Annotated in this window: 64 protein-coding genes and 2 tRNA genes (1 of these 66 running past the window's edge); 54 read left to right on the top strand and 12 right to left on the bottom strand. The window is 32.5% G+C overall.

Annotated features, from left to right (window positions below; all coding sequences use genetic code 11):
• The 3 genes in view from ACESR5_RS03820 to ACESR5_RS03810 are tightly spaced (each overlapping or abutting the next) and all read left to right on the top strand, a layout consistent with a single transcriptional unit that may run on beyond the window.
• Positions 1-61: the end of a hypothetical protein gene (locus ACESR5_RS03820; protein WP_373154323.1), read on the top strand. The gene continues 1,310 nt to the left of window position 1, outside the view; the window shows 61 of its 1,371 coding nt (coding positions 1,311-1,371); its start codon lies beyond the left edge, outside the window; the stop codon is at positions 59-61.
• Positions 58-564 carry a LytTR family DNA-binding domain-containing protein gene (locus ACESR5_RS03815; RefSeq protein WP_373154321.1) on the top strand — a complete coding sequence of 169 codons (507 nt, stop codon included), beginning with the start codon at positions 58-60 and terminating at the stop codon, positions 562-564. Before ACESR5_RS03820 ends, ACESR5_RS03815 begins: the two co-directional genes overlap by 4 nt.
• Positions 561-917 (top strand): hypothetical protein, encoded by a 357-nt coding sequence (locus ACESR5_RS03810; RefSeq protein ID WP_373154320.1) that lies wholly within the window; start codon positions 561-563, stop codon positions 915-917. Before ACESR5_RS03815 ends, ACESR5_RS03810 begins: the two co-directional genes overlap by 4 nt.
• A gap of 32 nt (positions 918-949) precedes the next feature.
• On the opposite strand, the gene ACESR5_RS03805 is transcribed toward ACESR5_RS03810, so the two are convergent.
• On the bottom strand, positions 950-1,972 hold the full coding sequence (locus tag ACESR5_RS03805) for a LacI family DNA-binding transcriptional regulator (protein WP_373154318.1): 1,023 nt from the start codon (positions 1,970-1,972) through the stop codon (positions 950-952).
• Positions 1,973-2,132: 160 nt separating this feature from the next.
• Between ACESR5_RS03805 and ACESR5_RS03800 the strand changes: the two genes are divergently transcribed.
• The 10 genes from ACESR5_RS03800 to ACESR5_RS03755 all read left to right on the top strand — a co-directional run bounded on the left by ACESR5_RS03800 (position 2,133) and on the right by ACESR5_RS03755 (position 11,642).
• Positions 2,133-3,089, top strand: coding sequence for a Gfo/Idh/MocA family protein (locus ACESR5_RS03800; RefSeq protein ID WP_373154317.1), 957 nt, complete (start codon positions 2,133-2,135; stop codon positions 3,087-3,089).
• 122 nt (positions 3,090-3,211) lie between these two features.
• Complete coding sequence (locus tag ACESR5_RS03795; protein WP_373154316.1) at positions 3,212-4,678, top strand: glycoside hydrolase family 1 protein; 1,467 nt, start codon at positions 3,212-3,214, stop codon at positions 4,676-4,678.
• Positions 4,679-4,744: 66 nt separating this feature from the next.
• Positions 4,745-5,431: a deoxyribose-phosphate aldolase gene (deoC, locus tag ACESR5_RS03790; RefSeq protein ID WP_373154314.1), complete on the top strand. Its 687-nt coding sequence runs from the start codon at positions 4,745-4,747 to the stop codon at positions 5,429-5,431.
• 12 nt (positions 5,432-5,443) lie between these two features.
• Positions 5,444-6,097, top strand: coding sequence for an HAD family hydrolase (locus tag ACESR5_RS03785; RefSeq protein ID WP_373154312.1), 654 nt, complete (start codon positions 5,444-5,446; stop codon positions 6,095-6,097).
• A complete protein-coding gene (locus ACESR5_RS03780) occupies positions 6,097-7,449 on the top strand; it encodes a glycoside hydrolase family 1 protein (protein WP_373154310.1) in 1,353 nt (450 codons plus the stop codon). The genes ACESR5_RS03785 and ACESR5_RS03780 overlap by 1 nt, the downstream gene beginning before the upstream one ends.
• Before the next feature lie 168 nt (positions 7,450-7,617).
• On the top strand, positions 7,618-8,268 hold the full coding sequence (locus tag ACESR5_RS03775) for a ribulose-phosphate 3-epimerase (RefSeq protein WP_373154308.1): 651 nt from the start codon (positions 7,618-7,620) through the stop codon (positions 8,266-8,268).
• A gap of 13 nt (positions 8,269-8,281) precedes the next feature.
• Positions 8,282-8,584, top strand: a complete 303-nt coding sequence (locus ACESR5_RS03770; protein ID WP_373154393.1) for a PTS sugar transporter subunit IIB — start codon at positions 8,282-8,284, stop codon at positions 8,582-8,584.
• Between the two features lie 7 nt (positions 8,585-8,591).
• Positions 8,592-9,524 (top strand): hypothetical protein, encoded by a 933-nt coding sequence (locus ACESR5_RS03765; protein ID WP_373154306.1) that lies wholly within the window; start codon positions 8,592-8,594, stop codon positions 9,522-9,524.
• A gap of 11 nt (positions 9,525-9,535) precedes the next feature.
• Entirely contained in the window at positions 9,536-9,991 is a 456-nt protein-coding gene (gene rpiB / locus ACESR5_RS03760) for a ribose 5-phosphate isomerase B (protein ID WP_373154304.1), read from the top strand.
• 196 nt (positions 9,992-10,187) lie between these two features.
• A complete protein-coding gene (locus ACESR5_RS03755) occupies positions 10,188-11,642 on the top strand; it encodes a glycoside hydrolase family 1 protein (RefSeq protein ID WP_373154302.1) in 1,455 nt (484 codons plus the stop codon).
• Between the two features lie 22 nt (positions 11,643-11,664).
• Here the strand turns inward: ACESR5_RS03755 and ACESR5_RS03750 are convergent, their stop codons facing one another.
• Positions 11,665-12,450, bottom strand: a complete 786-nt coding sequence (locus ACESR5_RS03750; protein ID WP_373154300.1) for a MurR/RpiR family transcriptional regulator — start codon at positions 12,448-12,450, stop codon at positions 11,665-11,667.
• A gap of 91 nt (positions 12,451-12,541) precedes the next feature.
• Between ACESR5_RS03750 and ACESR5_RS03745 the strand changes: the two genes are divergently transcribed.
• From ACESR5_RS03745 to ACESR5_RS03730, 4 genes are all read left to right on the top strand, one after another.
• On the top strand, positions 12,542-13,477 hold the full coding sequence (locus ACESR5_RS03745) for a hypothetical protein (protein ID WP_373154298.1): 936 nt from the start codon (positions 12,542-12,544) through the stop codon (positions 13,475-13,477).
• 121 nt (positions 13,478-13,598) lie between these two features.
• Positions 13,599-14,621 carry a Gfo/Idh/MocA family oxidoreductase gene (locus tag ACESR5_RS03740; protein WP_373154297.1) on the top strand — a complete coding sequence of 341 codons (1,023 nt, stop codon included), beginning with the start codon at positions 13,599-13,601 and terminating at the stop codon, positions 14,619-14,621.
• Positions 14,621-15,610 carry a Gfo/Idh/MocA family protein gene (locus ACESR5_RS03735; RefSeq protein WP_373154295.1) on the top strand — a complete coding sequence of 330 codons (990 nt, stop codon included), beginning with the start codon at positions 14,621-14,623 and terminating at the stop codon, positions 15,608-15,610. Before ACESR5_RS03740 ends, ACESR5_RS03735 begins: the two co-directional genes overlap by 1 nt.
• A gap of 17 nt (positions 15,611-15,627) precedes the next feature.
• Positions 15,628-16,131 (top strand): VOC family protein, encoded by a 504-nt coding sequence (locus tag ACESR5_RS03730; RefSeq protein WP_373154293.1) that lies wholly within the window; start codon positions 15,628-15,630, stop codon positions 16,129-16,131.
• A gap of 27 nt (positions 16,132-16,158) precedes the next feature.
• Here ACESR5_RS03730 and ACESR5_RS03725 read toward each other — a convergent pair whose 3' ends face one another.
• The gene (locus ACESR5_RS03725; RefSeq protein ID WP_289527347.1) at positions 16,159-16,605 is read right to left on the bottom strand and encodes an S-ribosylhomocysteine lyase; all 447 of its coding nucleotides are present in this window, start codon (positions 16,603-16,605) and stop codon (positions 16,159-16,161) included.
• A 129-nt stretch (positions 16,606-16,734) separates the two neighbouring features.
• Between ACESR5_RS03725 and nrdD the strand changes: the two genes are divergently transcribed.
• From nrdD to ACESR5_RS03705, 4 genes are all read left to right on the top strand, one after another.
• Positions 16,735-17,019 carry an anaerobic ribonucleoside-triphosphate reductase gene (nrdD, locus tag ACESR5_RS03720; RefSeq protein WP_087246120.1) on the top strand — a complete coding sequence of 95 codons (285 nt, stop codon included), beginning with the start codon at positions 16,735-16,737 and terminating at the stop codon, positions 17,017-17,019.
• Between the two features lie 94 nt (positions 17,020-17,113).
• Complete coding sequence (locus ACESR5_RS03715) at positions 17,114-18,367, top strand: DNA repair protein (RefSeq protein WP_373154291.1); 1,254 nt, start codon at positions 17,114-17,116, stop codon at positions 18,365-18,367.
• Entirely contained in the window at positions 18,357-18,671 is a 315-nt protein-coding gene (locus ACESR5_RS03710; RefSeq protein WP_373154289.1) for a YolD-like family protein, read from the top strand. The genes ACESR5_RS03715 and ACESR5_RS03710 overlap by 11 nt, the downstream gene beginning before the upstream one ends.
• A gap of 32 nt (positions 18,672-18,703) precedes the next feature.
• On the top strand, positions 18,704-19,408 hold the full coding sequence (locus tag ACESR5_RS03705) for an endonuclease/exonuclease/phosphatase family protein (RefSeq protein WP_087936043.1): 705 nt from the start codon (positions 18,704-18,706) through the stop codon (positions 19,406-19,408).
• 232 nt (positions 19,409-19,640) lie between these two features.
• Here the strand turns inward: ACESR5_RS03705 and ACESR5_RS03700 are convergent, their stop codons facing one another.
• Positions 19,641-19,808 (bottom strand): hypothetical protein, encoded by a 168-nt coding sequence (locus ACESR5_RS03700; RefSeq protein WP_158093976.1) that lies wholly within the window; start codon positions 19,806-19,808, stop codon positions 19,641-19,643.
• Positions 19,809-19,984: 176 nt separating this feature from the next.
• On the opposite strand from ACESR5_RS03700, the gene ACESR5_RS03695 reads away from it, so the two are divergent.
• Complete coding sequence (locus ACESR5_RS03695) at positions 19,985-20,425, top strand: hypothetical protein (RefSeq protein WP_373154287.1); 441 nt, start codon at positions 19,985-19,987, stop codon at positions 20,423-20,425.
• 538 nt (positions 20,426-20,963) lie between these two features.
• Here ACESR5_RS03695 and ACESR5_RS03690 read toward each other — a convergent pair.
• Both ACESR5_RS03690 and ACESR5_RS03685 read right to left on the bottom strand, forming a co-directional pair.
• Positions 20,964-21,037 (bottom strand) — tRNA-Gly (locus ACESR5_RS03690).
• Between the two features lie 6 nt (positions 21,038-21,043).
• Positions 21,044-21,120, bottom strand: a tRNA-His gene (locus ACESR5_RS03685).
• Positions 21,121-21,333: 213 nt separating this feature from the next.
• On the opposite strand from ACESR5_RS03685, the gene ACESR5_RS03680 reads away from it, so the two are divergent.
• The 24 genes from ACESR5_RS03680 to ACESR5_RS03565 all read left to right on the top strand — a co-directional run bounded on the left by ACESR5_RS03680 (position 21,334) and on the right by ACESR5_RS03565 (position 44,666).
• Complete coding sequence (locus tag ACESR5_RS03680; protein ID WP_373154286.1) at positions 21,334-21,639, top strand: hypothetical protein; 306 nt, start codon at positions 21,334-21,336, stop codon at positions 21,637-21,639.
• Positions 21,640-21,711: 72 nt separating this feature from the next.
• Complete coding sequence (locus ACESR5_RS03675; protein ID WP_373154284.1) at positions 21,712-22,731, top strand: KamA family radical SAM protein; 1,020 nt, start codon at positions 21,712-21,714, stop codon at positions 22,729-22,731.
• A gap of 199 nt (positions 22,732-22,930) precedes the next feature.
• Positions 22,931-23,845 carry a zinc ribbon domain-containing protein gene (locus ACESR5_RS03670; RefSeq protein WP_168082734.1) on the top strand — a complete coding sequence of 305 codons (915 nt, stop codon included), beginning with the start codon at positions 22,931-22,933 and terminating at the stop codon, positions 23,843-23,845.
• A 209-nt stretch (positions 23,846-24,054) separates the two neighbouring features.
• A complete protein-coding gene (gene dapF / locus ACESR5_RS03665; protein ID WP_206080683.1) occupies positions 24,055-24,897 on the top strand; it encodes a diaminopimelate epimerase in 843 nt (280 codons plus the stop codon).
• Positions 24,890-25,594 (top strand): 2,3,4,5-tetrahydropyridine-2,6-dicarboxylate N-acetyltransferase, encoded by a 705-nt coding sequence (dapD, locus tag ACESR5_RS03660; RefSeq protein ID WP_373154283.1) that lies wholly within the window; start codon positions 24,890-24,892, stop codon positions 25,592-25,594. Before dapF ends, dapD begins: the two co-directional genes overlap by 8 nt.
• Before the next feature lie 9 nt (positions 25,595-25,603).
• On the top strand, positions 25,604-26,725 hold the full coding sequence (locus ACESR5_RS03655) for a M20 family metallopeptidase (protein WP_087303972.1): 1,122 nt from the start codon (positions 25,604-25,606) through the stop codon (positions 26,723-26,725).
• A 3-nt stretch (positions 26,726-26,728) separates the two neighbouring features.
• Positions 26,729-27,910 carry an aspartate aminotransferase family protein gene (locus ACESR5_RS03650; RefSeq protein WP_289527354.1) on the top strand — a complete coding sequence of 394 codons (1,182 nt, stop codon included), beginning with the start codon at positions 26,729-26,731 and terminating at the stop codon, positions 27,908-27,910.
• 59 nt (positions 27,911-27,969) lie between these two features.
• The gene (locus tag ACESR5_RS03645) at positions 27,970-29,997 is read left to right on the top strand and encodes a cysteine peptidase family C39 domain-containing protein (RefSeq protein ID WP_373154280.1); all 2,028 of its coding nucleotides are present in this window, start codon (positions 27,970-27,972) and stop codon (positions 29,995-29,997) included.
• A gap of 11 nt (positions 29,998-30,008) precedes the next feature.
• Positions 30,009-30,470, top strand: a complete 462-nt coding sequence (gene ybeY, locus ACESR5_RS03640) for an rRNA maturation RNase YbeY (RefSeq protein ID WP_087244593.1) — start codon at positions 30,009-30,011, stop codon at positions 30,468-30,470.
• A gap of 3 nt (positions 30,471-30,473) precedes the next feature.
• Positions 30,474-30,869 (top strand): cytidine deaminase, encoded by a 396-nt coding sequence (gene cdd, locus ACESR5_RS03635; RefSeq protein ID WP_087244592.1) that lies wholly within the window; start codon positions 30,474-30,476, stop codon positions 30,867-30,869.
• On the top strand, positions 30,866-31,762 hold the full coding sequence (gene era / locus ACESR5_RS03630; RefSeq protein WP_087296738.1) for a GTPase Era: 897 nt from the start codon (positions 30,866-30,868) through the stop codon (positions 31,760-31,762). The genes cdd and era overlap by 4 nt, the downstream gene beginning before the upstream one ends.
• Positions 31,740-32,480: a DNA repair protein RecO gene (gene recO, locus ACESR5_RS03625; protein WP_224759474.1), complete on the top strand. Its 741-nt coding sequence runs from the start codon at positions 31,740-31,742 to the stop codon at positions 32,478-32,480. Before era ends, recO begins: the two co-directional genes overlap by 23 nt.
• Positions 32,481-32,551: 71 nt before the next feature.
• Positions 32,552-34,366: a YgiQ family radical SAM protein gene (locus ACESR5_RS03620; RefSeq protein ID WP_289527360.1), complete on the top strand. Its 1,815-nt coding sequence runs from the start codon at positions 32,552-32,554 to the stop codon at positions 34,364-34,366.
• Position 34,367: 1 nt separating this feature from the next.
• Positions 34,368-35,282, top strand: a complete 915-nt coding sequence (locus ACESR5_RS03615; protein WP_087244589.1) for an alpha/beta fold hydrolase — start codon at positions 34,368-34,370, stop codon at positions 35,280-35,282.
• Between the two features lie 137 nt (positions 35,283-35,419).
• Positions 35,420-36,790 carry a glycine--tRNA ligase gene (locus tag ACESR5_RS03610; RefSeq protein ID WP_087296740.1) on the top strand — a complete coding sequence of 457 codons (1,371 nt, stop codon included), beginning with the start codon at positions 35,420-35,422 and terminating at the stop codon, positions 36,788-36,790.
• Positions 36,791-36,805: 15 nt separating this feature from the next.
• The gene (dnaG, locus tag ACESR5_RS03605) at positions 36,806-38,548 is read left to right on the top strand and encodes a DNA primase (protein WP_373154278.1); all 1,743 of its coding nucleotides are present in this window, start codon (positions 36,806-36,808) and stop codon (positions 38,546-38,548) included.
• A 20-nt stretch (positions 38,549-38,568) separates the two neighbouring features.
• Positions 38,569-39,837: an RNA polymerase sigma factor RpoD gene (rpoD, locus tag ACESR5_RS03600; RefSeq protein ID WP_373154276.1), complete on the top strand. Its 1,269-nt coding sequence runs from the start codon at positions 38,569-38,571 to the stop codon at positions 39,835-39,837.
• A 1-nt stretch (position 39,838) separates the two neighbouring features.
• Positions 39,839-40,522 (top strand): class I SAM-dependent methyltransferase, encoded by a 684-nt coding sequence (locus ACESR5_RS03595; RefSeq protein WP_087244585.1) that lies wholly within the window; start codon positions 39,839-39,841, stop codon positions 40,520-40,522.
• Positions 40,512-41,255 (top strand): Nif3-like dinuclear metal center hexameric protein, encoded by a 744-nt coding sequence (locus ACESR5_RS03590; protein ID WP_191340650.1) that lies wholly within the window; start codon positions 40,512-40,514, stop codon positions 41,253-41,255. Before ACESR5_RS03595 ends, ACESR5_RS03590 begins: the two co-directional genes overlap by 11 nt.
• A gap of 16 nt (positions 41,256-41,271) precedes the next feature.
• Positions 41,272-41,715, top strand: a complete 444-nt coding sequence (locus tag ACESR5_RS03585; RefSeq protein ID WP_343286325.1) for an 8-oxo-dGTP diphosphatase — start codon at positions 41,272-41,274, stop codon at positions 41,713-41,715.
• A 9-nt stretch (positions 41,716-41,724) separates the two neighbouring features.
• The gene (locus ACESR5_RS03580) at positions 41,725-42,282 is read left to right on the top strand and encodes a DUF4375 domain-containing protein (RefSeq protein ID WP_373154273.1); all 558 of its coding nucleotides are present in this window, start codon (positions 41,725-41,727) and stop codon (positions 42,280-42,282) included.
• A 114-nt stretch (positions 42,283-42,396) separates the two neighbouring features.
• Entirely contained in the window at positions 42,397-42,954 is a 558-nt protein-coding gene (locus tag ACESR5_RS03575) for a histidine phosphatase family protein (protein WP_191492729.1), read from the top strand.
• A gap of 37 nt (positions 42,955-42,991) precedes the next feature.
• On the top strand, positions 42,992-43,261 hold the full coding sequence (locus ACESR5_RS03570; protein WP_129736979.1) for a hypothetical protein: 270 nt from the start codon (positions 42,992-42,994) through the stop codon (positions 43,259-43,261).
• Positions 43,262-43,322: 61 nt separating this feature from the next.
• Positions 43,323-44,666 (top strand): MATE family efflux transporter, encoded by a 1,344-nt coding sequence (locus ACESR5_RS03565; protein WP_373154271.1) that lies wholly within the window; start codon positions 43,323-43,325, stop codon positions 44,664-44,666.
• 52 nt (positions 44,667-44,718) lie between these two features.
• Here the strand turns inward: ACESR5_RS03565 and ACESR5_RS03560 are convergent, their stop codons facing one another.
• A complete protein-coding gene (locus ACESR5_RS03560; RefSeq protein WP_373154269.1) occupies positions 44,719-45,630 on the bottom strand; it encodes a 4-hydroxy-3-methylbut-2-enyl diphosphate reductase in 912 nt (303 codons plus the stop codon).
• 82 nt (positions 45,631-45,712) lie between these two features.
• Between ACESR5_RS03560 and ACESR5_RS03555 the strand changes: the two genes are divergently transcribed.
• Both ACESR5_RS03555 and ACESR5_RS03550 read left to right on the top strand, forming a co-directional pair.
• Complete coding sequence (locus ACESR5_RS03555) at positions 45,713-46,285, top strand: MerR family transcriptional regulator (protein WP_373154268.1); 573 nt, start codon at positions 45,713-45,715, stop codon at positions 46,283-46,285.
• Positions 46,286-46,335: 50 nt separating this feature from the next.
• The gene (locus tag ACESR5_RS03550) at positions 46,336-47,904 is read left to right on the top strand and encodes a hypothetical protein (protein WP_191340647.1); all 1,569 of its coding nucleotides are present in this window, start codon (positions 46,336-46,338) and stop codon (positions 47,902-47,904) included.
• Here ACESR5_RS03550 and ACESR5_RS03545 read toward each other — a convergent pair.
• Together ACESR5_RS03545 and ACESR5_RS03540 are read right to left on the bottom strand one after the other, a co-directional pair.
• Positions 47,897-48,232: a hypothetical protein gene (locus tag ACESR5_RS03545; protein WP_087296749.1), complete on the bottom strand. Its 336-nt coding sequence runs from the start codon at positions 48,230-48,232 to the stop codon at positions 47,897-47,899. The two genes, ACESR5_RS03550 and ACESR5_RS03545, sit on opposite strands and share 8 nt — an antisense overlap.
• A gap of 113 nt (positions 48,233-48,345) precedes the next feature.
• Positions 48,346-48,969, bottom strand: coding sequence for a helix-turn-helix domain-containing protein (locus tag ACESR5_RS03540; protein ID WP_087304637.1), 624 nt, complete (start codon positions 48,967-48,969; stop codon positions 48,346-48,348).
• Positions 48,970-49,269: 300 nt separating this feature from the next.
• On the opposite strand from ACESR5_RS03540, the gene ACESR5_RS03535 reads away from it, so the two are divergent.
• Positions 49,270-50,640: a DEAD/DEAH box helicase gene (locus tag ACESR5_RS03535; RefSeq protein ID WP_373154265.1), complete on the top strand. Its 1,371-nt coding sequence runs from the start codon at positions 49,270-49,272 to the stop codon at positions 50,638-50,640.
• Positions 50,640-51,503, top strand: coding sequence for a deoxyribonuclease IV (locus ACESR5_RS03530; protein ID WP_087244572.1), 864 nt, complete (start codon positions 50,640-50,642; stop codon positions 51,501-51,503). The genes ACESR5_RS03535 and ACESR5_RS03530 overlap by 1 nt, the downstream gene beginning before the upstream one ends.
• Here the strand turns inward: ACESR5_RS03530 and ACESR5_RS03525 are convergent.
• Positions 51,476-51,736, bottom strand: coding sequence for a hypothetical protein (locus ACESR5_RS03525; RefSeq protein ID WP_087244571.1), 261 nt, complete (start codon positions 51,734-51,736; stop codon positions 51,476-51,478). The two genes, ACESR5_RS03530 and ACESR5_RS03525, sit on opposite strands and share 28 nt — an antisense overlap.
• A gap of 124 nt (positions 51,737-51,860) precedes the next feature.
• On the opposite strand from ACESR5_RS03525, the gene tig reads away from it, so the two are divergent.
• From tig to ACESR5_RS03510, 3 genes are all read left to right on the top strand, one after another.
• Positions 51,861-52,814, top strand: a complete 954-nt coding sequence (gene tig, locus ACESR5_RS03520; RefSeq protein ID WP_373154263.1) for a trigger factor — start codon at positions 51,861-51,863, stop codon at positions 52,812-52,814.
• Between the two features lie 110 nt (positions 52,815-52,924).
• On the top strand, positions 52,925-53,095 hold the full coding sequence (locus ACESR5_RS03515) for a hypothetical protein (protein ID WP_164483489.1): 171 nt from the start codon (positions 52,925-52,927) through the stop codon (positions 53,093-53,095).
• 94 nt (positions 53,096-53,189) lie between these two features.
• Entirely contained in the window at positions 53,190-53,696 is a 507-nt protein-coding gene (locus tag ACESR5_RS03510; protein ID WP_373154261.1) for a hypothetical protein, read from the top strand.
• A 49-nt stretch (positions 53,697-53,745) separates the two neighbouring features.
• Here the strand turns inward: ACESR5_RS03510 and ispG are convergent, their stop codons facing one another.
• Positions 53,746-54,807, bottom strand: coding sequence for a flavodoxin-dependent (E)-4-hydroxy-3-methylbut-2-enyl-diphosphate synthase (gene ispG, locus ACESR5_RS03505; protein WP_373154260.1), 1,062 nt, complete (start codon positions 54,805-54,807; stop codon positions 53,746-53,748).
• Positions 54,808-54,982: 175 nt separating this feature from the next.
• Here ispG and ACESR5_RS03500 point away from each other — a divergent pair, with 175 nt between their 5' ends.
• Positions 54,983-56,626: a hypothetical protein gene (locus tag ACESR5_RS03500; protein ID WP_373154259.1), complete on the top strand. Its 1,644-nt coding sequence runs from the start codon at positions 54,983-54,985 to the stop codon at positions 56,624-56,626.
• A 128-nt stretch (positions 56,627-56,754) separates the two neighbouring features.
• Here ACESR5_RS03500 and ACESR5_RS03495 read toward each other — a convergent pair whose 3' ends face one another.
• On the bottom strand, positions 56,755-57,351 hold the full coding sequence (locus ACESR5_RS03495) for a helix-turn-helix transcriptional regulator (protein ID WP_206080708.1): 597 nt from the start codon (positions 57,349-57,351) through the stop codon (positions 56,755-56,757).
• Positions 57,352-57,671: the final 320 nt, after the last annotated feature.

The raw sequence follows: 57,671 nt of genomic DNA, 5'->3' as shown, positions 1-57,671 counted from the left end.
TCAAGATGAAAATAATCAGGTTATTGATTCTTACATCTGTGAATTGGAGGAAGTCCTATGAAAATCATATGTACACCTGATCATCTTGATACTTTAAAATCTATGCTAAGAGAATATCAGCAGTTAGATATTGTCATTGTAGAAAAAGGTTTTGATTATGAAGGTATGTGTTATTACTTTTCTATGGAGCATATAGAAGATCTGATTTTATACTTACAGAGTTTGCATCAAAAATATGTTCTCTGTTATGCTGATGAAAAACAATACAAACTTTTACCTCAACAGATTGATTTTATTGAAGGTTATTCACAGGAAGCTTTTGTTCATAGTGAACATCTTCAATATCAGATCTATCAGAAGCTTTATGAATTAGAGGAAAAACTGAGACCTTATGGTTTTGTGAGAATTAATAAATCAACTTTGGTCAATATTCACAAGATAGAGAGTATTATACCAGAGGTTCAAAGAAGATATATTCTGACTTTAAAAAGTCAAAAAAAGCTGTTATTGACACGTTATTATGTAAAGGATTTTATGGAATCGCTAAGGAGGGATACTTTATGAAAGAGAGAATAGGCATTCATTATGGCATCAGCTTTATTTATCTGGTTATTATAAGAAATCTCTTAGGACAGGGATATCTTTATACAAACTATTCCTCTGCTTTTCAAAAGAGCCTGATTTATTGTCTGATTTTATCAGCCTGCTTAACGATTTTGTTAGAAGCCTGGCAAATGTTTAAAGAAGTTTATATACATCGTTTCAAGATTCAAAAAGTCATGGCTTTTCTATGTCTTATTGCTATGATTCTACTGGTTTATTTACATTCTTTATATTATAGTGCTATTATACTATTTCTTCTCTTTTATATATGTCGAGATGGCTGGCGCTATTATCAAATGAATAAATCATTATAAAAAAGGGCTTAGCTTAGCCCTTTTTTTGAATGTTATAAGCGTGTAGAATCTCTTTGAATCAGTTCTACAGGTAAAATATAATGTTTTTCATCGCCATCTACAGTTTCACCATTCATCAATGATAATAATAAGCCAGATGCTTTCTGCGCCAGCTGTTTAGTGTTTTGATGAATTGTGGATAAAGGTGGCTGACAGGCGTAAGAAATAGGAATATCATCAAAGCCAATCACTTTGACGTCTTCAGGAACACGAATATGATTTTCTGTTAAGGCAACTAAAACGCCATAAGCACGCCAATCATTGGTCGCAAAGACTCCATCAAATGGAATGCCTGATTGAATGAGTTTTTCAGTAGCGTGTTTGGCACCATCATAGTTGGAAGATGAAATATCTAATAAAATCTGTAATTCTTCATAAGCTGTAAGACCATAATCTTTTAAAGCCTGAAGATAACCTTCTAATCGCTGCTGATTGACTGATAAGGATTTATTACGAGAAATAATGGCAATGCGTTTACAGCCCTTTTTAATTAGTTCTTCGGTCGCTAAATAGCCACCACTATAGTGATTGGATTCTACATAATAAACGTTGTTATGATATTTAGGTTTTCTATCAATGCAGACAATAGGAATATCTCTTGTAATGATGTTGGTAGGTAATTCTTCACTCCCTGAAATACACATGATTCCATCTACGAGTTTAGAATCAAGAGATTTAAAATATGCAATTTCTTTTTCCTCTGTCTGTGAAGTATTACATATAAAAACAGAATAGTTTTTTTTAAAAAAGTATTTTTCAATTTCTAATACAAGATGGGAAAACCATTCGTTGTTGATATTGGGAACAATAATGCCCACTGTCTTTGATTTTGACATTCTAAGGCTTTTCGCAGCCATATTGGTTCTATACCCATACTGATCAATAATTTTTTGAACTTTTATTCTTGTTTCTTCAGAAAAGCGACCATTGTTATTAATAACGCGTGAAACTGTAGCCACAGAAACGTTGGCCAGTTTTGCTATTTCTTTTATTGATAAGCTCTTTTTTTTATCCATAAAATGTCAACTCCTAAATTTATTATATATTTTTTTACAACTTTTTCCTAGAAAAAACATATTTTGGGATGGAATATTCTTTAGTCATAAAATATGACAAAAATATACATAGAGGGTGTATAATGAAATCAGTATAATGAATGTAAGGAGGTAAGGTTATATGATTCAATGGGGAATATTGGGAATAGGAAATATTGCCAAACGTTTTATAAAAAGTTTAGAAATGAGTGAAAAGGGTCAGCTTTATGCAGCTGCTTCTTATACAGAAAGTAAATGTGAAGAATTTTTAAAAGAACATCCAGATGTTAAGGTTTATCATGATTATGAAGATTTATTAAATGATGATAATGTAGATGCTGTGTATCTGGCCATGAGACATATTGATCATTATCGTTGGGCCAAAAAAGCTTTACAGCATCATAAAGCTGTTCTTTGTGAAAAACCAGCAACGCTTTATAAATGGCAGATGGAGGATTTAAAACAGGAAGCAATCAAGAATCAGACGTTTTTTATGGAAGCTATGAAAACACGTTTTATTCCTTTGATTCAAGATATTAAGGAGTGTTTAGAGAACAAAGAAATTGGTGAGTTATTGAGTGTTGAAACACGATTTTGTTATGACAGGGATTATTTAGAAGGACATTATTTGTTTGACCAAGAACAAGGTGGTATTTTAAATGATGTTGGAAGTTATAATGTGGCTAGCACTTTGGATTATATTCATTCTCCGGTTGCTACAATTGATTCTCAGGTACACTTTTGTTATGGAGTGGATAGTCATGAAAAGGTGACTATTACTTTTGAAGGTGGTCAAAAAGCTATGCTGGAGATGGCTTTTGATGAAAAGAAAGATCCTATCTTAGAAATAATAGGAACTAAAGGAAAAATTTTAGCACAGCCTTTTTATCGTCCTACACAAGCCACAATTATTGATGTTACAGGAACGTCGTGTCAAATTGAAAAACCTTATATCAATGATGATTTCTTTGGTGAAATTGAAGAGGTTCATCGTTGTTTACAGGCGAAACTCATAGAAAGTCCACGTATGAGTTTGCAGGATTCTATTAATTGTATTGATTTGATTGAAAAAATTAGAAACAGTTTTCCAAAAGAATGATTTCTTCTTGAGAGGAAATCTTTTTTTTATTTATGGCACACATTGTGCCGGGAACATATATCGAAACTAGGAAAAGAGTGATTTAAAATAGAATTATCAAAAAGATAAAGGAGGAATAAATAGTGGGATTTCCTAAAAATTTTTTATGGGGTGGTTCAATCAGTGCTGCCCAAATTGAAGGTGGATGGAATGAAGGTGGAAAATCACCTGTTTCTGTAGACTACTGTACTGCAGGATCAACAACTGAACGCCGTCAGATATGGTATTTGGATGAAAATGGACAAAAAGCACATATGACTTGGGAACCAGTCGATGAGTTACCAAAGGGAGCTAAATATCAGCTTTTTGATGATTTGCATTATACAAATCATGTTGCCAGTGATTTTTATCATCATTATAAGGAAGATATTGCTTTAATGGCAGAAATGGGATATACAACATTCAACACATCTATTTCATGGGCAAGAATTTATCCATATGGTATTCAAGGCGGAGTCAATCAGGAAGGTGTTGACTTTTATCGTGATGTTTTTACAGAATGTCGTAAATATGGTATGGATCCAGTTATCACTTTATATAAGTATGATGAACCGGTTTCTTTAAATGAACAGCATGGTGGCTGGACAAATCGTGTAATGATTAATGAGTTTGTTGAATTTGCGAGAGTCTGCTTTACAGAATATAAGGATTTAGTCAACAAGTGGATGACATTTAATGAAATCAATATCATCATGCCTAGAGATGATACACCAAAAGAAAAGGCACAACGTAATCTGGTTTATTTACATAATCAATTAGTTGCTGCTGCAAAAGCAACAATTGTGGCTCATGAAATTGATCCAAATCTGAAAGTTGGGGCTATGATTTGTGGAAATATGGCATATCCTTTAACGCCAGATCCAGAAGATGCTTTTGCACAATATAAAAATTTCCAGGATTTCTTCTGTTATAGTGCTGATACGCAAGTGAGAGGAGAATATCCAAGTTTTGCTAAACGTATATGGAAAGAATGGGATGTTGAATTAGACATTACTGATGAAGATAAACGTATCTTAAAGGTAGGAAAAGCAGATTTCTTAGGATTTTCATATTATGCATCAGGCGTTGTGACAACACATGAAGCTGAACAATCCGATGTCACAGGTGGTAATGTTTTAGGTACTGTGAAAAATCCATACTTAAAGGCCAATGCCTGGGGATGGCAGATTGATCCATTAGGATTTAAACATTTCTTACATATTTTAAATGATCGTTATCAAGTGCCTTTATTTGATGTGGAAAATGGAATAGGTTTGATTGAATCAGAAGGAGAAGATGGTATCTGTCATGATGAGGCAAGAATTGATTATCATCGCCAACATATTCAACGTATGAAAGAGGCTGTTGAGGAAGGTGTCAATCTGTTTGGATATACAACTTGGGGATGCATTGATCTGGTTTCTGCTGGAACTGGACAGATGGATAAAAAATATGGATTTATATATGTTGATATGGATGATCAGGGTCATGGTGATTTACATCGTTCAAGAAAAGATTCATTCTATTGGTATCAGAAAGTTATTCGTTCAAATGGTGAAGATTTAGATTAATGAAGGAATCACTCGCGACGAGTGATTCCTTTTCTCAATAATGATATAAGGAAATGAGGAAAAATAATGAAGACATATACAAATAAAGAATTGGCAGCATATATTGATCATGCAGTGTTAGATCCGGCTATGACAATAGAGCAGTTAAAAGATAATATAATGGTCGGTGTGCGTTTGGGATGTAAAACAGTCTGTGTCAATCCTGATGCGATTGAAATTGCAAAAGTATGTATTCAGGGCAGTGAAACATTATTGTGTGTTGTGCTTGATTTTCCATTTGGTTCAAGTCAGAGTGTATCCAAAGTTGAACAGTGCCGACACATCATTCAATCAGGTGGTATTTTTGAAATAGATATGGTCGCAAATTATGGCAGAATCAAAAGTGGTGATTTTGATTATGTCAGCGAAGAAATTAGACAGATTAGTGAAATCTGTCATCAAAATCATGTGGGCTTAAAAGTTATTGTAGAAACAGATGCGCTTACCAAAGAAGAAATAGGGGAAGCGTTAGAGTGTTGTGTAAAAGGACATGCTGATTTCATTAAAACATCTACAGGTTATTTTAAGAGTTCCCATAATGTAGGCGCAACACCTGAGCTTATTCAATATCTTGTAGAAAAGGCTAATGGTAGAATCAAAGTTAAAGGTTCAGGATGTGTGCGTTCTAGAGAACGACTCATTGAATTGATTGAGTTAGGAATAGATAGAGCGGGTGTAGGATGTGGATCTACACAAAAAATATTAGCAGATTAAGAGGTTTAAGTAATGGTTAAAGCAGTGATTTTTGATATGGATGGATTGATGATTGATACTGAAGTTGTCAATTATCAGTTCTTCGGCAGATATTTTCAGACACTTGGCGTTCAGCTTTCACTTGATGATTATTGTATCTGTTTTACTGGAAAATCTATTGAACATGGGTTAGATAGTGTGAGAGAGCTCTATCATCTTGATTTTCAAAATGAAGATTACTGGGCTTATTTTCAAGATTTTCGTAAAGAATGGGAAAATCAGATTGCCCCTTTAAAACCAGGACTCAATGAGCTTTTAGAAGACTTAAAGACACAGGATATAAAATTAGCTATAGCAACTTCCAGTGATAGAGAAAGAGTTCAGCGTCTTTTTCAAAGATATTCAGTTTTAAAATATTTTGATGCTATTGTATGTGGACCAGATGTGAAAGCAGGGAAACCAGCTCCCGATATCTTTTTAAAGGCATGTGAAAAACTTTCTGTTGCGCCTATGGATGCTTTGGTATTAGAGGATAGTGAAACAGGTATTGAAGCAGCTTATCGTGCCAAGATTCCTGTGATTTGTATTCCAGATTTAAAACAGCCTGATGAAAGGCATGCACGTATGACGAGTGCTATTTTACCATCTTTAAGAGAAGTTATCGATGAGGTAAGGAGGATGAGATAATGCAAAAGAATTTTTTATGGGGAAGTTCCATCAGTGGTGGTCAATGTGAAGGTGGCTATGATTCGCGAGGTGAAACTGTTGTTGACTTGATTCCTGCTGGTAAGGATACACGTTTTCAATATTTGGATAATCCAGGAATCTATATGACAAGACCAGCTGGTTTTTATCCTTCACAAAAAGGTGTAGAATTTTATGAACATTATAAAGATGATATTGCTTTATATGCCAAAATGGGATTAAAGGCATTGCGTTTTTCAATTCTTTGGTCAAGAATCTTTCAGGATGATTCTTTAACACCTCAAGAAGAAGGATTACAGTTTTATGATCGTGTGATTGATGAATTAATCAAACATCATATTGAGCCTATTATTACAACAATTCATTTTGATATGCCAGTATGGGTTGTAGAAAAATATAATGGTTTCTATAATAAAAAAGTTGTGGAGCTTTATGAACACTATGTCAAAACAATTGTCAATCGATACCATGATCGTGTGAAATACTGGATTTCATTTTGTGAAATTAACGTCATGAATCATGCCTTATATATGGTCGCAGGAACAATTGTTCAAAAAGGACAAAATAGAGATGAAATCCTTCATCAGTGTGCCTATCATCAATTATTAGCAAATGCTATTTTAGTGAAAGTCTGCCATGAAATGGATGATTTACTTACGGTAGGATGTGAAGTGGCTGGCTCACCATGTTATCCACTGACATCCTCACCACAAGATTATCAATTGATGATGGAAGCTGATCGTAGTAACTATCGATATACAGATGTTATGGTTAAAGGACATTTTCCATATTATTTCTTAAAAGAACTCCAACAATACCATGTAGAAATGCTTGCGGAAGATATTGACATCATTCAAAAGAATACGTTAGACTTTATTGCTGTTTCATACTATAAAACAGGGGTTGCTTCAAGTGAAGGAATCACAACCAATCCACAACTGGAAACAACACCTTTTGGCTGGACGATTGATCCAGTAGGACTCAGAATTATGTTAAATCAAATGTATGAAAGATATGAAAAGCCAATCATGATTGTTGAAAATGGACTAGGAACATATGACAAGGTGGAAAACGGACAGATTCATGATGATTATAGAATTGATTATCTACAAAAACATATTGATCAGATGGAATTAGCTATGGCAGATGGTGTTGATATCATTGGATATTTAACTTGGGCAGCTATGGACGTTGTTTCAACGAGCGAAGGATATATGTCAAAGCGTTATGGATTTATTTATGTGGATAGAGAAGACGATGGTAGTGGAACATTGAAACGTATTCCCAAGGATTCTTTTTATTGGTATCAGCGTCTTATAAAAGAAAAATCGTAATCATAAAAAAGTAGAATAAAGGTCAATTCTACTTTTTTTGATGTCAAGAGAATTTTTTTATCATGGCACAATGTGTGCCATGAACATATGTGGAAACGTTTACCCAAGTCATTTAAAATATTCTTAGAAACAATAAAACATTTATGTTTTTACTATGAGGAGGGTATTATGGGAAAATTATTATGTCCGAGTATGATGTGTGCCAATTTTGGGCATTTAGAAAAAGAAGTGAAAGATTTAGAAGAAGGTGGCATTGACATTTTTCATTTAGATGTCATGGATGGAAGCTTTGTTCCTAATTTTGGAATGGGACTTCAAGATATTGAGTATATCGTCAAGACTGCGACGAAGCCATGTGATGTTCATTTGATGGTGACAAAACCATCTGATTACATTCAAAAATTTGCGGATATAGGTGTTCAGATTATTTATGTACATCCAGAAACAGATAATCATATTGCAAGAACTTTGCAGATGATTAAAGATGCAGGCGCAAAAGCAGGAATAGCAGTGAATCCTGGAACATCTTTTGAAACTGTGAAAGATACATTGAGTCTTGTTGATTATGTTCTTGTGATGACAGTCAATCCAGGTTTTGCAGGACAAAAATATTTATCTTTTGTAGATCATAAATTTGAACAATTTTGTGAGTTAAAAAATCAATACGGATATAAAGTGATGATTGATGGGGCTTGTTCTCCAGAAAGAATCGCGACTTTATCAAAAATGGGTGTTGATGGTTTTATTTTAGGAACTTCAGCCTTATTTGGTAAAGACAAAAGCTATCAGGACATTTGTCAGGAGTTAAGACAATTATAGATAGGAGGCAAAAATTATGAATATTTTATTAGTATGTGCAGCAGGAATGTCAACAAGTCTACTTGTGACACGTATGGAAGATGCTGCTAAGGGAAAGGGTTTATCAGTGCATATTGAAGCACATCCAGTTGGAGATATTGAAAAATACGGCGATCAGGCTGATATTATATTGTTGGGGCCACAAGTACGTTATCAATTAAAAAGTGTTCAAAAGAGATATGCGAATAAACCAGTAGAAGTCATTAATATGCAGGATTATGGCATGATGAATGGAGCTAAAGTTCTAGAACATGCTTTACAGGTTTTAGGAAAGTAGGGAGATTATGGCTGTAACACGTTTAATAAGCGCAACAGGTGATGATATTGAAAAGATGTCACCTATGGAACTTAAAGAATCCATTTTAAGATCAGAAGGACGTGTTGTCATGGGACAACATCTCTTATTTGCAGGAAGTGGTCTTGTCAGAGGTGTCACAAACAGTGAACTGATGTTTGCATTTGGTGCTGATATGGTCATGTTAAATACTTTTGACTTAGATAATCTGGATAATAATCCTGGTCTTTGTGGTTTGTCGTTTCAGGAATTGAAACAAAAATGTCGTCGTCCTATGGGTATATATTTAGGATGTCCAAAGGCTGGCAGTGAAGATGGTGGCAAAAAGGCTCTCTATCGCAGAGAAGGAATGCTGGCAAGTGATGAACATGTTCAAAAATGTATCGATTTAGGAGCAGACTTTATTGTTTTAGGTGGTAATCCAGGAAGTGGAACTTCCATCCATGATGTTGTTGAAGCAACGAAGAGAATAAAAGCAAAATTTCAGGACTCAATCTTTGTATTTGCAGGAAAATGGGAAGATGGTATTGATGAAAAAGTTTTAGGAGATCCCCTTGCGGATTATGACAGTAAGGCTGTTATTAAAGAATTGATTGATGCTGGAGCGGACTGTATTGATTTACCGGCACCAGGGTCAAGACATGGCATTACAACAGAAATGATCAGAGAATTGGTTGAATACATTCATCGTTATAAACCAGGAACATTGGCTATGACATTTTTAAATAGTTCTGTTGAATGTGCGGATCCAGATACAATTCGTTTGATTGCATTAAAAATGAAAGAAACCGGAGCGGATATTCATGCAATTGGTGATGGTGGATTTAATGGATGTACATCACCTGAAAATATACATCAATTATCTGTTTCGTTAAAAGGAAAACAATACACATATTTTAGAATGGCAAGTGTGAATAGATAGGAGGATATATGATGAAAATAGGAATTGGAAATGATCATGTTGCTGTGGAGTATAAAAATCTGATTAGTGAATATATCAAAGAAAAATATGGTTACGAAGTTATCAATTATGGTACAGATTCAACAGAAAGATTTAATTACCCAGTAGCTGGAGAAGCAGTAGCTAATGCTGTTGTCAGTGGTGAAGTCGATAAAGGAATTGTTATCTGTGGAACAGGTGTAGGTATTTCATTAGCTGCCAATAAGGTTAATGGTATTCGTTGTGTCACATGTAGTGAACCTTATTCAGCTTTGCTTTCTCGCCAGCATAACAACACAAACATGTTAGCATTTGGAGCCAGAGTTGTGGGTATTGAATTAGCTAAGATGATTGTTGATGCATGGTTGAGTGGAGAATATGAAGGTGGAAGACACCAAGTGAGAATTGATATGCTCAAAGATATTGAAGAAAGACAGAAAAATCGTTAGTTTTCAATATCTTAAGTATATAAAGTATCTATAATCAACAATTGGAAATGGCTGATTGATAGTGCTTATGCATACGTGCTTATCAGTGAAAATCCAAACCTCTCCTTGATTCGTATATAGATAAACAAACAGTTGGTGTGATATTTTTGACCCAATTGTTGATTATAGATGTTAAAAATAAAGGAGGAATAATAAAATGAGTTTTCCAGATAAATTTTTATGGGGTGGTTCTATCAGTGCTGCTCAAGCTGAAGGTGGATGGGATGAAGGTGGAAAAAGTCCTGTTCAAGTTGATTATGGTGATGCTGGTACAACAAAAGATCGCCGTTTTATCCATTATTTAAATGCTGATGGGACAAGAGGTAAAATGCGTCAATTTGATCATTTACCAAAAGGCGCTAAATATGCATTGTTTGATGATGTGAAATATACAAATCATGTCGCTATTGATTTTTATCATAGATATAAAGAAGATATCGCATTGTTTGCAGAAATGGGATTTACAACATTTAATACAACAGTTTCTTGGGCAAGAATTTTCCCACATGGTGTTGAAGGTGGTGTGAATCAGGAAGGTGTCGAATTTTATCGTGATGTTTTCAAAGAATGTCGTAAATATGGTATGGATCCTGTCATTACTCTATATAAATATGATGAACCTGTTTATTTAGAAGAAACATATGGTGGTTGGACAAATAGAGAAATGATTCATCAGTTTGTTGAATTTGCGAAAGTTTGTTTTACAGAATATAAGGATCTTGTTGATAAATGGTTAACATTCAATGAAATTAATATCTTACTTCATTTTGATGGTAAAGATGGAAAACAGGTTTCTTTTACAGAATTGCATAATCAGATGGTGGCTTCAGCACAAGCTGTTAAAGCAGCACATGAAATTGATAAGAACATCAGTGTTGGATGTATGATTGCAGGTTTCTGTGTTTATCCTTATACATGTGATCCTGATGATGTGATTGCTGCTTATAAAGAATTCCAGAATAAGTTTGGCTATTGTGCTGATACAATGATTAGAGGATATTATCCTTCTTATGCAAAGAGAATCTGGACTGAAAATAATGTTCAGCTTGATATCAGCGATGCTGATCGTCGAGATTTAATGGAAGGAAAAGCTGATTTCTTAGCTTATTCATATTATATGTCTAATGTTGTCACAACACATGAAAATGAAGGAGAATCATTAGGTGCAGCAGGGGCTTCTGCAGACTTAAAGAATCCATATTTAAAGGCAAGTGATTGGGGATGGCAGATTGATCCTGTTGGTTATGAATATTTCTTACATTTCTTATATGATAGATATCAAGTCCCTATTTTTGATGTAGAAAATGGTTTAGGTGCACATGATAAGGTTGAAGAAGATGGTTCTGTTCATGATGATTATCGTATTAATTATTTGAGAAGTCATATTCAAAGCTTAATGAAAGCAAGAAGCGAAGGTGTTGATATCTTTGGATATACAACATGGGGTCCAATTGATTTGGTATCATTTACAACTGGTCAAATGGATAAAAGATATGGTTTCATTTACGTAGATATGAATGATGACGGTGTTGGTGATCTTCATCGTATTAAGAAGGATTCTTTCTATTGGTATAAGAAAGTCATTGCTTCTGATGGTCAAGATTTAGATTAATAGGAAAAAGGAATATGGGGGATCATATTCCTTTGTTGTTATTCTTTTTAAAATATAAAGCTGTATAGAGAACATCAATAATGTAATGAATGGACATACCATATAATGTGATTCCAAAAGGCAAATGATGACGATAGGAATCAATATATAAGCTTTCATTACAAATTAAATCTAAAGTTGGATCCAATTTACCTGTGATTCCAATCACACGAATACGTTTTTTTCTTAAAGCATAAGCTGCATCCACCATGGTTTGGTTATTACCAGAGTGACTCACGACAAAAGCGAGAATATCGCTAGGACGAATCGCTTCTAGATAGGAAGAGTTCAGGGTATTGAAAGCCTGTGCACGAATACCTATATTAGAGAGCTTTAAACAAGCTGACTGTACTTCAGAATAATTGTTGTCATTAGCGTAAAAGTCAATCTGTTTGGCTTCCATCATATAATTGACAGTTCTTACAAATGATTCTGTTTTGGTGAGTTTCTTGGTTTCCATAAAAACGTGATAATAAATATCAGGTAGAATATTGATGATTTCAGGGATGGAACTGTTTTGATCAATGCGACGATCTTTTGTTTCATTGAACATCATATGTTCCTGACTATAAGTCATTTGGAAATCATGATAGCCTTGAAACCCTAATTTTTTAACGAAACGAATCATTGTGGGAGGGCTGACATAGACAAGTTTGGAAAGTTCTTTAGCGTTATGCTGTAAAACGGATTCAGGATGTTCTTGAATATAACTGACAATGGCCTTTTCTTGGGGTGTCAGTTTGATATGTTGAATATAATCTTGAATCATGGAATCACCTCGCTTTTATTTTAACATAGAATAGCCAAAAGAGAAAACGTTTTCTCATAAAATGATAAAAAGAAGAAAGGAAGAGAGAATTATGGAATTACATGACAATATTACAAGATTAATAAGTGCGAAACCTTCACAGATTTCTACTTATTCAGGGAGAGATTTAAAAGAATCTATTTTGAAATCAGAAGGACGTGTTCTGATGGGACAGACTTATTTAAAAAATCCTATTTTATTCCCTAACTGTACGAGTACAGAGTTAATGTTTGCTTTTGGAGCAGATATGGTTTTATTAAATGGTTTTGATTTTCACAATCTACAAAGCTGTCCTGGTTTACAGGGATTTGATTATCAGGGAATTAAAGATCTGGTTGGAGGTAGACCGGTAGGTATTTATCTAGGGTGCCCACGCGAGGACATTGATTTAGAGAGTCCACGATTCTATGATTTAAAAGGAATGGTTTGTACACGTGAGAATCTCCAGAAAATTAAAGAATGGGGTGTATCATTCTTGATTTTAGGAGGTAATCCAGGTAGTGGAACTTCGATTAGGGATGTTATCAAATGGACAAAAATAGCACGTGAAATTTGTGGAGACGATATGTTGATTTTTGCTGGGAAATGGGAAGATGGTATTGTAGAAAAAGTTCTTGGAGATCCATTAGCTGATTATGATGCCTATGAAATAATTGATCAGCTGATTCAAAATGGTGCAGACATCATTGATTTTCCAGCTCCAGGGTCACGACATGGGATTACTGTGGAACGTATTCGTGAGTTGATTGAATATACACATCGTCAAGGTGCTTTAGCGATGTCTTTCTTAAATAGTAATGTTGAAGCTGCCGATGTAGATACCATTCGTCAAATTACTTTGATGATGAAACAGACAGGATGTGATGTTCATGCGATTGGTGATGGTGGATTTGGAGGCGGAACATGGCCTGAAAATATCTATCAGATGTCTATTACATTGAAAGGAAAAGCTTATACCTGGGCACAGATGGCAACACCAAAACGCTGATTTTGAAATTCGATTTCATAGTTAAAAATAACGAATGAAATCGGATTTCTTTTTGTTTTCATGACCTATTTTTTATGCTTTCTCTTTTATAAAATGAAGGTAAATAAAGGAGGAAAATAAAATGTTAGTTGTTGCTTATATTGGTTTTGGTAATAGTGTGTGTCGTTACCATTTGCCATATGTAGAAAGAAGAAAAGACACCGTGAAAGTGAAATATATCTATCGTAGAGAAGAAGATAGAATCGGAGATGAAGAAAGAGAAACATGGTATCCTGATATCACTTTTACAACAGATATTGATCAGGTAATGAATGATCCAGAAGTGAATTTGATTGTTGTCAATACACCAGATCAGTTCCATGTCTCTTATACAATGCAGGCATTGGATCATGGTAAAAATGTTTTATGTGAAAAACCATTTGCGATGAGTGCTAAAGAAGCGAGTGAAGTCTTTGCGTATGCTAAAGAAAAAGGATTGATTGCGATGGCTAATCAAAATAGACGTTATGATGCTGATATGCGTACAGTAAGAAAAGTCATTGAATCAGGTGTGTTAGGAGAAATCTTAGAAGTAGAATCACATTATGATTACTATCGTCCATCTATTGCTGATCATGTTGGTTTTGGTATTCTTTATGGTTTAGCCGTTCATCCAATTGATCAAATTATTGGACAATTTGGTAAACCAAAGAAAGTTGTTTATGATTGTCGCAGTTTCGATCATCCTGGTGAATCAGATGATTATTATGATATTGATTTCTTCTATGATCGTATGAAAGCTATTGTGAAAACAAGTTATTATGTAAAACTAGATTATCCACGTTTTATTGTTCATGGTCGTAAAGGAAGCTTTTTAATGCCAGCTTTAGGACATCAAAGTGCACAAAAAGCGAAACCAGGACCAGTTGAAATTAGTTTTGAACCTTTACCAGAAGATAAATGGGGAACTTTATCTTATATTGATGAAAATGGTCAGGATATTACAAAGAAAGTCCCTACAGAAATTCAGGATTATGGTTTAATCTATGATAATTTATATGATGTGATCTTCAATGGTGGAGAAAAAGTTGTCAAAGATGAAGAAGTCATTGAAGTTTTAAGAATTATTGAAGAAGCGACAAAAGCAGCTAAGGAGGCTAAATAATGAAGGTTGGTATTTTAGGAGCTGGAATGATTGTTCATGATTTATTGACATTCATTCATCAGGTTGATGGTGTAGAATTAACAGCTATTTGTGCTTTACCAGAAGAAAAAGAAAAAATTGAAGGTATGGCTAAGGAACATCATATTGCTTCTACATATGTAGATTATGATGAAATGTTGAAAGATGAACAGGTTGAAGTGGTTTATATTGCGGTAAATAATCATTTACACTATGAAATGAGCATGAAAGCTTTAAAAGCTCATAAACATGTTATTTGTGAAAAACCATTTACTTCTCATATTGAAGAATTAGAAGAATTAAATGCTGTTGCAAAAGAAGAACATCTTTTATTGTTAGAAGCTATTTCGACACAATATTTACCAAATGTTTTAAAGATGAAAGAATTATTAAGTGAAGTTGGAAATGTTAAAATTGTTTCAGCTAATTATTCACAATATTCTTCTCGTTATAATGCATTTAAAGAAGGAAAAATCCTACCAGCATTTGATGTTACAAAATCTGGTGGAGCGTTAATGGATTTAAATATTTATAATATTCATTTATTAGTGGCTTTATTTGGTGAACCACAACATGTTGAATATCAGGCTAATATTGAAAAAGGTATTGATACTTCAGGAATTATCACTTTAGATTATGGAACATTTAAAGCTGTTTTGATTGGCGCAAAAGATTGTAAAGCACCAATTATGACAAGTATTCAAGGAGATCAGGGCTGTCTTGTTTTAGATACACCAGCTAATAATGCTTCAAGATTTAAATTATTAAAAAATGATAAGAGTGAGTATGATTATGATGAACAGCATGGTCAGCATCGTATGTATTATGAATTTGTTGAATTTGTCAAAATCTTTGAACAAAAAGATTATGATAGAGCTCAAGAAATGATGCAAAAAAGCTTAATTGCAATGAAAATTGCAACACTTGCCAGAAAATCAGCGGGTGTTGAATTTCCAGCTGATAAAAGATAAAGAAAGAAGATGAAGAAATGAAGTTTAATGAAATTATGCATCTTTCATTTTATACTGATCAGATGGATGCAATGAGAGATTTTTATGAGAATAAATTAGGCTTAAAGGCAAAAATCATTATGCGTTATGATGCCTATAAAGGAAATCCAAATCGTGGTGCCTGGGCTAAAAGAGCTGAAACTGATCCAACAGGTATTGCTTATATCTTTATCGAACTGGCACCAGGACAATATTTAGAGCTTTTCCCAAAAGCTGATGGCCAACAGGCACATGAAGCACCAGATACAAGACTTGGTTATTCACATTTTGCTTTAATGGTTGATGATATTCATGCAGCCAGAGAAGAACTTGTTCAAGCTGGTGTTGACATAGATATTGAACCTAATAAGGGTCAATCTGAAACATGGCAAATGTGGATTCATGATCCTGATGGTAATAAATTTGAGATTATGCAATATACTGAAAAATCATTACAGCATCATGGTAATATTGCTGAAGATCAGAAAAAATACGGAAAATAAAAATGCAAGATCATCTTGCATTTCCTTTTAAAGATAATGATATTCATGTTCCCATGAACTGTTTATAAAAAAGAGAGCGGCTTGTTTCGCTTTGGTTAAATCCATATAAGTATAATTTCCACATTCTTCTTTTTTCGCACCAGGTATGTCCTGATCCCAACTCGCAATCTGTTCAAAAGTCGTTTTGACTAATGTTTTAACTGTTTCAAAATCTAAATCCTTTGTAATGAGATAAAACCCAGTCATACAACCCATAGGACCAAAATAAATAATCTTATCTTTATAGATACCATTTCTTAAAAGTGTTGCCCCTATATGTTCAATTGTATGAGCAGCTTTAGGATCTAAAGGCTCATCAACATTAGGTTCGCACATTCTGATATCATAAGTTGTCAGATGATCATCCGTTCTTGAAATATAAATCCCCTTTTTTAATTGAGTATGGTCAACACTAAAACTTGTAATTCTTTTCATATATTCATACCTCACTTTTTCATTCCTATTGTATAATAGTTCCTTTCATTTTTTCAAGGATGAAACATTCATTTCATTTGTTTTTTAGAATTTTATTTTCTATAATAAAATAAAGAGAAGGTGATGTGTATGAAAGAAGTTATTGATCATGTTGATGTTGAAGTTTTGAATGGTGAAATGAGTGAAGATGAAATTAAGGAATATATCCAATACGTCAAACAGAAATATCCTCATGAAACTTTAACATCCCTAACATTAACAGTAGATGGAGAATTTGTTGATCTTCACTATTGTTTACAGCCAGAACCTATTCAAAGAATTCGACGTATTACAGGTTATTTGGTAGGAACATTGGATCGCTTTAATGATGCCAAAAGAGCCGAGGAACATGATCGTGTGAAACATCAAGTTTAAAAAATGGAAAATATTGTATAGAGAAGTTGCATAAAATACATTGATTATGCAACTTTTATTTTGTATAATAACTTTGTTAGGTGGTGAGTTGTGTATGAGATATTATTTATGCATTGATTTTAAAACCTTTTATGCTTCGGTAGAATGTGTAGAAAGAGGGCTAGATCCTTACAAGGTCAATCTTGTTGTTGCGGATATTTCAAGAGGAAAGAGTACAATCTGTTTAGCTGTTTCTCCACATATGAAGGAGTTAGGAGTGAAAAATAGATGTCGTTTATTTGAAATACCAAAGCATATTCATTATATTGTAGCTAAACCAAGGATGAAACTTTATATGGAATATTCAGCTAATATTTATGGTTTGTATTTAAAATATTTAAGTCAGGAAGATATTTATGTGTATTCTATTGATGAGGCTTTTTTAGATGTCACAGAATATCTGAATTTCTATCATAAAAACGCTCAAGAAATAGCGCAGATGATTATAGATGATGTTTATAGAACAACGGGAATTCCAGCTACATGTGGTATTGGAACGAATCTTTATTTAGCTAAAGTGGCTTTAGATATTACCGCCAAGCATGTCAAAAGTCATATGGCTTATTTGGATGAACAAATATATCAAAAGACATTATGGGAACATACGCCACTCACAGATTTTTGGCAAGTGGGCAGAGGAATCGCCAAGCGTTTATATAAATTAGGCATTGTCAATATGAAAGGAATAGCACATTGTCCTGAAGATATCTTGTATAAAGAGTTTGGTGTGAATGCACGTTTTTTAATTCGTCATGCTTGGGGTAAAGAACCGGTGACTATTCAACAAATTAAAAATTATCAGCCACAGCATCGTTCTATATCCAATGGACAGGTTTTATTTGGAGAATATCGTGATCAGGATGCTTTACTGGTTTTAAAAGAAATGGTGGAGGATAATGTTTTAACACTGGTTGAACAGGGACTTGTGACCAATCATATTTCTTTACATATTAGATATGTTGATGCTTCACTTCCGTCTACGGGTGGTAGTCGTAAAATTTCAGTTGTGACAAATTCTTATCGTCTGTTGGTTAAGGAGTTTATTGACTTATTTGAGTCTACAACATTTAAAAGTCAAAAGATTAGAAAGATTTCTATTGGTTTTGGTCAAGTTATTGCTGAAAGGTATGAAGCCTATGACTTGTTTACTGACTATGAAGAAGTACTGAAAGAAAGACAGTTACAACAATCTATTATTCAAATTAAAAATAAGTATGGAAAGAATGCTGTTTTGAAAGCCATGAATGTTTTAGATAAAGCCACTGCAAAACAGCGACATCAGTTAATAGGAGGGCATAATGCAGAATAAAAATCATGATGATGCAGTAGAATTTCAACCATTTGATTCTTTACGTGGATTTAGAGAATATCTTCATGAAAAGGAAAGACAACCTATTTATAAAAAAGAATTAATGGAAGATGAATGTGAAAGATTGAATCGTTTATTTCAACAACTTCAAAAAGGTATGTTTGTGAAAATTGTTTATTATACACACCAGCAATATCAGACATTACAAGGAATGATTACAAAAATAGATGCAGAATATCATAAAGTCTTATTTATTGATGATCAAAGAATTGAATTTTATGATATTAGAGATATTTCTTTTTAATTTATTGTATAATGATATTAGGGTGATAAAATATGAAAATAATAACATTAAATATGAATATGTTTCGATATCTGATAGATGGAAGTCTCAATGAGTTTTTAAAAGAGTATCAGGCAGATGTTGTGATTTTACAGGAAGTAAGATCGTCTTTGGCTGATGAGGTTACATGTTATACACATAAGATATCACCTAATTTATATCAGGAAATTGAAAATATTAAAAAAACAATTTATTTAACAGTTGCTCTTTGTAAGGACGATACATGGCAAAAAGTAAATATAGATCATTTTCATTATAATAATCGTTTTGTGAAAATAAAAAATGATGATTGGTCTATATTCGGTCTGCATTTGCCTTTACAAGATGATATAGATTCTTTATTGTCAATCATTCAAGAAAGTGACTGTGATATTATATGTGGTGATTTTAATGCGCATAGAAAATATTCACAGATTAAAAATTGGAAAGTGATAGACAATTTAATAAATGACAAAGGATATTCTGATTTATGGGAAAAAGGTTTAAAAGAAGAAAAAGCTTATTATATTGATTATAAAGGTGAAAAGAAAAAGGCACATCAAGGTGACTTCTATAGAACATTTGTAGGCAATACACATATAGATTATGTATTAGCAAAAGCAGATATTCATTTGATAGATATCATTATTGATATGAGAACATTAGCTTTTACAGATCATTGTGCTATGATTCTCAATTGTAAGAAAGATAAATCTTGAAATAAATGAGAATATGAGAGGATTGATGTGTGAATAGTATTTTTATGTCATAGTTATATGAAATATGTTTTATAATAAATGAAAATAAAGTTATAAATATTTCTGGATATGAAAGCACAATAAAAGTATATCTCTATTTATATAAAGATATACTTTTTATGTTGTTTTGATTATTGGAATTTATAGTTTATGTGATATGAATTATGTTTTGATAACATATAAAATATCATGATTAATCAAGGTCTTTTCTATGAAAATAATACATAGCGGCTACAATAACAGCTGTTGAAAATAAAATGGCATTGGCTATTTCGTTTCCAGGAATAAAAGTGATGAGAAGTTTCCCTAACATGAATATAAAAAAGCATAGACCAAATACAATGTAATGATGTTCTTTCATCTTTATCAACTCAATCTTAAATAAAGCATATATAATTTTCACCAATAAATCAATAGTTAAAATAGAAGTTTATATAAAATTAATTTTAACTTAACTATATTAGAAAGATGGGAATAGCATGGCTATAGTATAATCATAGTTGATAAACTGAATTTTTTAGAGGTGAAAAGATATTGATGAAGTCAAAAAGAATGGTGATATTTGTTTTTATAATAGTATCTATAATACTTGTATTTATGATGATTATGCAAAATATATCATTAAATAATGAAATACAAATGTATAAGAGTTTTTGGAATATTAAATTGCCATCAAAGACAAAATGTGTCTATAAATGGAATAATCAAGATTCCTTTCATGGAGAAGGCATAAGATATTCTAGATATCAATTATTAGAGAATGATACAAGTCTATTAACTGATTGTGATTATACTCAAAATAATGAATTGGAAAAATCTGTTATTAATTTGATGAACGATTGTGGTATTCCAGATAAACAAAAAATTGATTTCAATTCAACTTATTGCTGGAAATACATACAACGTGAGCAGGATAGTTTGTTGATTATTTATTCTTTAAATATAAAGAGCTTGTTTTTGATACAGGATACAGCATAAAAAATGAAATCATATAATGATACAAACAGTGTATTTAAGTTGTTTTAAAAGTATATCTTGGTATTATTTTTTATACTGAGGTATACTTTTTATATTTTTGATATTATTTCAAAGTGAAGATAAAATCATATATATTTAATTAAATAGGGTCGAGAATATATTATGAAATAATTCTTATGACTCTTTTTTTACTATTTAAAAATATTTATAGCTGTTTAAATTTATAACTTATTTTTTGAGCTATTCAACCTCATATTTTAATGATAACTTCTATAATATTTTCAAGTTCACTCTTATTATTCTAAATATTTCAAAGTATAAAATATTGGTATATCCTCAGTGATAAACACTTCAATCCATGGATATCTATTTCATTCTGTAAGATAATGAATTTGAACATTTTCCAGTATTCTTTTTATACGTGATTATATAAAAAAAGTGTGTTAACATCAAGAAATCTAAAAAAAACAATGAAATAAGATTGATTATCATAAAAATAAAAAACTCCCTATTTTCATAAGGAGTTTAACTTTACATATGGAGCGGGTGATGGGAATCGAACCCACGTAGTCAGCTTGGAAGGCTGAAGTTCTACCATTGAACTACACCCGCATACTCTGGGGCGGTCGATGGGAATCGAACCCACGAAATGCCGGAGCCACAATCCGGTGCGTTAACCACTTCGCCACGACCGCCATATCGGTATACCTCGATTAGGCAAATACGATTATATAAGATTTTCAATCATTTGTAAAGTCCTTTTTTTATTTTTTATAAATAATCTATAATATATGTAAAATTTATATTTGTATGTCTTTAATCTGGAATATCATTATTTACATAAAATTAACATGATATCCACAGCGTGGTCTTATCTTTTTTTTAAATTTGTAGTAGGGAGGGATATTATGAATTTGAAAATTTATCAGAAATTTATAAGAATCATGTTTATCATTGCAGGAATATTCATAATTATTTTAAGTGCTATTCAAGCAACAGGAAATTTTGAGTTTTATGATGGACTAGTTCAATGGATTGTCTATATTTTATTAGCAATGTTTATCGTTATTTTGATATCGTTGTTTTTGTTTTGGCGCTGTCCATATTGTGGAGCGATGTTAGGACGTATGACTTTCTTTGAGTCTGAACTCTATTGTCAATGTTGTGGACAACAGATTATTAAAGAAGAAAAGAACAAAAATTGTTCAAATTGAAGAAATATTTTCTCTTAAAATAATTGTATACGCTTTCTTTTTGTTGAGATTGTTATAGAAGGAAATGATAAAATGACTTGGCAAGAAGAACTTAAAAAGAGTATAACAAATATAGATCAATTAGCAGAAATTCTTCATTTATCAAATGAACAAAAAGAACAATATAAAGCTGTGATTGAACGTTTTCCAATGATGATTACACCTTATTATCTATCCCTTGTAGATACGAACAATCCCCATGATCCGATTGGCAAAATGTGTATTCCTTCTTTAGATGAATTTAATCAGGAAGGTTCTTTTGATACGAGTGGTGAAGCAACAAATACCAAAATGGAAGGTCTTCAACATAAGTATCAGCAGACAATTCTTTTGCTTTCAACGAATCAATGTGCAATGTATTGTCGTCATTGTTTTAGAAAACGTATGGTTGGATATTCTGAAAAGGAATTAAATAAGCGTGTTGATGAAGCTGTGGATTATGTGAAAACACATCATGAAGTCACAAATGTTCTGATTTCAGGTGGTGATGCTTTTATGAATCCAAATCATATTATTCAGCGTTATCTTGAGGAATTGACAGCAATAGCTCATTTAGATTTTATTCGCTTTGGAACACGTGTTCCTGTGACATTTCCACAGCGTATATATGATGATGAGGAATTATTAGATTTATTAACGAAGTATACATCAAAGAAAATGATTTATGTGGTCACACAGTTTAATCACCCACGAGAAATAACACCTCAAGCTGTACGTGCTATTTCAGAATTACAGAAACGTGGTATACAGGTCCGTAATCAGACTGTTTTAATGCGTGGTGTCAATGATCAGGGAAAAGTCTTAGGAGAATTACTGTCAGGATTGACACGCATTGGTGTGATTCCTTATTATATTTTTCAATGTCGACCTGTCACAGGAGTCAAAGGTCATTTTCAGGTGCCTATTTGTGAAGGTATTCGTATTGTGGATGAAGCAAAAGCTTATCAGAATGGATTTGGTAAGGCTGTGCGTTATGTGATGAGTCATCCATTAGGAAAGATAGAGATTATTGGTGAATTGAATCCACAGGAAGTGATTTTTAAATTCCATTAAAATAAATATGCTGATGACAATGCTAGAATTTTTATAAGAAAGCTTTCTGAAACGGATACTTGGCTTGATGATGAACTACAAGGATTCTAAGATTGACAAACAATGAAGTTTGTCGATTTTTTGTTTTTTTGATAAATCATTGTCTATCATAAATGAGATATGATACAATAAAGTATATAAGGGAAAGGAGACATTATTTATGAAAAAGGTATTGAGAGGATTGTCGATGTTGCTGGCTGTTATAGTTTTGACAGGCTGCATGAAAATGAATGTCAATCTGGAAATTAATGCTGATAAGAGCATGACAGGTTCTATGCAGTTATTGATGGAAGAGTCGATGCTGACTGCAGCTGGTATGACAAAAGAAGATATGGTGAGTCAGATGACAGAAGAATTACAGGCATCTGAAGGCATGGAAAATGCGAAAATTACAGGTATTGAAGAAAATATTGATAATGCGACATGGGTTGGTGTTCAGGTTGATGGATTGAATGCAACAGCTGAAGAAATGCAGGCTTCCATCACTGAAGAAACGGTAGATGGAAAAGATTGCCTTGTTTTACGCTTGCCACTAGATGATTTGAAACAGCAGATGGATACAGAATCAGCAGCAATGGCTGGATATTCCGTTGATAAACTTAAAAATTTAGGTATTGAAATGACAATGACTATTAAAATGCCAGGTAATGCAACATCTAATGTAGGAACTGTTGATGGACAGAATGTCACAATTGATCTTTTGGATTTATCAGCCAATGGAAGTAATGTTGATGAGTTGGTGATCTCATCACCAAAATCAGTAGGTATGGATATGACATTTGTTTATATTGGTATCGCTGTTTTGGCTATCATTGTTGTGATTGCGATTATTTTGAAAAATAAAAAGAAAACTGATTCAAATATTTCTCATGATCAAATCGAAGAACATGCAACACCTCAACAAGAAGAAACAAAAGATGAAAATGTAGAGTCACAGTCAAAAGAAGATGAGCCTGTTTCTGAAGAAACAGCTGATGTTCATGAAGAAACACAGCCAGCTCAACAAGAAACATCAACAATAGATAATAACGAAAACACAGAAACAGAAGATCATTCAGATGAAAATAACGGCTAAGGCCGTTATTTTTACATGTTTTAATAAGACATATGATAGTGAATGATCATTAAAAGAAGAATAACAATTAATATAGATAAAGTCTGATTGATTTTTTTGAACATGTATTTCATAGGTTCACCTTTTTTAATATATGCAATTCTATCAAAAGACTTTTCATTATATTAAAAAAATGTTAATATATTTCAAAAAGATGGGGTGAGAAAATAATGAAATTTACAAAAATGGAAGGTCTAGGAAATGATTATATTTATGTTGATGGAATTCATCAGCAGGTTCCAATGACACCAGATTTTATTTCTCATATCAGTGATCGACATTTTGGCATTGGCAGTGATGGGATGATAGTGATTTTACCTTCACAGCATTACGACTTTAAGATGCGTATGTTTAATCGAGACGGTAGCGAGGGAAAGATGTGTGGAAATGGTATTCGCTGTTTCGCTAAGTTTGTTTATGATCATGCGTTGACTGATAAAACTTATCTGGAGATTGAAACATTAGGTGGTCTTAAAAAGGTATGGCTTCATGTTGACAATGGGCAGGTTCAATCTGTAAAAGTCGATATGGGAGAGCCTATTTTAGATGTTTTACAGATACCTTGTCTTTTTTCAAAAGAACAGATGGTGAATGAACCATTAAAGATAGCTGGTCACATTTATGATTGTACAGCAGTTTCTATGGGAAATCCCCATGTCGTCACATATGTGGATCATCTTGATTTTGCGATTGAAGATATTGGTCCATGTTTTGAAAAGAATGATATGTTTCCTGAGTCTGTGAATACAGAATTTGTTCAGGTGATTGACCGTCAGCATTTGAAAATGCGTGTCTGGGAAAGAGGTTCAGGGGAAACGATGGCATGTGGCACAGGTGCCTGTGCAGTGATGTATGCAAGTTATATGAACGATTTGTGTGATGACAAAGTACAGGTTGAATTGCTGGGAGGAACTTTGGATATTTGTTTTGAAGATGGTCATATATTTATGGAAGGACCGGCTAAAACTGTTTTTGAAGGAATAATCAATGAGGAGGATTTTAAAAATGTATAGTACAGCACAAGAAATTATTCAATATATTAGAGATGCTAAGAAACAGACACCTGTAAAGGTTTATGTTAATGGGCATGATTTACCAGTAGATGAATCTATTAAAGTGTTTGGAACAGAAACAAGTCGTGTTTTGATTGGTGATTTGGATAATGTTCAAAAATATTTAGAAGCTCATCAAGATCAAATTACAGAAACTTATTTAGAACAAGATCGTCGTAATAGTGCTATACCTATGTTAGATATGCGAAATATTAATGCACGTATTGAACCTGGAGCATTTATTCGTGAAAATGTGACAATTGAAGATAATGCCGTGATTATGATGGGGGCTGTCATTAATATTGGTGCTAAAATTGGTGAAGGTTCAATGATTGACATGGGAGCTGTCTTAGGTGGTCGTGCTGAAGTTGGAAAACACTGCCATGTTGGAGCTGGAGCAGTCTTAGCAGGAGTTATTGAACCACCTAGTGCCAAACCCGTTGTTTTGGAAGATGATGTTTTAATTGGTGCGAATGCAGTTGTTGTAGAAGGTGTTCGTATTGGTAAAGGTGCTGTTGTTGGAGCTGGAAGTATTGTCTTGAATGATGTGCCAGCTGGAGCTGTTGTTGCAGGAAATCCAGCACGTATCATTAAAGAAGAAAAAACAGATGAAACAAAAGAAAAGACACAGTTAATGGATGATTTAAGAAAAATTTAAGGTGAGATTATGGAAGATGTCAAACGCTGGAGAAGAGATTTACATCAGATTCCCGAATTAGGTTTAAAAGAATATCAGACGGCAGAGTATTTACGTCATGAATTAGAACAGATGGGATATCATTGGGAAAGTATTATCGAAACAGGAACGCTTGTTTATATTGATTATGGTTGTCAGTCAACTTTGGCTTTTCGTAGTGATATTGATGGTTTGCCTATTCATGAAAAAAATCAGGTGGATTATGTTTCAAAACATCCAGGCTGTATGCATGCCTGTGGTCATGATGGACATATGAGTGCCTTATTAGGTTTTGCGAAACGTTTAAAAGAAATCAAAGAACCATTGAACTATAATATTCTTTTGTTGTTTCAGCCTGCTGAAGAATCACCAGGCGCAGCACGTCTGGTTGTAGAATCGGGTGTCTTAGAAAAATATCATGTGAAAGCTATTTTTGGAATGCATTTAATGCCAATGATTGAAGAAGGTAAAATTGCCTGTAAAAGTGGACCGTTAATGGCTATGTGTGGTGAAATGGATGTGACCATTCATGGACAAGGAGCACATGCAGGATTACCGCAGGAAGGTATTGACAGTATCATGATTGCTAACCATGCCTATATGCAATATCAGACAATGATTTCCAGACATATTTCACCGTTTTCACCAGTTATTTTCAATATTGGGGAAATACATGGTGGAACAGCACGTAATAGTGTCGCTACACAAACTTGTATGCATGGAACATTACGCTGTTATGATGAATCTCTTTTTCATAAAATGACACAGGAAATACAAGCTATTCATGATGGTTTAATGAAAAGTTATAACTGTCAGATTGAATGGAGTTGTCCACCTATGTATCCACCAGTGATGAATCATCAATCATTGTATCAACAATTGAAAGCATGTGTGGATCCATCGACATATATTGAATTGGATGAACCATTGATGTTAGCTGAAGACTTTGCTTTTTATCAAAAAGCAATTCCTGGGGTGTTCTTTTTTGTAGGTACAAAATGTCAGGAATATCAAAGTGGATTACATACAGAAACGTTTGATTTTCATGAAGAAGTTTTAGAAACGGCAGTTGATTTATATGAGAAATTGGCTAGAAATATAAAGGGGGTATAAATTGTGGAAGATTGGTATACAAGAGGGGAAAATGCTTTTTTAAAAGCTTATGGTCGTTATGATGTTGTTTTAGAAAAAGGTGAAGGTGTTTATTTATATGATACAAATGGACGTCGATATCTAGATTTTTATGCAGGTATTGGGGTCAATTCATTAGGATATCATTATCCTGCCTATGTTGAAGCTATGCAAAAACAGATGGCAACATTAACACATGTATCAAATTATTTTTATACACCAATTGCTGTAGAAGCAGCTGAAGCTGTCAAAAAAGCAACACAGTTAGAAGCCGTCTTTTTCTGTAATTCAGGAACAGAAGCAACAGAAGGCGCTTTAAAACTGGCTAGAAAATATTATTATTTAAAACATGGTAAAGCAGATAGTGAGATTATATCATTTCATCATTCTTTTCATGGACGTTCAACAGGTTCTGTCAAATTAACAGGGAATCCAGCTTATCAAAAAGCCTTTGGACCACTCATTGATGGTGTCTGTTATGCCACATTAAATGATATTGAAAGTGTCAAAAGTCTCATTAATGAACGTACTGCAGCTATTATTGTGGAACCTGTTCAAGGTGAAGGTGGTGTTTATCCTTGTGATAAAGCCTTCATGCAAGATTTAAGAGCTTTATGTAATGAACATGATATTTGTCTGATTTTAGATGAAGTTCAATGTGGTATGGGACGAACAGGAACAATCATGACTTATTTCCAATATGATATTTTACCTGATATTGTGTGTCTGGCAAAAGGAATTGGCTGTGGAATCCCAGTTGGTGCGTTTGTGGCTAATAAAAAATGGGCACAAGCTATGGAACCAGGAGATCATGGAAGTACATATGGTGGTAATCCATTTGCTTGTATGGCAGTCAAAACAGTTTTTGATATCTTAGAAAAAGATCAGATTCTACCACATGTTCAGAAAGTTTCACAGTATCTCATTCAACGTTTAGATGAAGTTGTTGAACAGTTTGATTGCGTGATAGAACGTCGTGGACTTGGTTTGATGCAAGGATTAGTATTGAATCAAGAAGCGAAAAGTGTTGTGAAAGCATTGTTAAATGACGGTGTTATTGTTGTAACAGCTGGCAGCAATGTGATTCGTATGTTACCGCCATTGATTATCACACCACAACATGTTGATGAATTTATTGAGAAATTGAAAAAAATTTTAAAAAAATGATCATAAAAAAAAGAAAAACCCCTTACTTTTTGCGTATATAGAAGTAAGGGGGTTTTTCTATGCATAAATATCCAATTGAAATACAAGATGAAGAAAAGTCATGTGGAGCTTATTGTATTGATATGATTTTAAAATATTATCATTTTTATGATGAAATCAAAAATATAAAGAAAAAAGCCAGATTAAATCAAAATGGAATCTCTATAAGAGGTATGATTGAATGTTTAAAAAGTTATCAGATTGAAGCCAAAGCCTATGAAGCTACTTTAGAAGATATTGTTAGAGAAGTGAAGTGTCCATGTATTTTATATATGATTTATGATGGAATAGGACATTTTGTTGTGTTATATGAGATCAAAGATGAAGAGTATATCATTGGTGATCCAGCAAAAGGATTAGTCAAAATGTACATAGAAGAGATGAATGAACATTATGGGCAAAGAGTCATTGTGATTAAACATGTGGGACGTGTTCCTCAGCTTCATTATAAAAGTTATAGACAATTTTTAAAAGATACCTTTTTTGCTTATCAGCGTTATATGATTTCTTTAATATGGAAAGGTCTGTGGATTGCGGTTATTGGTTATGGTAGCAGTTATTTTTTTCAGATTCTGATTGATTATATTCATTTGAAAACTGCCTTTTTCTATATGGCCATATTAGCGATGGCTTATACAACCTTAGAATGCATACGTACATATATGACACAATTAAAAATGAAAGAAATGATTCATCTCCAAAAGGCTATGGATGAAGATTATGTTTTTCAGTCACTTATGAATATGTTGAAACAGTCACATTCATTTTTTTATCAGGATCATGGTGTGATTCAAAGTCAATTATTAAGTCTTTTTGATTTGACAGAAATGAGTCTGGAGTGTTTTGAGAAATTCTTTTTAGATGGTTTATTCTTTGTTGTTTTATTTGTGGGTATGTGTTTATTGAATATCTGGTTAGCCTTGATTGTAGCAGTGACTTTTATAGTCATATGTGTCATCAGTTATTTTCGATTAAAAGATTTTCAAAGCATAAATAAAAATTATTTAGAAGCACATTATCTTTTTAGACATCATGTGTTAGAACTGATTGATAATCATTCTTTAATTCGCTATTTTCATTTGTTTCAAAGACAACGTGAAAGAAGTTATCATGTGTATTTAGATGAAGCTTTATTAAAAGAAAGACAAGCCTTATTTTTAAATCAATTTCAGTCTTTAATTCAATATTTGATTGTTTTATGTTATGGTATTGTTTTATTGGTAGGATTTTATCTTTTTCATCTTCAACATATTACAATGGGACAGTTGATCATGTTTTATATGCTGGTTTCTTATTGCATTCAGCCGGTTTTAAATATGGTTGCTTTAGCCAGTCAGTATAAACAGGTCAGTTTGATTTATGATAAGTATAAGAATTTTGAAGTTGATTTAGAGGAGACAAAATGTACTCTTGATCAACCGATTACATCTATTCGTTATGATGATGTCACTTATGCTTATGGTTATCAGTTACCAGTTTTAGAACATATTGATTTAAATATCCAACATCATCTGTGGATTAAAGGTATTACAGGTAGTGGAAAAACAACCCTTTTAAAGTTATTATTAGCAGAAGACTTAGCATATCAGGGTGATATTTATATCAATGATTTAGAATTGAGGCAGATTGATTTGGCTTCTTTATATGAACATATTGGATATTTAAATGAAACGCCAACATTTTTACATATGACACTTCAAGATAATTTTCTATGTCAGGATGAAAAGAAAATACAATTCTATTTAAAAACATTTGGACAGGAAAGTTTAAATGATATGATGCATATTGTCTTGTCAGAAAATGGATATCCACTATCCCTTGGACAAAGACAGGTTGTCGCATTGATTCGCATGTTGTGTCGTGACTGGGATGTGCTGATTTTAGATGAGGCTTTTTCACATATGGATACACGTTTAGCAAATAAAATTTTACGTTATCTGATGAAAAATGATGAAGGAAAAATTTATATTATGATTAACCATCAAACAAAGATAGTGAACAAGAATATGGAATGTGTTATAATTGAAAAAGGAAAAATAAAGAAATAAAGGGTGAGAAGATGAATATTGATTTTGTATATGAAGATGAAAAGCATTTATGTCAGGAAGATTATGAAGCTGTTTTTCGAAAAATTATTGAAACAACATTACAGACATTGCAGATTGATGATGATGTAGAATTATCATGTGTGATTGTTGATGATGAACAGATTCATCAGATGAATCGTGATTATCGTCATATTGATCGTGCAACAGATGTGATCAGTTTTGCATTAGAAGATAATGAACAATATTATGTGGCCGGTATGCCAAGAAGCTTAGGGGATATATTCATTTCATATGAACATGCCTGTCAGCAGGCACAGGAATATGGACATTCATTAAAACGTGAAATGTGCTTTTTAATGACACATGGACTATTACATTTGCTTGGTTATGACCATATGAATGAAGATGATGAAAAAGAAATGTTAGCTTTACAAAAAGATATTTTAAATCAGTTAGGAATAGAAAGAGGTTAGAATATGGATTATCAAGAACTTGTTGATGAAGCATTCAAAGCTTCGCAAAATGCATATGTTCCTTATTCTCATTTTCGTGTGGGGGCCTGTTTATTGTTGAAAAATGGACAAAAAATTTATGGCACAAATATTGAAAATGCGGCTTATGGTTCAACAATGTGTGCTGAACGTAATGCTGTGTTTCAGGCTTATTGTCAAGGCTATCGCCAGGATGATATTGCAGCACTAGCCATTGTTGGTGACTGTTCACCACTTATTTCACCATGTGGAGCCTGCCGTCAGGTTTTGGCTGAATTGTTAGATCCCCTTACACCTATTATTTTAGGAAGTAAAGATTATTATGAAGTCACAAATATGCAGGAGTTATTACCTCGTGCATTTACAGGAGAGAGTTTATGACATTTAAATCAGGATTTGTAAGTATTGTTGGACGCCCTAATGTTGGAAAATCAACATTATTGAATCATATTTTAAAAACAAAATTAGCGATTACATCATCAACCGCGCAAACGACACGTAATACGATTCAAGGTATTTATACAGATGATGAAGCGCAGATTATTTTTATGGATACACCAGGGATTCATAAACCACAGGATGGTTTAGGATCTTTTATGAATACCAATGCTTTAAATAGCATTTATGGTGTGGATATTGTCTTATTGCTTGCGCCAGCGAATGAAAAGATTGGTCGAGGAGATCGTTTTATTGTCAGTCGTTTAAAGGAAGCAGATGGACCTGTTTATCTTCTTTTAAATAAGATTGATTTGTTGTCAAAAGATGAATTAATTCAAAAGTTAAATGAATGGAAAGAAATGTTTGATTTTAAAGAAATTATTCCTATTAGTGCTTTAAATGGGGATAATGTTGAACATCTCATGGATACAATCAAAAATGATTTAAAAGAAGGGGTTATGTATTATCCTAAAGATCATATTACTGATCATCCAGAACGTTTTATTATGGCAGAATTTATTCGTGAAAAGATTTTATATTTTACTCATGAAGAAGTGCCTCATAGTGTTGCGATTGTGATTGAAAGTATGACTGAAGATGAAGATGGTGTTCATGTCATGGCGGCGATTGTTGTGGATCGTCCAAGTCAAAAAGCTATTATTATTGGTAAACAGGGAAGTATGATTAAAAAGATTAAACAAAATGCCAGACGTGAAATGAAACGTTTTTTACAAACTCCAGTTACATTAGAACTTTTTGTGAAAGTAGAAAAGAATTGGCGTAATAAACAAAAGTATTTAAGAGAGTTTGGTTATGATGAAAATGACTATTCATGAGGAAGTTGTTGAAGCTGTTATTTTAAAGAAAACACCGTATAAAGAAAATGATATGATTTTACATATTTATAGTCATGAATATGGGAAAATGAGTGTGATGGCACGTGGGATTCGTAAAATGACAAGCAAGAATGCCCGTGGGTGTCAAGAAATGATGTTAAGTGAATTGACGATTGCCTTAAAAAAAGGAATGAGTACATTGATTAAGGCTACACCACTTGATTATTTTAGGCACATTGAAGAAAATTTGGAAAGTGAGATTGTTGGACAGTATATTTTAGAATATTTCTATCGCTATGTTGAAGATAATCAACCTTTAGAAAAAGAATATAGAATGTTATATGAAGCTTTACATGCTTTGGATTTGGGATATCCACCATTGCTTGTTTATCTGCTTTTTAATGTCTTTATTTTAGAACATAATGGGGTATCTTTAGATGTTGATGGCTGTGTTTTGTGTGGTTCACCTCAAGTTGTTTCTATTTCATTGGAAGATGGAGGATTTTTATGTTCAAAACACATAGGACATCATCAGCCCTATTCTCAGGATATTTTAAAAGCTTTTCGACATATTCATAAGATTCCTATAACCGCTATTGATCATTTACATATTTCTTCATCAGCCATTCAGGTATTAGTGCCTTTAATGGAATCGTTGATTGAAGAATATACGGGAATTCAGTTGAAAACATCACGTTTTATTCATCAAATTGTGTAGAAATTCTACACAATTTTATTTTTCTTCAAAACAAATTAGTGTATAATATGAGCATATAAAGGGGAAATGTTATGGGACAATTTTTACCAACAACAAAAGAAGAAATGTTAGAAAGAGGATGGCAACAGCCTGATTTTGTCTATATTAGTGGAGATGCCTATGTTGATCATCCATCATTTGGTGCAGCGATTATTACACGTACTTTAGAAAGTCGTGGTTTTAAAGTGTGTTTTTTAGCACAACCAGATTGGCGTCGTTTGGATGATTTTCAGCGTTTTGGCAAACCACGTCTTGGCTTTTTGATTTCTAGTGGTAATATTGATTCAATGGTGAATCATTATAGTGTATCCAAGAAAAGACGAAAAAAAGACAGTTATTCTAATAATGGAGAAATGGGTCATCGACCTGATCGTGCAGTGATTGTTTATAGTCAAAAAGTGCGTGAAGCTTATCATGATGCAACCATTTTGATTGGTGGTATTGAAGCCAGTCTAAGACGTTTGGCTCATTATGATTATTGGGATGATAAAGTCAGAAAATCTATTTTAATTGATGCGAATGCAGATTTATTGATGTATGGAATGGGAGAAAACAGCATTATTGAGATTGCTGAAGCATTGGATGCAGGACTTGACGTGCATGATTTGACTTATTTAGATGGAACAGTTTTTAAAACAAAGGATTTATCTATGGTTCCAGATGATCATATCATGTTACCATCGTTTTTTGATATGACTCATGATAAAAAAGAATATGCCAAATCATTCGGTATTCAATATCGTAATACTGATCATTATAATGCCAAAACATTGGTTGAACCATATGAGGGATTTTATGTCGTACAAAATCGCCCTAATCGCCCATTAACGCAGATGGAGTTTGATGATACATATGCTTTGCCTTATCAAAGAACGTATCATCCAAGCTATGATTATATTCCAGCGATTGAAGAAGTGCGTTTTTCACTTATCAGTAATCGTGGCTGTTTTGGGGCCTGTAATTTCTGTGCTTTAAACTTTCATCAGGGACGTATCATTCAATCACGTTCTCATGAGTCGTTAGTTGAAGAAGCTAAGAAAATTATCCAGGATCCAGATTTTAAGGGTTATATTCATGATGTTGGAGGACCAACAGCGAATTTTAGATTTCCTAGCTGTGAAAAACAAACGACACATGGAGCCTGTCCGACCAGACAGTGTTTATGGCCAAAACCATGTCGTCAATTAAGAGTCGATCATAGTGATTATTTGGCTTTACTTAAAAAACTAAGAAGTTTAGAAGGTGTTAAAAAAGTCTTTGTTCGTTCGGGTATTCGCTATGATTATTTAATGTATGATCAGGATGATACATTTTTTAAAGAACTGATTCAACATCATATCAGTGGTCAATTAAAGGTTGCTCCTGAGCATATCAGTAATCAGGTTCTCGATAAAATGGGAAAACCTCATCGTGAACTGTATGAAAAGTTTGTGGATAAGTATAAACGACTCAATAAAGAGATGAACAAAAATCAGTATCTTGTTCCTTATTTGATGTCATCGCATCCAGGTAGTGATTTAAACAGTGCTATTGAATTGGCTGAATATTTAAGAGATATCCATCATCAGCCAGAACAGGTTCAGGATTTTTATCCAACTCCTGGAACTTTATCAACAGCTATGTATTATACAGAGTTAGATCCACGAGATTTGACACCTGTTTATGTTGCGAAAACACCAAAAGAGAAAGCAATGCAACGTGCTTTGATGCAATATCGTCGTCCACAAAATTATCATCTTGTCTATGAAGCTTTAACATTAGCAAAAAGAACAGATTTAATTGGTTTTCAAAAGAAATGTTTAATTAAACCAAAAGGTCAAAAACGTCCACTACGAAGGGGGTCATGATATGAAACGTACTGCTTTCTTTACATCATCCATGCATATCAATATTCGTTATCATGTTTATGAGCCTCAAGTTGTGATTCGTGTAAAAGGCATTGTGCAGATTCATCATGGCTTAGGAGAACATGCTGGACGTTATGAGCATTTTGCTTCTTTTCTAGCAAGTCAAGGCTTTGTGGTGGTAGTGAGTGATTTTGCTGGTCATGGACGTTCTTTAATTGATTTTGAACAGGGATATTTTGGAGAACATGATGGGCCTATGCATCTGATTGAAGATATGCATCATTTGCAGATGATTATTCGTGAAAAGTATCCTGATTCACCTTATTTCATGCTGGGAGTTGATTTAGGCTCTATTTTGATACGTAAGTATATGACTGTTTTTGGTGACTTTATTGAAGGAGCTTTATTACTGGGAACACCTTCAAAAGTTGATTTCTTCTATTTGAAACGTATTTATTTACGTTTATTAAAGATGTGGAAGGGACCACTTCATAAAGCACAACAATATTCTCGCTATCTTCGTCATCGTTTAAATAAAAGAATTCGCATGACAAGTGATATGGACTGGTTAACGAGTGATGAGGATGAAAGACAACGTTTTCTGGATGATCCTATGTCACATTTTGCATATACTGTTCAGGGATATCGAGATATTATTCATATGATACAGGAAGTCAATACTGAAAAAACAATCATGAGTATTCCTTCGTTTTTATCAATATATATTGGTATTGGTGAAAATGATCCTATGTGTCCTCATATTCAAAAACTTATTGAAAAATATAAAAAAATACCGCTTCAGGATCTGACATTTGAAATCTTTTCAGGGCAACGACATGCCTTGTTGTTTGAAAAAGATAAAAAGTTGGTTTATAAGAGTATACTGAAATGGCTAAATGAAAGGACATATTTATAAAGTACACTCATTGTTGGTTGACAAATGACTACTATAAGGGTATAAATACGAAGTAAATATATAAATAAAAGACTTGGCTTGTGCTAGGTCTTTGCTATTTTATATAGGTATAAACATAAATAAAAAGGGGTATAAATATGGCAAACAAAGATATGGATAAATTAATTGCTCATGCAAAAAATTCAGGATTTGTTTATCAGGGTTCTGAAATTTATGATGGGCTTGCAAACACTTGGGATTATGGTCCTTTAGGTGTGGAAATGAAAAATAATATTAAGAAATTATGGTGGAAACGTTTTATTCAGGAATCACCATATAATGTTGGATTAGATTCAGCAATTTTTATGAATCCACGTGTCTGGGAAGCTAGTGGGCATGTTGGTGGATTCAGTGATCCATTGATTGACTGTAAACATTGTAAAACAAGACATCGTGCTGATAAATTGATTGAAGATTATGATCCAAATATTCATAGTGATGGTTGGGCACCAGAAAAAATGATGGAATTTATTAGAGAACATCATATTCAATGTCCAAACTGTGGAAGTGAAGACTTTACAGATATTCGTGAGTTTGAATTGATGTTTAAAACATATATGGGTGTTGTCAAAGATGCCAAAAGTGTTGTTTATTTAAGACCTGAAACGGCTCAGGGAATTTTTGTGAATTTTAAAAACATTCAAAGAACATCACGTAAAAAAGTTCCATTTGGAATTGGTCAGATTGGGAAATCTTTTAGAAATGAAATTACACCAGGTAATTTTATCTTTAGAACAAGAGAGTTTGAACAGATGGAATTAGAATTCTTTACAAAGCCAGATACAGATTTAGAATGGTTTGATTATTGGAAAAATCAATGTATGCAATTTTTATTGGACTTAGGATTAAGTGCAGATAATTTAAGATTTAGAGATCATGAAAAAGAAGAATTATCATTCTATTCTAAGGCAACGAGTGATATTGAATATCTTTATCCATTTGGATGGGGTGAATTATGGGGTATTGCTGATCGTACAGATTATGACTTAGGTAGACATCAGGAATATTCTAAGAAAAATCTAGAGTATTTAGATCCTGAAACGAATCAAAAATACTTACCATATGTTATTGAACCATCAGTAGGGGCAGATCGTTTATTCTTATCTGTTTTAGCTGATGCTTATGAGGAAGAACAGTTGGAAAAAGAAACACGTCTTGTGATGCATTTCCATCCAGCTGTGGCACCTGTAAAAGCAGCTATTTTACCACTTACAAAAAAACAAAGTGATAAAGCTATGGAAGTTTATCAGTTGTTAGCTAAGGAATTTAATGTGGAATACGATGTTGCTGGACAGATTGGAAAACGTTATCGTCGTCAGGATGCAATAGGAACACCATATTGTATAACTGTTGACTTTGACAGTGAAAATGATCAGTCTGTCACATTAAGAGATCGAGATACAATGGAGCAGGTTCGTTTACCAATTCATGAACTTGTAGATTATCTTACAAAAAAGATTCGTTTTTAATAAAGGAGGGCATATATGGCACGTCTATCACAGGAAAAGATAAATGAAATCAGGCAGAGCGTTGATATTGTTGATGTGATTGGCGAGTATCTTCCTTTGGAGAAGAAAGGAAGAAATTACATAGCATTATGCCCTTTTCATGATGATAAACATCCTTCAATGTCTGTTTCGCCTGATAAGCAAATTTTTATGTGTTTTGTGTGTGGTACGGGAGGCAATGTTTTTACATTTTTACAGAAATATTTAAAAATATCATACATAGAAGCTGTTAAAAAAGTTGCCGAAATAGGTCATATTGATTTAAGTGAATATCATTTAGATGTCGTTTCATCACCGATTTCTAAAGAAAATGCTTCACTTTATCAAATGCACGAAGAAGCACAGAAAATTTATAGTTACTATCTCAATACAAAATTGGGACTGGAAGCAAAAGCTTATTTAACGAAACGTCATTTTTCTGATGAATTGATTAAAGAATTTCAAATTGGCTATGCACCTTTGCAGTCAACTTTATATCAGGCATTTGAAAAATTGGGCTTTCAGGAAATAGATATGGTCAAGTCTGGGCTGATTGTAGAATCATATCAGCATTTTGACCGTTTCCAAGATCGTATTATGTTTCCATTGTATAATCAGCAAGGACAGGTTGTTGGATTTAGTGGACGTATTTATAAACCAACACAAACTGACAGCAAGTATATCAATTCTCCTGAATCTGATATTTTTATCAAAGGACAGACGCTTTATCATTACCATCAATGTAAAGAAGCGGTTAAAGAAGCTGGATTTATATACTTACTGGAAGGATTTATGGATGTCATAGCGATGTATAAAGCAGGTATTGAAAATACAGTCGCTATTATGGGAACAGCTCTGACAAAGGGACATATTCAGGCTTTACGTCGTCTGACACATCATGTTCATTTGTGTTTGGATGGTGATCAGGCTGGGCAAACAGCTATGAGTAAAGCTGCCAGAGAATTGGAGGAAGCTGGTTTTCAGGTATCCATTATTGTTTTACCTGATAATCATGATCCTGATGAAATCTATGAAGAACATGGTAAAGAAGGATTACAGGAAGCCCTTAAAAAGACATTGAAACCGATTGAATTTTTAATGAATTTTGAGTATCAGAAAATAGATTCTCAAAATTATGATGATCGTAAAAATTATTTAGAGAAAATGTGTTATGAAATTGCTAAAATTCATGATCCTATTGATCAGGATTATTACATTCAGGTTTTATCGAAACAGTCAGGTTTTTCTTATGATCTGATTCATCAGCAGATCAATGGGATGAAACCTCAATTTCATCAAGAAACAAGAGTCTCGCAAAAGAAAATAACACATTTAAAGGATAAATATCAGCAAGCTGAACATGATTTGTTATTTTATATGTTAAATCATAAAAGTGTCGCTTTGAAATATGAAGCAAAAGCAGGTTTTATGTACAATGATCAATATCGTATCATTGCTTCTTATATTATTGACTACTATCGTCATCATAATCAATTAGAAATTGCAGATTTGATAAATAGTATACAAAAAGAAGATTTGATACAAACTGTGGTAGAGATTGCACAATCTCCTTTGCCTCAAGAATATGAAGAAAAAGCGATAGATGATTATATAGAAACCATAGGAAATCATGCAAAGAAAATGAAAAAAGAACAGTTATTAGAACAATTTCGTTATATATTAGATCCTCAACAAAAGGCACAGATTTTAAATGAGATTGTTAAATTAGGAGGTCAATAAAAAGTAATATGAAAAAGGATATGAAAAAGAAAGCAACACCAGTGACATTGGATGATTTGAAGAATTTAATCAAAGAAACAGCTGAAGCTATGGGTGGTAAATTATCTCAAGATGATTTAGATGCCTTTTTAACAAAGTATGACTTAGATGATGAATCAGCTGAAGAATTATTATCTTTTATTACGGATAATGATATTTTAATTGAAGATGGATTTGATGCTTTAGATGATATTGATGATGATCAGTTAATGAGTGGTATGGCAAGTGATTTGGATGATCTTGAAGCATTAGAAACATTGGATGATTTGGATAATTTAGATGATTTAGATTCAGATATTGACAATGATGTTGCTGATTTAGACTTTGGTGGCGATTTTGACATGTTAACAGGAGATACTGTTAATATGTACAGCAATGAGGAAGAAGATGATTCTAATCAGCTTGGAAGCAATGTAAAAATTAATGATCCAGTGAAAATGTATTTAAAAGAAATTGGACGTGTTGAATTATTAAGTCATGACGAAGAAATTTCTCTTGCGAAAAGAATATTAGACGGTGATGAAGAAGCTAAAAAGAAATTGGCAGCTGCTAACTTACGTCTTGTTGTATCTATCGCAAAAAGATATGTTGGTAGAGGAATGTTATTCCTTGATTTGATTCAAGAAGGAAATATGGGGCTTATCAAAGCTGTTGAAAAATTTGATTATACAAAAGGATTTAAGTTTTCTACATATGCAACATGGTGGATTAGACAAGCTATTACACGTGCTATTGCAGATCAGGCCAGAACAATTCGTATTCCAGTTCATATGGTTGAAACGATCAATAAATTAACAAGAGTTCAAAGACAATTGATCCAAGAATTAGGACGTGAACCTTCAGCAGAAGAAATTTCTGAAAAGATGGATGGCATGACACCAGAAAAAGTACGTGAAATTCAAAAGATATCTTTAGAACCTGTATCATTAGAAACGCCAATTGGTGAAGAAGATGATTCACATTTAGGAGATTTCATTGAAGATGAAGGGGCAATGTCACCAGATGATTATGCTGCGAATGAATTATTAAAAGATGAATTAAATGAAGTTTTATTAGAATTAACAGATCGTGAAGAAAAAGTTTTACGTTTACGTTTTGGTCTTGATGATGGTCGTACGAGAACACTTGAGGAAGTTGGTAAAGAATTTAATGTCACACGTGAACGTATCCGTCAGATTGAAGCCAAAGCTTTAAGAAAATTAAAACATCCATCACGTTCAAAACGTTTAAAGGATTTCTTAGATCGTTAATATGAAACTATCAAAAAGATTACAGGCCATTGCGGACTTGATTATCAAATATAAACATGGAGAAAGTCTTGGAGATATAGGAACTGATCATGCTTACTTACCTTGTTATTTAGTGAATGAAAATGTCATTCAAAAGGCTTATGCCTGTGATATAGCGAAGGGACCTATCCAAGCATCTATAGAAACGATTGGGAGTTATCATTTAGAGAATAAAGTCATACCACTGCTTGGCAGTGGTATTCATCCACTTTTAGATCAACAAGTCGATATGATTAGTATTTGTGGTATGGGTGGTAAGTTAATTGTGGATATATTAGATGAATTTCCTGAATATATCCAAGATCAACGATTATTTTTACAGGCTAATGTAGGTTTAGAAGTTTTACGTGAGTATCTTTATTTACATCAGATAGAAATTATTGATGAAGATATTGTGAAAGATGCACATCATATTTATGAAATTATGGTTTGTCAGAAAACATCAAAACAACTTTCTTATCAGGAAGAAGATATTTATTTTGGACCTTATTTAAGACAAAAGAAAAATACTTTATTTTATGAAAAATGGAGAAGACAATTACATATTTATCAAAATATATTGACTTCTTTAGAGGAAAACCATCCTCGTTATCAGGAAGTTTTACATATGATTGAAATGATAGAAGGTGAGCTCAATGAAGGCTAAAGAGATTATTGCAGTTATGGAAAAGCATTTTCCTCTTTCTTTACAGGAAGAATGGGATAAATGTGGATTACAGATTGGTCAGATTGAAACAGAAGTTTCTAAGATAATGATTGCGTTAAATGCTGATTTACAGACTATTGATGAAGCCATTAGGAATCAATGTCAGATGTTAATTACACATCATCCATTTTTATTAGATCCCATTGTGAATATTGATCAGGATGATTTTATGGGCGCATTTATTTTTAAAGCTATTGAACATCATATCGTTGTTTATAGCTCACATACGGCTTTAGATAATGTGGCAATGAATGAATGGCTCATGGAAGCATTAGGTGTTCATGATATCGAACGTGGTGAAGATGGAATCACACGTATAGCCACTTTGAATCATCCTATGACAATGGATGATTTTCTTGACCATGTACAGACAACTTATCATTTAAAGCATTTTCAATATGCTGGACATGCTGATATGGTTCGTAAGGTTGCGATATGTGGGGGAAGTGGAGCAGATTTTATGTCACAGTTCTATGGAAAAGCAGATGCCTATTTAACTGGAGATACCAAATATCGTCATGCGAAAAATGCAGTTGACCATCATATGTTATTGGTTGATATTCATCATCATGCAGAAAACATTATGGTGAGAAAATTAAAAGAATTATTAGAAAAGGAAGTGAATGTAGAGATAATAGAAGGAAGTTCTCCAGATTATTATCACTACCGATAATATGATTTTGACAACCATGTGTTATATTCAAAAGGATCATCAGACACTTATGCTCCATCGCATAAAAAAAGAAAATGACATCAATGGTGGAAAATGGATTGGTGTTGGTGGTAAATTTGAAGAGGGTGAAAGTGCTGAAGAATGCATGAGACGAGAAATCTATGAAGAAACAGGTTTAACAGCTTTAAAACTTCAACTTCATGGATTTGTTGTTTTTCCTAAACTTTACCACGGTCAGGATGAAGGGATGTTTGTTTATACATGCTGGGATTTTAGTGGTGAAATTCATGAATGTGATGAAGGTATTTTACAATGGATCGACAATGATCAGATTTCATCTTTACCTATGTGGGAAGGTGATTATCATTTCTTTGAATGGATTCAAGATTCAAAATTTCATAGTGCAAAGATTGTTTATGAAAATGATCAGTTAATAGATTATCAGGAAAGTTGCTATTAAGGTTTAAAAATGAAGAAAATTGTAATTGGATTGATTGCTGCTTTCTTTTTTATCATTGCTTATTTTTATTTGTCAAGTCAAAAAATTTCACCATTAGAAAAAGAAATAGCAACAGATATTTTTCATGGAATTCAAGAATCAAAAGAACCATTAGAAGATATTTTCAATCAGAATATGACTGAAGAATCGGTAGATCAAGTCTGGTTAAGAATATCTGAATTTTGTGATTATGGCTATGATTTGGATCGGTTAAATGAATATCAAAGGAATTTTTGGCTGGTGTTTCATTTTCTTGGAGAAACAGGGAGTGGTGGTATTGAACAATTTTTTTATAATGGTTATGAATTTGTTGAATCTACACTTCATACTTTACAAACTTTAAAGTTGAATGATAGTTATCAATACTTAAAGAATGCCCATGAGATTGTAGAAAGGTATAGTGATCCAAAAATGTCTGAGCAGTTAAATAAAATAGATGAGTACTACTACAATGATGTAGAAGAAGAATGTTATCATTTTCTTATTCAATATCTTCAAGAATATAAAGATGAATTTATAGAAAAATGAATTGATGAAATAACAATTTGAATTTTAACACTCTTAGGAGTGTTTTTCTTTATAGTGTCGTTTGTCTTGAGTGTGGTCAAGGTTTCATCTATAATATTTATGGAGGTATGGAATATGAAAGATTTATATTTAATGAGGCATGGTGAAACATTATTTAATCAAAGAAGAAAGATACAGGGATGGTGTGATTCTCCATTAACTGAAAAAGGAATAGAACAAGCTCAAAAAGCAGGAGAATTATTAAAAGATATTCATTTTGATCATTGTTATAGCTCTACGGCTGAAAGATGTTGTGATACACTTGAACTTGTGACTCATCAACCTTATCAAAGATTGAAGGGAATTAAAGAAAGATATTTTGGTGTGTTTGAAGGTGAAAGTGAAGATTTAAATCCTCCTGTTGATAAATATGATGATTTCTTTCCTATTTATGGGGGAGAAACAAGATTACAGGTTATGGAAAGAATGGTAACAACGCTAAAGGATATTATGGAACAGGATGCATGTCAGACTGTTTTGGCTGTATCACATGCTGGAGCTTGTCGTTGTTTTTTATCACATTTAGGGCAACCTGAACAATTATTGAATGGTCAAAAATTAGGGAATTGTAGTATTTTACATTTTCATTATGATCAAGGTCAATTTACATTTGTTGAAATGTTGAATATTTAAGAAATGAGGCACTCTTAGAAGTGCTTTTTATTGTGAAATGATTTTTGGTAATGATTCAAAAGCGATTCCATTATATCAATCATTAAGTATTGATTTTCAAAAAAATATACAGTCTTATTTAGTGGGATTACGCACTTTATCTATTTATGAAAGATGGATTGAACATCATGAAAAAGAAGCTTTAATAATTGATCAAAAATTAGATACATATCAATCATCTTATCCATATCGTGTTGAAATAGAAATGCAAAAAGATCTTATTCAAAATATTAATTCTTTAAGAACCATAGATTTTGTAGATTTATAGTATTGTAAAAATAAAAAACAGGAGTACAATAATTGTTTGTATAGGGAAAGGGGAGAAAAGGATGGATCAAAGTCGAAAATCTACAGATTTGATTTATGGAGGTATAGCAAAATCTATTTTTTGGTTTTCAATCCCACTTTTGATTGGAAATCTATTCCAGCAACTATATAATACTGTAGATGCATATGTCGTAGGGAATTATGTTTCTAAACAGGCATTGGCTGCTGTTGGGGCGTCTTCACCTATCACAAATATGCTTATTGGTTTTTTTATGGGATTGGCAACAGGTGCAGGAGTTGTGATTGCTCAATACTACGGAGCCAATGATTCTAAAAGATTAAAACAGGCTATTCATAGTTCAGCAGCTTTAACGATTGTTATGGCTATTTTCTTAACGATTGTTGGTGTTTTATTCACTAATCCACTTCTACATATGATAGGTATACCTGCAGATGTGTTTCCTGAATCATCAACATATTTAACAATTTATTTTGGTGGAATCACTTTTGCATTGATTTATAATATGGGGGCAGGTGTTTTACGTGCTGTTGGAGATTCAAAAAGGCCACTCTATTTTCTAGTAGCAGCCTGTTTAACAAATATTGTGTTAGATTTATTGTTAGTGAGAGGTTTCCATATGGGTGTAGCAGGAGCAGCTATTGCGACTGATGTTTCTCAGGCATTAAGTGCTTTACTGGTTTGTATTGTCTTGATGAAAAGTGATGAAGTCTATGCTTTAAAAATAAGAAAAATTCGTTTTCATCTTCCTATTTTAAAGCGTATTATTATGATTGGATTGCCTACGGCTTTACAACAAAGTATTGTGTCTTTATCTAATGTCGTGGTGCAATCTTATGTCAATGTTTTTGGCTCAGATGTTGTGGCAGGTTATTCAGCAACGATTCGTATTGATGGTTTTGTGAATTTGCCTTTACAAAGTTTTAATATGGCAATTACAACATTTGTTGGACAAAATATTGGAGCTAAGCGATATGATCGTGTCAAACGTGGTTCAAAGATAGCTTTATGGATGACTTTTGCGGTTGTGGGAGCTATGACTGTCTTTTTATTCTTCTTTGGAAGAGATGTTATTCGTATCTTTAATAGCGATCAGGCAGTAGTAGAAGCAGGATGGAAAATGTTATTTGCCTTTTTAACATGTTATATGTTATTACCAATTGTGCAGATTTATAATGGTGTTTTAAGAGGAGCTGGAAAATCATCTATCCCAATGTATATTATGGTATTTAATTTTGTTATTTTAAGACAGATTTATTTAGCTATTGTAACTTCAATGACATCTGATGTTTTCTTTGTTTTCTTTGGCTGGCCAGTGACATGGATCAGTGCTGCTATTATGTTTATTATTTATTATCATAAAGTGAAATGGTTACCTGATGATTAAGTTTTCCTTTCTGGAAAACTTTTTTAATAAAAAAATGCATGAAAACATGCATTTAGTCTAATATTTTTGTTAAGTCTATCGGTTGTTTAAAGAAGGTCTGAGGATCATTTTCATTAAATTGATGTAAGAATTCTATAACTTGATTTGTTAAATAGGTTGGTGTAGATGCACCTGAAGAGACTGCAGCTTTCTTTTTCCCTTTTAACCAGTTAATATTTAAATCATCAAGACTCTCAATCATATGAACTTCTTTCTTTTCACTAGCAATGCTTGCTAGTTTTTGAGTATTGTTAGAATGAGGATCACCCACAATGAAAACAATATCAATATCTTCTTCCATGTTTTTAATAGCTTCTTGTCTGATTTTCGTTGCTGTACAAGTTTCTTTTTCGATTGTGACATGAGGAAGTATCGTTTTGGCATACTCACATAAATCATAGACATCGTATAAAGACATGGTTGTCTGATTCGTCATCACATAATGCTTATTTGGATCCATCATTTGAATATCATTTTTGCTGGTAATCAAATGAACTCGTTTTTCATCAATAGAAATAGCACCTTCAGCTTCAGGATGTCCTTTTTTTCCAATATATAAAATGTCATATCCTTCATTCAATTTCTTTTTGATTAAATCATGTGTCTTAATCACATCTAAACATGAAGCATCAATGACATTGAGACCTTTATTTTTCGCTTTTTCAAATACCTGATCACTGGCACCATGAGCAGTGACAATGACGGTTCCGTGTTGAATCTGATCTAATAATTCTAGACGTGTTTGACCAGGAATATCAATTGTCTGAATACCTCTTTCTTTTAATGCATCAACAATATATTGATTATGAACAATCATTCCTAAGATATAAATAGGTTGTTGTTCATTTTGTGCGTTTTTAGCTATTTCAATAGCACGGACGACACCTTTACAGTATCCTCTTGGGGTAATAGCTTTCACTTGCATACCTTTTCACCTCCACTTCATTGTATCATAATTTCTTGTGATGATGAAGAAATCTTTATATAATGAAAGCAGGTGGTTGATGATGCATATTCAGGAAGTTTCTCAACAATTAAATTTATCTAAGAAAGCGATTATGATTTATGAACAAAAAGGGGTCATTCATCCTCAAAAAGATGTTCATGGTTATCGTGTTTATCAACAGAAAGATATTGAAAGATTAATGCAGATTAAATGTTTAAGACAACTTGATTTCTCTATTTCTCAAATTAAAGATATACTGATCAATAATCAATATGATATTTTTGATCTGAAAAAAGAAGAATATGAAAAACAGATTTTTGATATTGAAACATCATTACAATATATTGATGATGTGAAAAAGAGTTTGACGCAAAAACAGACATTAGATAATTTAAGCCATCAGCTAGAACAAACCAAACAATTGAAAAAAATCAATTCTTCTACACAAACCATCCTACCCTTTGAAAAAATCATAATTTGTTTATCTATTTTTATTTATGCTTTATTTTTATTTGATAATGACTCATTTTTATCTATATTGGCTTCTTTAGCCATGTTACTTATTTTAGTGATTCACTTTTCTTCTACATTTAGACTGTTTTTATATGAAATTTATCAAAAAATAAAAAAATAGTTGCTTTACCCCAAGGGTAGTGCTGTAAAGTCAAGGTGAGGTGAGATACCATGATGATATTTTGGGTAGCTATTTTACTGATATTGATAGTGATTATGGTTTTGAAAGGCTTATGGAATGTTTTTATGCATAAACGATTAGTTCAACTGTTTCCATATCAGCTTGAAAAGGATGAAATAGAATGGAATGAGGAATATGCTGAAACTTTAAAAGAAAAAGCAATATCTAAACAGGAAATTGATGATTTTCAGTTATTAAAAGTTTTACAGAAATGTGACTTTACCTATACGAATATAGGTAGAGAATATATGTATGGTCGTATGTTATCAAAACAATGTGATCATCGTTTGTTAGAAATGATGGTTCAGCGTTATCAGAATCCTCAAATCTTATCTGATACACTTTATCATCTTTATCAGTTAAGTAAAGAATATGACGCATGTTTAGGCTTGTTTCAGCATTCTCAAGTCTTTTCGTTATGGGAAAGACGACTTATCATGTGCTTAGGTTTTTGTCCGATTGTATTTATCATCATGTGGTTTTTCTTAGGTGAGCTGATTTTTTTACCACTTTGTATATATGCAGCTTTGATGATTCTTTTGAATACTTATTATAGTCAACGTACAAAGACTATTGTGACGGAAACAATGAGTTATTGTTTTATGATTGAAGCATTATCACATTTGGTTAAACATTGTGTTTTTCCTGAAGAAGATATTCAAAAATTAAAGCCAATGCTTAAAAAAGCAAAGAGATATACAGTATTGGCACGTGTCATTTATAAGATTTCTAAAATAGATGTTTTCTATTTCACACAGACAATCCAAAGCTTCTTTATGTTATCACTACATCAATATCTCATATTATTAAAGCATCAAGAAGACATGGAAAGCTATATGCTTACTTTCTATGAATATTTAGGAACTGCAGATGTTGCTTTAAGTGTGCGATTAGTACGTGAACGTTATGTCACGTGTTTGCCTGAATTAACACAAGATAAACAGCTTTCATTTGTCGAAGCTTACCATCCTTTAATTTCTAATCCTGTAAAAAATAGTTTTTCAACAACACGTTCTTGTATGATTACAGGATCCAATGCATCAGGTAAGTCTACATTCTTAAAAATGATTGGTATCAATATGCTGATGGCGAAAACTTTGCATACATGTTTTGCAGATGAATGGAAGTGTTATCATTATACGATTCATAGTGCCATTCATATGAAAGATGATTTAACATCAGGAGATAGCTATTATGTAAAAGAAATTAAAACTTTAAAAGCCATGATAGATGATGTGAAAGAAAAGGATTGTATGATCTTTATTGATGAAATTTTAAGGGGAACAAATGAAAAAGAACGTGTGATGATTTCTCAGGCTATTTTGACTTATTTATTTCAAAGTTCATCATTGATTTTGGTGACAACACATGATTTATCTTTGGTTGAAAAGTTTCCTTGGATTGATCAGTATTGTTTCCGTGATGCGATTGTGAATAATCAATTATCCTGTGATTATAAAATACATCAGGGACGTTGTACAGTAGGAAATGCGATTGCATTATTAGAAATTTATGGATATGATGCAGACATTATCAATGCTATAAGAAAGCCTAACTAGGCTTTCTTACTGGTAACATATTCTCAAAAGTCTGTGGTTCCACTTGAACATTTTTATCAATATCCTCATCTATGTCATCTAAATCAAAACTCTTCACAGCTTTAACAACACGGAAAGCTGTTTTGGCGTTATGCAAAACAGGACGTAATTGATTGATAATAGGAATGAGCTGATTAGCCGTATAAAGTGTTTTTTGAGCTGTCTGAATCGTTGATGAAAGATTCATCTGATGAAGTGAATATCTCATAGATTGTAATAATGATGGTTTTTGATACATCATTGGTGGATAATAGGGATAAAAATCATAAGGTGGATATTGTGGATACATGATTAACACCTCCTATGTTAAGATATGTTAAAAGAAAAAAGATGATACTTGTGTTTTGGATAAAGAAAAATAAAGACTTTGAAGAGAAATCATCAAAATCGTCATGAGATATTTTATGCTCTTTGTTTATAAATGAGAAGATTAACAATACTGCCAAGCATGATATAAATCATCCAAAAAAGAATAAATCCAACATAGGAAGCATCAAGAAGAGGATATGGAGCAGTTCCTAAGCCACTTGTCATGATGTTATATGCCATAGATAAAGGAATGAATGTTAATATCCATATATTTATGGACCAAAATAATTGTTTGGCTTTTGTCTGAGAAGATTGATCTGATATGACCATACCAATACCATAAATCATACATCCAAAGATAATCAAAATGAGTCCAGTGAGTGTTGCGATTGCAGTTTGTTTTTCATTCCATATCATTGCGGCAACAATCAATCCAAGGGCATTCATTGTTGTTGCGACGATTGTAAAAATGACACCATTAGGTTTTTCGTGCGTTGATATAGACTCACAAGGAGTGGGCTCAATACCTTTGAGTAAATAGTCTGTTGTTACTTCAAAAAAGTCACTCAATAAAATAATCTTTTCAATGTCTGGTAAAGTTTGTTCGCTTTCCCATTTAGAAACGGATTGTCGTGAAACACCAATTTGATTGGCAAGTTCTTCTTGTGATATTCCTTTTACTTTTCTTAAATGTTGTATTCTATCAGCAATGTTCATATATAGTCTCCTTTCTTAGGCACTCATATTATAACAAAGAATGAAAAAGCAATACTACCAACTGATGTGGTCATTTTGACAACTTTTACGTTCTTTTTGTCACTTTGTTTGCTTTTGCTTCATAAAAGGCTTTTTATTATTGTATCTAGGATTATTTGTAATATCAAGATATATGTCAAATATGTCTTTCCATCTTTTTTGCTTTGACAAATAATCAAAGAAAATATAAGATTTTATCAAAGTTTTTTGCTTTTTTAAAAGTTTTAGTGTATAATCATATGGCTAAAAGGAGGCGATTATATGAAATTATTTGAACAATATCAATTTCAACCTTTTGTAAAAGAAACATTACAAAAGTTGAATTTTCAATCACCAACAGAAATTCAAAAATCAGTCATTCCACTTGTTTATAAACATCGAGATGTGATTGGCATATCACAGACAGGAACAGGGAAAACACATGCTTTTTTAATTCCAATTATGGATATGATAGAGACATCAGCAGATTGTGTGCAGGCAGTCATTACTGCTCCTACAAGAGAATTGGCACAACAGATTTATGATCAGGCTAAAGTTTTTACAAATTATAATAAGAATTTAAGGGTTTCATTAATCATTGGTGGTAAAGATAAACAAAAAACAATTTCAAAGTTGAATGTTCAACCTCATTTGGTTATTGGAACACCTGGACGAATTAAAGATTTATCTTTAGAGGAACAGGCTCTTAAAATTACAACTGCGGATATATTTGTCATTGATGAAGCAGATATGACATTAGAGTATGGTTATTTAGAGGATATTGATGCGGTACTGGGAAAGATGAAAGAGAATCTTCAGATGCTTGTCTTTTCCGCAACAATTCCACAAATGTTAAGACCATTCTTAAAGAAATATATGGACTCACCAAAGATTATAGAAATTGATGAGCATCTGTCAACATCATGTAATATTTCACATTATCTGGTTCCAACGAAACATCGTCAGCGTTATGAAGTTTTAAAAAATATTATGCAGGTCATTGATCCCTACATTTGTATTATCTTCTGTAATAAACGTGAAGAAGTTGAACAGTTAAGTCATCAGTTGCGTGAAGATGGCTATAAGGTTGGAGAAATACATGGAAATCTGGAACCAAGAGAAAGACGACAGATGATGCGTCGTATCAAAAATATGGAATATCAATATATTGTCGCAACTGATATTGCTGCAAGAGGGATTGATATTGATGGTGTCAGTCATATTATTAATATGGAATTTCCAACTGAGCTAGATTTCTATATTCATCGTAGTGGTCGTTGTGGACGTGGAAAATATACGGGTGAATGTTATAATATGTATGATACGTATAATCAACAAATGGTTGAAGCCTTGGAGAAAAAAGGTATTCATTTTGAAGTCAAGGAATTAAAAGGACAGCAGTTTAAACAAAGTCAAGAACGAGAAAAACGTAAGACACGTGTTAAACATCAAACTGAACTAGAAAAGAAAATCTCAGCTATTGTCAGAAAACCAGCCAAAGTGAAACCTGGATATAAGAAAAAACGTAAAAGACAAATTGAAGCTATGGTTCAAAAAGAAAGACGTGCGATGATTAAACAGGACATTAGAAGACAAAAGAAAGAACGTGCAAAACAGGCACAAAGAGAAAAACGTGAAAGAGAGGCACAGTAATGTTGAAGATTGGTAGTCATGTTTCCATGAGTGGAAAAGAAATGATGCTAGGATCAGTGAAAGAAGCTTTATCCTATGATGCAACGACATTTATGTTTTATACAGGTGCTCCACAAAATACTGCCAGAAAACCAGTGAGTCAGTTACGTGTTGAAGAAGCCAAAGCATTGATGGCAGAACATCATATTGATATTCAGGATGTTGTTGTTCATGCGCCATACATTATCAATTTGGCAAATACGATTAAGCCTGAAACATTTGAGTTAGCTGTACGCTTTTTAAAAGAAGAAATTGAAAGATGTGAAGCTATTGGTATCAAACGTTTGGTTTTACATCCTGGTTCTCATGTCAAAGCAGGGGATGAGGCTGGCTTGGATCAGATTGTAAAAGGATTGAATGAAGTCTTACATGAAGACCAAAAAGTACATATTGCTTTAGAAACAATGGCAGGTAAGGGAAGTGAAGTTGGAAAAACTTTTGATCAGCTTCAGTATATTATTGAACATACAAAGCTATCTTCTTTACTGGGTGTTTGTTTGGATACTTGTCATTTACATGATGCAGGTTATGATTTAACTCATTTTGATGACTTGTTGAAAGAATTTGATCAAAAGATAGGTTTAGATCGTTTATTGGTTGTTCATGTGAATGATTCTAAAAATGAACGAGGCGCTCATAAAGATCGTCATGAAAATATTGGATATGGATATATTGGTTTTGATACACTCAATACTATTGTTCATCATCCTCAATTAAAAGATGTTCCAAAGATTCTTGAAACACCTTATATTGATGGAAAAGCTCCTTATCGTGAAGAAATTAATATGTTTGTTCATCAAACATTTAATAATGGTTTAAAATAATGATTTAATAATACAAGTATTTTTTGACAAGTGAATTCACTTGTCAATTTTTTTATATAGTTTTCTAGAACAAAATGATATTGTTCATGTTGTAAGGCGTATTGATTGTTTTTAATCATGTTTAATAATCTTTGTTGTGTAGATTGATCAAGTTCGATATCAAATTCTTTTAAAAGAACTTGAAAATCATCTAATTGAAGTGATGATATATATTCATTGTTTTGATTTGTCATAATTTCCTCCTTAACTATATCCTATGTAGGCGTTAAGAAAATAGACCACATTTTTGATAAGACTTGCGTCAAATATCAATTGTATGATAGAATATGAGCGTTTTAAATAGAAAGGATTAGAAAGATGAGTAAAGTTAATCAATTAGGAAATTACAAAGGAATTGAAGTCAAAGTGACTTCACGTCAAGTATTAGACGAAGATGTTGAAAAAGAAATCCAACATTTATTATCACAAAAGAGTCAATTGGTTGAAAAAGAAGGAACTGTTGAAAACGGGGATGTCACAACAATTGATTTTAAAGGATTAAAAGATGGAGTGGCTTTTGATGGTGGAACTGCTGAAGGATATCAATTAGAAATTGGTTCTGGATCATTTATACCAGGATTTGAAGAACAGATGATTGGTATGAAAAAAGGAGAAACAAGAGATTTAAATCTAACTTTCCCAGAAAATTATGGGGTTGCTGATTTAGCAGGTGCAGATGTTATTTTCCAGGTTACAGTTCATCACATTGCATCAAAAGTACAAGCTCAACTTGATGAAGAATTCGTTAAATCTTTCCAAATGCCAGATATTGAGACAGTGGAAGATTTCAAAAAGAAAGTCAGAGAAAGTTTAGAAAATCAAAATGCTCAGACATTACGTGCTGAAAAAGAAAATAAAGTTTTAGGTGTTTTGATTGAAAACAGTGATGTAGAAGTAGATGAAGCTGATATTCAAAAAGCTTTAGATCAACATGTTCAATATGTCAGCAATGAATTAGCTGGACAAGGTATGGCTTTAGAACAATATCTTCAAATGATGGGAATGGATATGGATGCATTACATGCACAATTAATGCCAGCTGCTAAACAACAAGCTATTTTTGAAGCTATTATTGATGAAATTATTCGTGTTGAAAATTTAATGACAAGTGATGAAGATGTTGACCGTCAGGTTGATTTGATGTCACAACAATATCAAATGGATAAAAAAGATATTTTAGAAAAGATTGATTTAGAAGGTTTAAGACGTGATTTAAATCGTATTCAAGCAAGTCAATTGATTTTAAACAGTGCTAAATTTATTATGGAGTAAAGATTGTCTCAGGGCAATCTTTGTTTTTATTTATTTTATAAATCTGCTAATAAACATATTATAATATAATGGATATAGATGTTGGTGAGAGTTGAAAGAGAGATGAGACTATGAAAAATCAGAATATTTTTATAAGTTTAGGAATTGTCATTTATATTGTGATGTCTGGGATAGATAAATTTGTTTATAGGCTTCCAAATATGGTTTATATTCCCATTGCTATTTTAGGTATTATTTTGATTCTGATTGGTTTTTTAAAAATAAAAAAAGACAATCATTGACAAATGTGAGTAAGAAGATGTTATTTAAAGATAATAAAATATGAGGATTGTCCAAGATCGTTTAATGAAATGATAAAAATGAAGAGGATAAAGTGTGTCGGTATTAAGAAATTTTGAATATTATAAAGAAGAAATAGAATTAGCACTGATTCAAAATGCTGGTGTAGAAATTGAGCTTTATTCCATTGTAGCAAGTATGATAAGAGAATCACAAAATACATCTCCATTATCTATACGAGATGTATCTGCAAGGAGAAAAAGTGATATTTCAATGAAGTTTTATGGGCAAGCAGGTTTCCCGGATTTTGTTGTATTGGCAAGAGAAAAGGACAGTAATGCGAAGCTATATGGATGTATTGAAGTAAAAATGCCAACAGTTTCACTTGATGGAAATGATGAACAGTTAAATGGACATATTCAATCGTTTAAAAAGGTTCTTTATACAAATGGAATCAGATGGATATTTTTTGAGAATGATATAAAAAATGTTCTTTTTGATATTGAACTTGGAGATATAAATAAGAGTCAAATTCTTTGGAAATCACAGAAATATTGGGATGATTTATTACGATGTATATATCAAATCAAATGGGATTTATAAAAGATAGTAGAAATAAAAAACACCAATATAAAAAAGCAATGATTTTTTGTCATTGCTTTTCTATCATTTTGAGTATTTCATCTTTTAAGACTTGGACCATGTCTTCTTGTTTGACTTTTTTTATAACTTCACCTTTTTTAATCAATAAACCTTCTTTAACACCACCGGCAATACCAATATCAGCATGTTTTGCTTCACCAGGGCCATTGACTGCACATCCCATAATGGCGACTGTGATATCAGCATGGATAGTATTCAAGAAATCTTCAATCTCATTTGCGACTGGAATCAAATCATATTGAATACGACCACAAGTTGGACATGATACCAAACTTGGAACATGATCAATCAGTTCTAATTCCTTTAATAATGTTTTAGCAACTTTGATTTCTTCTACAGGATCAGCACTTAAAGAGACACGAATGGTATTACCAATACCCTGATATAACAATGTACCAATACCTAAACTTGATTTGATCGTTCCACCAAGCTTTGTGCCAGCTTCTGTAACACCAATATGTAAAGGACAATCAAAAGTCTGACTAGCAAGAGTATAAGCTTCGATGGTTAATAAAGTATTGGATGATTTTAAAGAAATGGCATAGTCATGAAAATCTAATGACTCTAAAATATCAACATGTTTTTTGGCACTTTCAATCATCCCTTGTGCCGTTGGTTTTCCATATTTTTCTAAAATATCTTTTTCTAAAGAACCACCATTGACACCAATACGAATAGGAATATGATGTTGTTTGCAGGCTTCTACAACAGCTTTAACCTTATCCATAGAACCAATATTACCAGGATTGATACGAATTTTATCAATACCATTTTCAATTGCCAGTAAAGCCAAACGATAGTCGAAATGAATATCAGCAATTAGAGGAATATGAATCTGTTTTTTGATATCAGCAATTGCTGATGCATCCTCTTTATCAAAAATCGCCACTCTTACCATTTCACAACCTGCTTTTTCCAACTCATGAATCTGTTTAACAGTTGCTTCTACATCTTTTGTTTTGGTATTGCACATAGATTGAATAATGACATGATTATTGCCACCCATTGTTAAATGTCCAATTTGAAATGATCTTGTTTCTGTTCTTAACATAATCTAACCTCGTTTCTGTTTTTATTATACACGAAGTTATTCAAAAAATAAATCTATTCCCTATTTTCTATTGAGAGTGATTTTTTCATATATTAAAGTTATCGAAAATCAATAAACAATATTTTCCTTTTTTCGACCGTTATGCTATACTAACCAAAGGAGGGAGAGGAAATTTATGATCAAGTATGAAGATATACTTTTTTTTCGTGATCAGCATATTGTTGATGAATTGTATCAAAAACTGAAAACAGACAATGATAACGAAGAATTAGAAAAAGCATATCAACAGATATCAACAAATAATCAGACACAGTTACATACATTTTTATATCAGTATCGTCAGATTATGACTAAAATCTATAGTGTATGGAATGTAATCAGTTGGCTATTATTTGCAATCTTATTTATTGTATCAGGATCAATGATCTGTGCAACAGGGGTTGCTTATCTGTTTTTCTCAATTGATTTTTTTAAAGGGATTTATCAGTTGATCAGTGAAATAGGAGTAAGTTTGTTGGAGGGGCTCTTTCGTGTTCCAACAGAAACAATCACTTATTTTCAACAAGTTTCACCGATATTTTTATGTATAGTAGGATTAACATTTCTTTTTATTGTGTTATTTACGACTTTATATATAATCAGTTTATTTAAAAAAGATTATCAAAAACAAACATCAATACAAATGAGTCTTGATGATTGTTATCACAGTTTACAGTGTTGTCAAGATGATCCTTGGGATTATATTCGTCAATCTTTTGAAAAAAGAATACATACTAGACGAAACCATCATTTTTTTGAACGCTATTATTATGCCTATATCAAAATTGCTCAAAATCATGAACTTGTAGAAGGGACTGTTCAAGATTTAACAAAAAAAGAACAAATCATTTTATACATTCGTACTTTTACAAATAGTATTAAAAATATTTTTGGTGCATTTTCAATGCCTATCTATATATCAACAGCTCTTTTGATTTCTTATTATAGAAATTTTCAGGCTGTGAGTGCATTAAGATTAAAAAATATTTTAGAATATATACCTTTAGGAGATTGGATTTATAGTCTTTTAGATTTTTGTTATGGAATTGTCAGTCATTTTCCATTATTTTATTATTTAGAAATCTTAGATTTAGAATTCGTAAAAGTCATTTCTTTTTGTATTTGTTTAACAATTGTATGGGGTCTTTATACAATTATAAAGACACGTATCAGTGAAATCAAAAGACAATATTTACGTCGTCAACAATTCTATTTGAAAAAACATCAAGGGTTATATGCATCAAATGAGAAGTTCCCTAAAGTTTATCAATATAGTGTACAATGGACTGTTTTTGTTGTATTTGTATGTATAGCTATAGGATTATGGCAGGCTTTCTTGGCATCTTTTCCATATGATGGAGAAGCAGTTTTTGCGATGATGAAACAAAGACAAGTTGTCTTAGATCAAATGCAGCCTTATGTTGAAGAAAAAAATCATATATTAGGGAATTGGGAACAACGTCTTTCACCTGAATATATAGCAGTTGATTCTTTAACGGATATGGAAAAAACAGGAACTTATAATAACCCTTATTTAAGAATTTATACATATTATACACAAGAGGATGCTACAAAAGCTTTTGAAGATCAAAAAGACAGTTATGATCATTATAAGAAGAAAGAAGATCAATTACAATTAGCCTATTCATCAAAGGGATTTATGATTGTAGATCATGGAATTGTAATGAAAATGTCAAACTCTTCTTCATTGTTACAACAGACATTATCACAAGAAGATATCACAACAATGATTAAACAAATAGGATATACAATTGAATAGAAGTAAACATATCATCATATATGTCGATGGTTTTTTATTGATGATTATATTGATTTTAGGGATTTTTTATTCTTTGAATATACTTCTATTTCAAGAAGAAAAAGCAGTGGAAACACTGCTTTAATTATTCATAGAAATAGTATAAAAAGAGCATATAATTCAACGAGAAAGCCTAAAAAACGTCCAATTTGAGTGCTCTTAAGATAGCCAAATTTTTGATAGGTTTCAGGTGTACAAAAGGGAAATAGAATGAGTGTCATACCTAGACATAACATACCACATCCTGTCGTTATGTTTTTTTGAAATGGTAAAAGAGATAAAGCACTTGTTAATAAAAGGAGAATAGATAAGATAATACCAAGATAAAACCATTTCAGTTGTTTTTGGATTTTGTTTAAAGCTTCAGTATGTGCCAATTGACATGTTTGTGAGCAATAGGCTTGAGTTTTTGTCTGGTCTAAAAAATATCGAGCTTCTTTTCCACAATAAGAACATTTGACATGCTGATTGATGATTGGTATGTGTGAATCTTTTGTATCTGTAAGTTCAGATAAACTGATTTGGAACAATTCAGCAAGTTCAATAAGATTTTTCATTGAGGGTTCACTTTGGTTTGTTTCCCATTTTGAAACAGCTTGTCTACTAACACCTAATCTTTCAGCAACATATTCTTGAGATAATTTCATTTGCTGTCTCTTCTTTTTTATATTTTGACCTAATGACATTTGATAAACCACCTTTCATTGTATAATCATTATATCAAATGATATTCAAAAGACCACCAACTCTTTGTCAACTATCAGTTGCTTTATAAAAAAAGCACTTTATTACAAAGTGCTTGCAGGCTGTTGACAAAGTAAAAAAAGTCAACAGCTTTTAGTTTTCAAATAAAAGAGTATATGGTATTATATCTATTGTCGTGGATGACTTCTTTCCAAGTACGCAAACTTTGAGGCTCCACGACCTTTTTTTATCATCATGTCATGAAAATATGATATAATGTAAGTGCGTATTTGGAGGTAAAATATTATGGCAATGACATGTT

Origin of the sequence: Clostridium sp. AUH-JLR23 (genome assembly GCF_964238065.1) — a bacterium.
Classification (GTDB): domain Bacteria; phylum Bacillota_I; class Bacilli_A; order Erysipelotrichales; family Coprobacillaceae; genus Allocoprobacillus; species Allocoprobacillus merdigallinarum.
This window is presented reverse-complemented; position numbering and strand designations above follow the sequence as displayed.

Bases quoted from the DNA above. Each gene is read 5' to 3' on its own strand.
- ACESR5_RS03815 (WP_373154321.1), top strand. From the start codon at position 58: ATGAAAATCATATGTACACCTGATCATCTTGATACTTTAAAATCTATG.
- ACESR5_RS03810 (WP_373154320.1), top strand. From the start codon at position 561: ATGAAAGAGAGAATAGGCATTCATTATGGCATCAGCTTTATTTATCTG.
- ACESR5_RS03805 (WP_373154318.1), bottom strand. From the start codon at position 1,972: ATGGATAAAAAAAAGAGCTTATCAATAAAAGAAATAGCAAAACTGGCC.
- ACESR5_RS03800 (WP_373154317.1), top strand. From the start codon at position 2,133: ATGATTCAATGGGGAATATTGGGAATAGGAAATATTGCCAAACGTTTT.
- deoC (WP_373154314.1), top strand. From the start codon at position 4,745: ATGAAGACATATACAAATAAAGAATTGGCAGCATATATTGATCATGCA.
- ACESR5_RS03785 (WP_373154312.1), top strand. From the start codon at position 5,444: ATGGTTAAAGCAGTGATTTTTGATATGGATGGATTGATGATTGATACT.
- ACESR5_RS03780 (WP_373154310.1), top strand. From the start codon at position 6,097: ATGCAAAAGAATTTTTTATGGGGAAGTTCCATCAGTGGTGGTCAATGT.
- ACESR5_RS03775 (WP_373154308.1), top strand. From the start codon at position 7,618: ATGGGAAAATTATTATGTCCGAGTATGATGTGTGCCAATTTTGGGCAT.
- ACESR5_RS03765 (WP_373154306.1), top strand. From the start codon at position 8,592: ATGGCTGTAACACGTTTAATAAGCGCAACAGGTGATGATATTGAAAAG.
- rpiB (WP_373154304.1), top strand. From the start codon at position 9,536: ATGAAAATAGGAATTGGAAATGATCATGTTGCTGTGGAGTATAAAAAT.
- ACESR5_RS03755 (WP_373154302.1), top strand. From the start codon at position 10,188: ATGAGTTTTCCAGATAAATTTTTATGGGGTGGTTCTATCAGTGCTGCT.
- ACESR5_RS03750 (WP_373154300.1), bottom strand. From the start codon at position 12,450: ATGATTCAAGATTATATTCAACATATCAAACTGACACCCCAAGAAAAG.
- ACESR5_RS03745 (WP_373154298.1), top strand. From the start codon at position 12,542: ATGGAATTACATGACAATATTACAAGATTAATAAGTGCGAAACCTTCA.
- ACESR5_RS03740 (WP_373154297.1), top strand. From the start codon at position 13,599: ATGTTAGTTGTTGCTTATATTGGTTTTGGTAATAGTGTGTGTCGTTAC.
- ACESR5_RS03735 (WP_373154295.1), top strand. From the start codon at position 14,621: ATGAAGGTTGGTATTTTAGGAGCTGGAATGATTGTTCATGATTTATTG.
- ACESR5_RS03730 (WP_373154293.1), top strand. From the start codon at position 15,628: ATGAAGTTTAATGAAATTATGCATCTTTCATTTTATACTGATCAGATG.
- ACESR5_RS03725 (WP_289527347.1), bottom strand. From the start codon at position 16,605: ATGAAAAGAATTACAAGTTTTAGTGTTGACCATACTCAATTAAAAAAG.
- nrdD (WP_087246120.1), top strand. From the start codon at position 16,735: ATGAAAGAAGTTATTGATCATGTTGATGTTGAAGTTTTGAATGGTGAA.
- ACESR5_RS03715 (WP_373154291.1), top strand. From the start codon at position 17,114: ATGAGATATTATTTATGCATTGATTTTAAAACCTTTTATGCTTCGGTA.
- ACESR5_RS03710 (WP_373154289.1), top strand. From the start codon at position 18,357: ATGCAGAATAAAAATCATGATGATGCAGTAGAATTTCAACCATTTGAT.
- ACESR5_RS03705 (WP_087936043.1), top strand. From the start codon at position 18,704: ATGAAAATAATAACATTAAATATGAATATGTTTCGATATCTGATAGAT.
- ACESR5_RS03700 (WP_158093976.1), bottom strand. From the start codon at position 19,808: ATGAAAGAACATCATTACATTGTATTTGGTCTATGCTTTTTTATATTC.
- ACESR5_RS03695 (WP_373154287.1), top strand. From the start codon at position 19,985: ATGAAGTCAAAAAGAATGGTGATATTTGTTTTTATAATAGTATCTATA.
- ACESR5_RS03680 (WP_373154286.1), top strand. From the start codon at position 21,334: ATGAATTTGAAAATTTATCAGAAATTTATAAGAATCATGTTTATCATT.
- ACESR5_RS03675 (WP_373154284.1), top strand. From the start codon at position 21,712: ATGACTTGGCAAGAAGAACTTAAAAAGAGTATAACAAATATAGATCAA.
- ACESR5_RS03670 (WP_168082734.1), top strand. From the start codon at position 22,931: ATGAAAAAGGTATTGAGAGGATTGTCGATGTTGCTGGCTGTTATAGTT.
- dapF (WP_206080683.1), top strand. From the start codon at position 24,055: ATGAAATTTACAAAAATGGAAGGTCTAGGAAATGATTATATTTATGTT.
- dapD (WP_373154283.1), top strand. From the start codon at position 24,890: ATGTATAGTACAGCACAAGAAATTATTCAATATATTAGAGATGCTAAG.
- ACESR5_RS03655 (WP_087303972.1), top strand. From the start codon at position 25,604: ATGGAAGATGTCAAACGCTGGAGAAGAGATTTACATCAGATTCCCGAA.
- ACESR5_RS03645 (WP_373154280.1), top strand. From the start codon at position 27,970: ATGCATAAATATCCAATTGAAATACAAGATGAAGAAAAGTCATGTGGA.
- ybeY (WP_087244593.1), top strand. From the start codon at position 30,009: ATGAATATTGATTTTGTATATGAAGATGAAAAGCATTTATGTCAGGAA.
- cdd (WP_087244592.1), top strand. From the start codon at position 30,474: ATGGATTATCAAGAACTTGTTGATGAAGCATTCAAAGCTTCGCAAAAT.
- era (WP_087296738.1), top strand. From the start codon at position 30,866: ATGACATTTAAATCAGGATTTGTAAGTATTGTTGGACGCCCTAATGTT.
- recO (WP_224759474.1), top strand. From the start codon at position 31,740: ATGATGAAAATGACTATTCATGAGGAAGTTGTTGAAGCTGTTATTTTA.
- ACESR5_RS03620 (WP_289527360.1), top strand. From the start codon at position 32,552: ATGGGACAATTTTTACCAACAACAAAAGAAGAAATGTTAGAAAGAGGA.
- ACESR5_RS03615 (WP_087244589.1), top strand. From the start codon at position 34,368: ATGAAACGTACTGCTTTCTTTACATCATCCATGCATATCAATATTCGT.
- ACESR5_RS03610 (WP_087296740.1), top strand. From the start codon at position 35,420: ATGGCAAACAAAGATATGGATAAATTAATTGCTCATGCAAAAAATTCA.
- dnaG (WP_373154278.1), top strand. From the start codon at position 36,806: ATGGCACGTCTATCACAGGAAAAGATAAATGAAATCAGGCAGAGCGTT.
- rpoD (WP_373154276.1), top strand. From the start codon at position 38,569: ATGAAAAAGAAAGCAACACCAGTGACATTGGATGATTTGAAGAATTTA.
- ACESR5_RS03595 (WP_087244585.1), top strand. From the start codon at position 39,839: ATGAAACTATCAAAAAGATTACAGGCCATTGCGGACTTGATTATCAAA.
- ACESR5_RS03590 (WP_191340650.1), top strand. From the start codon at position 40,512: ATGAAGGCTAAAGAGATTATTGCAGTTATGGAAAAGCATTTTCCTCTT.
- ACESR5_RS03585 (WP_343286325.1), top strand. From the start codon at position 41,272: ATGTGTTATATTCAAAAGGATCATCAGACACTTATGCTCCATCGCATA.
- ACESR5_RS03580 (WP_373154273.1), top strand. From the start codon at position 41,725: ATGAAGAAAATTGTAATTGGATTGATTGCTGCTTTCTTTTTTATCATT.
- ACESR5_RS03575 (WP_191492729.1), top strand. From the start codon at position 42,397: ATGAAAGATTTATATTTAATGAGGCATGGTGAAACATTATTTAATCAA.
- ACESR5_RS03570 (WP_129736979.1), top strand. From the start codon at position 42,992: ATGATTTTTGGTAATGATTCAAAAGCGATTCCATTATATCAATCATTA.
- ACESR5_RS03565 (WP_373154271.1), top strand. From the start codon at position 43,323: ATGGATCAAAGTCGAAAATCTACAGATTTGATTTATGGAGGTATAGCA.
- ACESR5_RS03560 (WP_373154269.1), bottom strand. From the start codon at position 45,630: ATGCAAGTGAAAGCTATTACCCCAAGAGGATACTGTAAAGGTGTCGTC.
- ACESR5_RS03555 (WP_373154268.1), top strand. From the start codon at position 45,713: ATGCATATTCAGGAAGTTTCTCAACAATTAAATTTATCTAAGAAAGCG.
- ACESR5_RS03550 (WP_191340647.1), top strand. From the start codon at position 46,336: ATGATGATATTTTGGGTAGCTATTTTACTGATATTGATAGTGATTATG.
- ACESR5_RS03545 (WP_087296749.1), bottom strand. From the start codon at position 48,232: ATGTATCCACAATATCCACCTTATGATTTTTATCCCTATTATCCACCA.
- ACESR5_RS03540 (WP_087304637.1), bottom strand. From the start codon at position 48,969: ATGAACATTGCTGATAGAATACAACATTTAAGAAAAGTAAAAGGAATA.
- ACESR5_RS03535 (WP_373154265.1), top strand. From the start codon at position 49,270: ATGAAATTATTTGAACAATATCAATTTCAACCTTTTGTAAAAGAAACA.
- ACESR5_RS03530 (WP_087244572.1), top strand. From the start codon at position 50,640: ATGTTGAAGATTGGTAGTCATGTTTCCATGAGTGGAAAAGAAATGATG.
- ACESR5_RS03525 (WP_087244571.1), bottom strand. From the start codon at position 51,736: ATGACAAATCAAAACAATGAATATATATCATCACTTCAATTAGATGAT.
- tig (WP_373154263.1), top strand. From the start codon at position 51,861: ATGAGTAAAGTTAATCAATTAGGAAATTACAAAGGAATTGAAGTCAAA.
- ACESR5_RS03515 (WP_164483489.1), top strand. From the start codon at position 52,925: ATGAAAAATCAGAATATTTTTATAAGTTTAGGAATTGTCATTTATATT.
- ispG (WP_373154260.1), bottom strand. From the start codon at position 54,807: ATGTTAAGAACAGAAACAAGATCATTTCAAATTGGACATTTAACAATG.
- ACESR5_RS03500 (WP_373154259.1), top strand. From the start codon at position 54,983: ATGATCAAGTATGAAGATATACTTTTTTTTCGTGATCAGCATATTGTT.
- ACESR5_RS03495 (WP_206080708.1), bottom strand. From the start codon at position 57,351: ATGTCATTAGGTCAAAATATAAAAAAGAAGAGACAGCAAATGAAATTA.